This window comes from Pseudomonas sp. GW821-FHT07G10, assembly GCF_059418545.1.
The window spans coordinates 102,857-160,527 of the sequence record NZ_JBWKQB010000011.1 but is presented as its reverse complement, the minus strand read 5'-3'; the positions used below and the strand labels follow the sequence as shown (position 1 = coordinate 160,527).

General features: G+C 58.3%; 48 protein-coding genes and 1 tRNA gene (2 of these 49 running past the window's edge). 27 read left to right on the top strand and 22 right to left on the bottom strand.

The genetic code is table 11. The annotated features are described in order from the left end of the window. Window positions 1-783 carry the 5' portion of an adenosylmethionine decarboxylase gene (gene speD, locus AC07O1_RS14910; protein WP_494990533.1) on the bottom strand. The gene continues 12 nt to the left of window position 1, outside the view, so 783 of the gene's 795 nt are visible here — the first part of the coding sequence; the start codon lies at window positions 781-783; the stop codon falls past the left edge of the window. A gap of 238 nt (window positions 784-1,021) precedes the next feature. After that, the gene (locus tag AC07O1_RS14905) at window positions 1,022-1,444 is read right to left on the bottom strand and encodes an OsmC family protein (RefSeq protein WP_495011949.1); all 423 of its coding nucleotides are present in this window, start codon (window positions 1,442-1,444) and stop codon (window positions 1,022-1,024) included. Between the two features lie 238 nt (window positions 1,445-1,682). Between AC07O1_RS14905 and crp the strand changes: the two genes are divergently transcribed. Next, window positions 1,683-2,327, top strand: coding sequence for a cAMP-activated global transcriptional regulator CRP (gene crp / locus AC07O1_RS14900; RefSeq protein WP_494990535.1), 645 nt, complete (start codon window positions 1,683-1,685; stop codon window positions 2,325-2,327). Here the strand turns inward: crp and AC07O1_RS14895 are convergent. From AC07O1_RS14895 to AC07O1_RS14880, 4 genes are all read right to left on the bottom strand, one after another. Then, on the bottom strand, window positions 2,324-3,025 hold the full coding sequence (locus AC07O1_RS14895) for a lipoate--protein ligase family protein (RefSeq protein WP_495011950.1): 702 nt from the start codon (window positions 3,023-3,025) through the stop codon (window positions 2,324-2,326). The two genes, crp and AC07O1_RS14895, sit on opposite strands and share 4 nt — an antisense overlap. Window positions 3,026-3,102: 77 nt before the next feature. Next, window positions 3,103-3,939 carry an indole-3-glycerol phosphate synthase TrpC gene (gene trpC / locus AC07O1_RS14890; RefSeq protein WP_494990537.1) on the bottom strand — a complete coding sequence of 279 codons (837 nt, stop codon included), beginning with the start codon at window positions 3,937-3,939 and terminating at the stop codon, window positions 3,103-3,105. Beyond that, complete coding sequence (gene trpD / locus AC07O1_RS14885) at window positions 3,936-4,985, bottom strand: anthranilate phosphoribosyltransferase (protein WP_495089185.1); 1,050 nt, start codon at window positions 4,983-4,985, stop codon at window positions 3,936-3,938. Before trpD ends, trpC begins: the two co-directional genes overlap by 4 nt. Window positions 4,986-4,994: 9 nt before the next feature. Beyond that, window positions 4,995-5,588 (bottom strand): aminodeoxychorismate/anthranilate synthase component II, encoded by a 594-nt coding sequence (locus tag AC07O1_RS14880; protein ID WP_494990539.1) that lies wholly within the window; start codon window positions 5,586-5,588, stop codon window positions 4,995-4,997. Between the two features lie 410 nt (window positions 5,589-5,998). Between AC07O1_RS14880 and estP the strand changes: the two genes are divergently transcribed. Next, complete coding sequence (estP, locus tag AC07O1_RS14875; RefSeq protein WP_495089184.1) at window positions 5,999-7,909, top strand: esterase EstP; 1,911 nt, start codon at window positions 5,999-6,001, stop codon at window positions 7,907-7,909. 149 nt (window positions 7,910-8,058) lie between these two features. Here the strand turns inward: estP and trpE are convergent, their stop codons facing one another. From trpE to AC07O1_RS14825, 10 genes are all read right to left on the bottom strand, one after another. Then, a complete protein-coding gene (trpE, locus tag AC07O1_RS14870; RefSeq protein WP_495089183.1) occupies window positions 8,059-9,534 on the bottom strand; it encodes an anthranilate synthase component I in 1,476 nt (491 codons plus the stop codon). A gap of 70 nt (window positions 9,535-9,604) precedes the next feature. Beyond that, entirely contained in the window at window positions 9,605-10,423 is an 819-nt protein-coding gene (locus AC07O1_RS14865) for a phosphoglycolate phosphatase (protein WP_495011952.1), read from the bottom strand. Next, a complete protein-coding gene (rpe, locus tag AC07O1_RS14860; protein ID WP_494990543.1) occupies window positions 10,420-11,094 on the bottom strand; it encodes a ribulose-phosphate 3-epimerase in 675 nt (224 codons plus the stop codon). Before rpe ends, AC07O1_RS14865 begins: the two co-directional genes overlap by 4 nt. Before the next feature lie 81 nt (window positions 11,095-11,175). Next, entirely contained in the window at window positions 11,176-12,324 is a 1,149-nt protein-coding gene (locus AC07O1_RS14855) for an iron-containing alcohol dehydrogenase (protein WP_495022781.1), read from the bottom strand. Window positions 12,325-12,516: 192 nt separating this feature from the next. After that, complete coding sequence (locus AC07O1_RS14850; protein ID WP_494990545.1) at window positions 12,517-13,341, bottom strand: ABC transporter permease; 825 nt, start codon at window positions 13,339-13,341, stop codon at window positions 12,517-12,519. A gap of 13 nt (window positions 13,342-13,354) precedes the next feature. Beyond that, window positions 13,355-14,602 (bottom strand): ABC transporter permease, encoded by a 1,248-nt coding sequence (locus AC07O1_RS14845; protein ID WP_495089182.1) that lies wholly within the window; start codon window positions 14,600-14,602, stop codon window positions 13,355-13,357. Window positions 14,603-14,787: 185 nt separating this feature from the next. After that, the gene (locus AC07O1_RS14840) at window positions 14,788-15,828 is read right to left on the bottom strand and encodes an ABC transporter substrate-binding protein (protein WP_495089181.1); all 1,041 of its coding nucleotides are present in this window, start codon (window positions 15,826-15,828) and stop codon (window positions 14,788-14,790) included. A gap of 50 nt (window positions 15,829-15,878) precedes the next feature. Further along, entirely contained in the window at window positions 15,879-17,003 is a 1,125-nt protein-coding gene (locus AC07O1_RS14835) for an ABC transporter ATP-binding protein (protein WP_494990548.1), read from the bottom strand. Between the two features lie 404 nt (window positions 17,004-17,407). Continuing rightward, window positions 17,408-18,037 (bottom strand): response regulator, encoded by a 630-nt coding sequence (locus AC07O1_RS14830; RefSeq protein ID WP_494990549.1) that lies wholly within the window; start codon window positions 18,035-18,037, stop codon window positions 17,408-17,410. 9 nt (window positions 18,038-18,046) lie between these two features. Continuing rightward, complete coding sequence (locus tag AC07O1_RS14825) at window positions 18,047-20,425, bottom strand: PAS domain-containing sensor histidine kinase (RefSeq protein ID WP_495089180.1); 2,379 nt, start codon at window positions 20,423-20,425, stop codon at window positions 18,047-18,049. A gap of 74 nt (window positions 20,426-20,499) precedes the next feature. Between AC07O1_RS14825 and AC07O1_RS14820 the strand changes: the two genes are divergently transcribed. Continuing rightward, a complete protein-coding gene (locus AC07O1_RS14820) occupies window positions 20,500-21,495 on the top strand; it encodes an alpha/beta hydrolase family protein (RefSeq protein WP_495089179.1) in 996 nt (331 codons plus the stop codon). A gap of 156 nt (window positions 21,496-21,651) precedes the next feature. On the opposite strand, the gene AC07O1_RS14815 is transcribed toward AC07O1_RS14820, so the two are convergent. The 3 genes from AC07O1_RS14815 to AC07O1_RS14805 are packed head-to-tail and all read right to left on the bottom strand — an operon-like array spanning window position 21,652 to window position 24,117. Then, window positions 21,652-22,419 (bottom strand): TerB family tellurite resistance protein, encoded by a 768-nt coding sequence (locus tag AC07O1_RS14815; protein WP_495089178.1) that lies wholly within the window; start codon window positions 22,417-22,419, stop codon window positions 21,652-21,654. Window position 22,420: 1 nt separating this feature from the next. Continuing rightward, window positions 22,421-23,095, bottom strand: coding sequence for an N-acetylmuramate alpha-1-phosphate uridylyltransferase MurU (gene murU, locus AC07O1_RS14810; RefSeq protein ID WP_495011957.1), 675 nt, complete (start codon window positions 23,093-23,095; stop codon window positions 22,421-22,423). Then, entirely contained in the window at window positions 23,092-24,117 is a 1,026-nt protein-coding gene (locus AC07O1_RS14805; protein WP_494990554.1) for an aminoglycoside phosphotransferase family protein, read from the bottom strand. Before AC07O1_RS14805 ends, murU begins: the two co-directional genes overlap by 4 nt. 130 nt (window positions 24,118-24,247) lie before the next feature. On the opposite strand from AC07O1_RS14805, the gene AC07O1_RS14800 reads away from it, so the two are divergent. From AC07O1_RS14800 to AC07O1_RS14750, 11 genes are all read left to right on the top strand, one after another. Further along, window positions 24,248-27,061 carry an LPS-assembly protein LptD gene (locus AC07O1_RS14800; protein WP_495089177.1) on the top strand — a complete coding sequence of 938 codons (2,814 nt, stop codon included), beginning with the start codon at window positions 24,248-24,250 and terminating at the stop codon, window positions 27,059-27,061. Beyond that, a complete protein-coding gene (surA, locus tag AC07O1_RS14795; RefSeq protein WP_495089176.1) occupies window positions 27,042-28,358 on the top strand; it encodes a peptidylprolyl isomerase SurA in 1,317 nt (438 codons plus the stop codon). Before AC07O1_RS14800 ends, surA begins: the two co-directional genes overlap by 20 nt. Beyond that, window positions 28,355-29,344 carry a 4-hydroxythreonine-4-phosphate dehydrogenase PdxA gene (gene pdxA, locus AC07O1_RS14790; RefSeq protein ID WP_494990557.1) on the top strand — a complete coding sequence of 330 codons (990 nt, stop codon included), beginning with the start codon at window positions 28,355-28,357 and terminating at the stop codon, window positions 29,342-29,344. The genes surA and pdxA overlap by 4 nt, the downstream gene beginning before the upstream one ends. Beyond that, complete coding sequence (rsmA, locus tag AC07O1_RS14785) at window positions 29,341-30,159, top strand: 16S rRNA (adenine(1518)-N(6)/adenine(1519)-N(6))-dimethyltransferase RsmA (protein WP_495011960.1); 819 nt, start codon at window positions 29,341-29,343, stop codon at window positions 30,157-30,159. Before pdxA ends, rsmA begins: the two co-directional genes overlap by 4 nt. A gap of 123 nt (window positions 30,160-30,282) precedes the next feature. After that, window positions 30,283-30,663, top strand: coding sequence for a Co2+/Mg2+ efflux facilitator ApaG/CorD (gene apaG, locus AC07O1_RS14780; protein WP_494990559.1), 381 nt, complete (start codon window positions 30,283-30,285; stop codon window positions 30,661-30,663). Beyond that, window positions 30,663-31,544, top strand: a complete 882-nt coding sequence (locus AC07O1_RS14775) for a symmetrical bis(5'-nucleosyl)-tetraphosphatase (protein ID WP_495089175.1) — start codon at window positions 30,663-30,665, stop codon at window positions 31,542-31,544. Before apaG ends, AC07O1_RS14775 begins: the two co-directional genes overlap by 1 nt. A 33-nt stretch (window positions 31,545-31,577) precedes the next feature. Continuing rightward, complete coding sequence (gene glpE / locus AC07O1_RS14770; RefSeq protein ID WP_494990561.1) at window positions 31,578-31,907, top strand: thiosulfate sulfurtransferase GlpE; 330 nt, start codon at window positions 31,578-31,580, stop codon at window positions 31,905-31,907. A gap of 297 nt (window positions 31,908-32,204) precedes the next feature. After that, window positions 32,205-34,127 (top strand): PrkA family serine protein kinase, encoded by a 1,923-nt coding sequence (locus AC07O1_RS14765; RefSeq protein WP_494990562.1) that lies wholly within the window; start codon window positions 32,205-32,207, stop codon window positions 34,125-34,127. A 209-nt stretch (window positions 34,128-34,336) separates the two neighbouring features. Then, window positions 34,337-35,608 (top strand): YeaH/YhbH family protein, encoded by a 1,272-nt coding sequence (locus AC07O1_RS14760; RefSeq protein ID WP_494990563.1) that lies wholly within the window; start codon window positions 34,337-34,339, stop codon window positions 35,606-35,608. Next, entirely contained in the window at window positions 35,605-37,167 is a 1,563-nt protein-coding gene (locus AC07O1_RS14755; RefSeq protein WP_494990564.1) for a SpoVR family protein, read from the top strand. The genes AC07O1_RS14760 and AC07O1_RS14755 overlap by 4 nt, the downstream gene beginning before the upstream one ends. Window positions 37,168-37,231: 64 nt before the next feature. After that, on the top strand, window positions 37,232-38,455 hold the full coding sequence (locus AC07O1_RS14750) for a multifunctional CCA addition/repair protein (protein ID WP_494990565.1): 1,224 nt from the start codon (window positions 37,232-37,234) through the stop codon (window positions 38,453-38,455). A gap of 112 nt (window positions 38,456-38,567) precedes the next feature. Here AC07O1_RS14750 and folK read toward each other — a convergent pair whose 3' ends face one another. Then, the gene (folK, locus tag AC07O1_RS14745) at window positions 38,568-39,086 is read right to left on the bottom strand and encodes a 2-amino-4-hydroxy-6-hydroxymethyldihydropteridine diphosphokinase (protein ID WP_494990566.1); all 519 of its coding nucleotides are present in this window, start codon (window positions 39,084-39,086) and stop codon (window positions 38,568-38,570) included. After that, window positions 39,077-39,430: a dihydroneopterin aldolase gene (folB, locus tag AC07O1_RS14740; RefSeq protein ID WP_494990567.1), complete on the bottom strand. Its 354-nt coding sequence runs from the start codon at window positions 39,428-39,430 to the stop codon at window positions 39,077-39,079. Before folB ends, folK begins: the two co-directional genes overlap by 10 nt. Before the next feature lie 74 nt (window positions 39,431-39,504). Here folB and plsY point away from each other — a divergent pair, with 74 nt between their 5' ends. Then, window positions 39,505-40,074 (top strand): glycerol-3-phosphate 1-O-acyltransferase PlsY, encoded by a 570-nt coding sequence (gene plsY, locus AC07O1_RS14735; RefSeq protein WP_494990568.1) that lies wholly within the window; start codon window positions 39,505-39,507, stop codon window positions 40,072-40,074. 54 nt (window positions 40,075-40,128) lie between these two features. Here plsY and tsaD read toward each other — a convergent pair whose 3' ends face one another. Beyond that, window positions 40,129-41,154 carry a tRNA (adenosine(37)-N6)-threonylcarbamoyltransferase complex transferase subunit TsaD gene (tsaD, locus tag AC07O1_RS14730; RefSeq protein ID WP_494990569.1) on the bottom strand — a complete coding sequence of 342 codons (1,026 nt, stop codon included), beginning with the start codon at window positions 41,152-41,154 and terminating at the stop codon, window positions 40,129-40,131. A 199-nt stretch (window positions 41,155-41,353) separates the two neighbouring features. On the opposite strand from tsaD, the gene rpsU reads away from it, so the two are divergent. From rpsU to pqqB, 12 genes are all read left to right on the top strand, one after another. Then, entirely contained in the window at window positions 41,354-41,569 is a 216-nt protein-coding gene (rpsU, locus tag AC07O1_RS14725) for a 30S ribosomal protein S21 (RefSeq protein WP_002551877.1), read from the top strand. Between the two features lie 486 nt (window positions 41,570-42,055). Further along, window positions 42,056-44,017, top strand: coding sequence for a DNA primase (gene dnaG / locus AC07O1_RS14720; protein WP_494990570.1), 1,962 nt, complete (start codon window positions 42,056-42,058; stop codon window positions 44,015-44,017). A 67-nt stretch (window positions 44,018-44,084) separates the two neighbouring features. After that, on the top strand, window positions 44,085-45,935 hold the full coding sequence (gene rpoD / locus AC07O1_RS14715) for an RNA polymerase sigma factor RpoD (protein ID WP_494990571.1): 1,851 nt from the start codon (window positions 44,085-44,087) through the stop codon (window positions 45,933-45,935). A 122-nt stretch (window positions 45,936-46,057) separates the two neighbouring features. Beyond that, the gene (locus tag AC07O1_RS14710) at window positions 46,058-49,801 is read left to right on the top strand and encodes an EAL domain-containing protein (protein WP_495089174.1); all 3,744 of its coding nucleotides are present in this window, start codon (window positions 46,058-46,060) and stop codon (window positions 49,799-49,801) included. Between the two features lie 15 nt (window positions 49,802-49,816). After that, window positions 49,817-49,893: transfer RNA gene (locus AC07O1_RS14705), tRNA-Ile, on the top strand. Window positions 49,894-50,174: 281 nt separating this feature from the next. Then, window positions 50,175-51,086: a sugar ABC transporter substrate-binding protein gene (locus AC07O1_RS14700; RefSeq protein ID WP_495089173.1), complete on the top strand. Its 912-nt coding sequence runs from the start codon at window positions 50,175-50,177 to the stop codon at window positions 51,084-51,086. Window positions 51,087-51,164: 78 nt separating this feature from the next. Then, a complete protein-coding gene (locus tag AC07O1_RS14695) occupies window positions 51,165-51,626 on the top strand; it encodes an Lrp/AsnC family transcriptional regulator (RefSeq protein WP_008067391.1) in 462 nt (153 codons plus the stop codon). Between the two features lie 208 nt (window positions 51,627-51,834). Next, on the top strand, window positions 51,835-53,517 hold the full coding sequence (locus AC07O1_RS14690; RefSeq protein WP_495089172.1) for a flavin monoamine oxidase family protein: 1,683 nt from the start codon (window positions 51,835-51,837) through the stop codon (window positions 53,515-53,517). A 12-nt stretch (window positions 53,518-53,529) separates the two neighbouring features. Continuing rightward, entirely contained in the window at window positions 53,530-54,324 is a 795-nt protein-coding gene (locus tag AC07O1_RS14685; RefSeq protein ID WP_494990575.1) for a carbon-nitrogen hydrolase family protein, read from the top strand. A gap of 48 nt (window positions 54,325-54,372) precedes the next feature. Next, entirely contained in the window at window positions 54,373-56,847 is a 2,475-nt protein-coding gene (gene pqqF, locus AC07O1_RS14680) for a pyrroloquinoline quinone biosynthesis protein PqqF (RefSeq protein ID WP_495089171.1), read from the top strand. Window positions 56,848-57,001: 154 nt separating this feature from the next. After that, window positions 57,002-57,076, top strand: coding sequence for a pyrroloquinoline quinone precursor peptide PqqA (pqqA, locus tag AC07O1_RS14675; RefSeq protein WP_020295432.1), 75 nt, complete (start codon window positions 57,002-57,004; stop codon window positions 57,074-57,076). A gap of 71 nt (window positions 57,077-57,147) precedes the next feature. Next, on the top strand, window positions 57,148-57,671 hold the 5' portion of the coding sequence (gene pqqB / locus AC07O1_RS14670) for a pyrroloquinoline quinone biosynthesis protein PqqB (protein WP_495089170.1). 388 nt of this gene lie beyond the right edge of the window; only the first 524 of its 912 coding nucleotides appear in the window; the start codon lies at window positions 57,148-57,150; the stop codon falls past the right edge of the window.

The window sequence follows — 57,671 nt, the reverse complement described above, 5'->3', positions numbered from 1 at the left end:
GTTGCGAGCGTAGAAGATCTCCAGCATTTCGTGCTTCACCCGCTCAGTAACCTGAGCGCGTTGTTCGACCGACAAGTTGCTGGTGGCGTCGCCGAACAGGTAGTTATCCAGTTCGAAGTTCTTGAGCAGCATTTTGGTGTGGAACAGGTTCTCTTGGTACACATTCACGTCGGTCATCTGGTAACCGTCGCGGGTGTCCTCGGAGAGGTAATTCTGAATCGAGTTGATCTCGTGATCGATGAAGTGCTTCTTGCCTTCAACATCACGGGTGAAACCGCGCACGCGGTAATCCACGGTAACGATATCCGAGTCGAACTGGTGAATCAGATAGTTGAGCGCTTTAAGCGGTGAAATAACCCCGCACGTCGACACATCGATATCCACACGGAAAGTCGCGATACCGTCCACCGGATGAATCTCCGGATAGGTATGTACGGTGATGTGGCTTTTGTCGAGGTGAGCCAGGATGGTCTCGGGCAGTGGCCCCGGGGATTCTTCGATCTGGCTGTCGGTAGGTGTCACCGGCTGCTCGGAAATCAGAATGGTCACGCTGGCGCCTTGCGGATCGTAATCCTGACGGGCGATGTTCAGGATGTTGGCACCAATGATATCGACAACATCGGTAAGAATCTGCGTCAGGCGTTCGGCGTCGTACTCTTGGTTGATGTACTCGACGTAAGCCTGTTGGTCCTGCGGGGTTTCCGCATAGCAGATATCATAGATGTTGAAGCTCAAGGTCTTTGTCAGGTTATTGAACCCGTGGAGCTTGAGTTTGCTTTTCACCGTTAAAAACTCTCTTTGTATTGCGGCCCGGCCGCGTGATCAAGCATGCCCGTCAGATGCGAACGACGCACCTGCGTAGGACGGTTAACACCTCTTCGCGATGGCGATTTTGGTTGTCTGCTCGGGCAAGTGACCTGCCTTGAAAGCGATCACTGCCCTGAAAAAAGTGGCGCATTATGCAGACCTCGGCCAATGATCGCCAGAGTCTGCACCGCTTTTATGATAGTTGAATGTCGATTCAACCGAGTTCGACAATCTCATAGTCGTGAGTAATGGCGACGCCGGCGGCACCGAGCATGATCGACGCCGAGCAATACTTCTCGGCCGACAGCTCGATCGCGCGTTTGACCTGAGCTTCTTTCAGGGCCCGCCCCTTGACCACGAAATGCAGGTGAATTTTGGTGAAGACTTTAGGGTCTTCAGTGGCGCGCTCAGCCTCAAGGAAGGCTTCGCAGCTTTCCACTGCCTGGCGAGACTTCTTCAAGATGCTGACCACATCGAAATTGCTGCAACCGCCAAGGCCCAGCAGGAGCATTTCCATGGGCCGCACACCCAGGTTGCGACCGCCGCTTTCTGGCGGACCATCCATTACGACCACATGACCGCTGCCCGATTCACCGAGGAACATGGCTTCGCCAGCCCATTGGATGCGTGCCTTCATCGCCAAGACTCCACTGCTAAAAAAGGGTCGCCAGCTTAGCACAGGGCTCAGAAAGGACAGCGTTTTGCATCCAGCTCAGAGACTGCCGCTTCCGATAGGTAAATTCCCGAATCTCTACAGAATGCGTCTGTTAAGCTGGCGCCAAATCAATGGCGTTTGGCCAGCTATTTGCAGCATCTTGCGCTCGATAAAAAAGCTAAAACGAAACCACACCGTGCAGTCTTTTCGGGATTCAACCATGGTTGCTATTACCCCCACACCCAAGATCAAGAACCTCGACAAGTTGTTGATGCACTGCCAGCGCCGACGCTATCAGGCCAAAAGCAACATCATCTGTGCTGGCGATCGTTCGGACACGCTGTTTTTCATCATCAAAGGTTCAGTCACCATCCTGATCGAGGACGACGATGGCCGGGAAATGATCATCGCCTACCTCAACTCAGGTGACTTCTTCGGTGAGCTGGGTTTATTTGAACAAGCCGGTCATGAACAGCAACGCAGCGCCTGGGTACGGGCCAAGATCGAATGTGACGTGGCGGAGATCAGCTACAGCAAGTTCCGCGAACTGTCCCGGCAGGACCCGGATATTCTCAACGTCGTCAGCGGCCAGATTGCCCAGCGCCTGCGCGATACCACGCGCAAGGTCGGCGACCTGGCGTTCTTCGACGTCACCGGCCGGGTAGCCCGTTGCCTGCTGGAGTTGTGCAAGCAACCGGATGCCATGACCCATCCAGACGGTATGCAGATCAAAGTGACCCGTCAGGAAATCGGCCGGATCGTCGGCTGTTCACGAGAAATGGTCGGGCGCGTACTCAAGGACCTCGAAGAGAGCAACCTGGTAAATGTCAAAGGCAAGACCATGGTGGTATTCGGCACTCGTTAAGCCGGCAGCAACTTCGCCAGTAGCTGTCGATACAGGGTATCCAGCCGCTTGATTGCATCCGGGGCGGCGAATTGCTCATGTAAGGCGATGTGGCTCTGAGCACGAACACGCTGTTCAAGACCACAGGCTTCATTGAAACGGTTGACCGCCGCGACCATCGACTCGCGCTCGTTGTCCAGTAACAGCGCACCGTGCACCAACCCCACCGGACGCTGGCCGCCCTTGCTCTGACGCCAACGCTGAGCGGTGCCCACCATCTTGCGACCATCGAGATTGACGTTAAAACGCCCGTCGCAGAATGCGCCGTCGACTTCTCCCAGAGAAGGTGTGCCGCCGAGTTCAGCGAGCAGCTCACAGATCGGATCGCACAACCGGCGATAGGCGATTTCGATCCGGCCCTGATCACCTTCACTGCGTGGCGGCGCGTAGACCAGTGCAATATTGATGGTTGCCGAAGATTGCGGCACCGGCTCACCACCGGTCTCGCGCAACAACACCGGCCAGCCGCTGGCGGCCAGCTCAATACTTGCCGCCTCAAAGCCTGGCAGGCGGCTCAAACGTCTGGGCATAACCAGCGCTCGATCACTCGGCTGCCAGAACAACAGGCCAAACTCGAGTTCGCCAGCGCAAACAGAGGCCAGCAAATCCTGCTCGGCGCGCAAACCGGCTTCAACGGTCAAGGCAATGGGCTGAGTCATGGCAGTACGAATCCTTTGCAATGGCGCACGTATGTATAAAAAAAGCCGGCATCGCCGGCTTATTCACTCAATCAGGTTCAGTCGAGAGTGGAGCCGCTCACCGGCACACCACGCTCAGGGAAAAACAACCGTTGCAGCTCAGTCCCTGGATTCTCCGCGCGCATGAACGCCTCGCCAACCAGGAACGAATACACTTCGCTGATTTCCATCAGCTCGACATCGGCACGATTGAAGATGCCACTCTCGGTAATCACCAGGCGATCACGCGGGATACGCGGCAATAGATCCAGGGTGGTTTCCAGGTTGACGTCGAAAGTATGCAGATTGCGGTTGTTAACACCCACCAGCGGTGTGTCGAGGGTTTTCAAGGCCCGCTCCAGTTCGTCACCGTCGTGCACTTCAACCAGCACATCGAGGCCAACGCTTTTCGCCACGGAGGCCAGCTCGGCCATTTTCACGTCATCCAGAGCGGAAACGATCAACAGCACGCAATCAGCGCCCAGCGCCCGGGCCTCAACGATCTGATACGGATCGACCATGAAATCCTTGCGGATAACCGGCAACTTGCACGCTGCCCGCGCCTGTTGCAGATAAGCGTCGGCACCCTGGAAGAAATCGATATCAGTGAGCACTGACAGGCAAGTCGCGCCGCCTTTCTCGTAGCTCCTGGCGATATCTGCCGGCACGAAGTTCTCGCGGATCACGCCTTTGCTTGGCGAGGCCTTTTTGATCTCGGCAATCACTGCCGGGTGTTTGAGCTTGGCCTGGGCGATCAGCGCCTTGGCAAAACCGCGAGGCGCATCAGCTACCTTGGCCAGTGCTTCCAGCTCGGCAAGCGTCACGCGAGCGCTGCGCTCAGCGACTTCTTCAACCTTGCGCGCGAGAATCTTTTCCAGAACCGTCGGCACACTCATCCTTCATTCTCCATCTTGAATACCGCGGTGAACGCGCCCAACTCTTCGAGCTTCTCCCGAGCCAGCCCGGTGTGCAGTGCATCGTGAGCCAGGGCAACACCCTCTTTGAGGCTACTCGCATGATCGGCGGCATACAGCGCGGCGCCGGCATTGAGCACGATCATTTCTGCAGCTTTGTGGCCGTTCTCGGTTTTACGACGCCCAAGGGCATCGCGAATCAATTCAAGCGACGCCGCCGGGCTTTCGACCACCAGGCCGAACAGACTCTGACTTTTTATACCAAGGTCTTCAGGCTGGACCCAGTACTCGGTTATTTCGCCATCTTTCAGTTCAGCAACAAAGGTCGGTGCCGCGAGGCTGAATTCGTCCAGACCATCCTGGGAATGCACCACCAGCACATGCTTGCTGCCCATACGCTGCAACACTTCGGCCAATGGGCGGCACAACGCCTGAGTAAACACGCCAACCACCTGATGCTTCACGCCGGCCGGATTCGTAAGCGGGCCAAGCATGTTGAACAGCGTACGCAGGCCCAAATCGCGGCGCGGCCCGGCGGCGTACTTCATTGCGCCGTGATGGGACTGAGCGAACATGAAGCCGATGCCGACGTTATCGATGCAACGGGCTACTTGAACGGGTGTCAGGTTCAGGTAGATGCCGGCTGCCTCCAGCAAATCGGCACTGCCGCTTTTTCCGGAAACCGCACGGTTACCGTGCTTGGCCACAGTACAACCGGCCGCGGCGACCACGAACGAGGCCGCTGTCGACACATTGAAAATGTTCGCGCCGTCACCGCCGGTGCCGACCACATCGACCACGCCATCGAGGGTTCTCAGTTCGACCTTGTCCGCCAGCTCACGCATGACCGACACCGCCCCGACGATTTCGTCGATGCTCTCGCTTTTCATGCGCATGGCCATCATAAAGGCGCCGATCTGCGCGTCAGTGCATTGCCCGGTCATGATCTCGCGCATGACATCGCGCATCTCATCAGTACTCAGGTCCAGGTGGCCGACGATACGGCTCAGGGCAGTCTTGATATCCATGGAAAGTCCTTAGCGCGTGCCGCCGCTCTGTTTGAGGAAATTGGCGAACAGCTCGTGGCCCTGCTCGGTGAGGATCGACTCTGGGTGAAATTGCACACCCTCAATGTTCAGCGTTTTGTGGCGAAGGCCCATGATCTCGTCGATGGAGCCGTCTTCACATTGCGTCCAGGCAGTCAGTTCCAGGCAATCGGGCAGGGTTTCGCGCTTGACGATCAGCGAGTGATAACGCGTAACCGTCAGCGGATGATTCAAGCCTTCGAACACACCCTTGTCCTCGTGGAATACCGGGCTAGTCTTACCATGCATGACTTGACGGGCGCGCACTACATCGCCGCCAAAGGCCTGGCCGATGGACTGATGTCCTAGGCACACACCCAGAATGGGCAACTTGCCGGCGAAGTGTTTGATGACTTCCAGGGAAATACCGGCTTCAGTTGGAGTACACGGGCCTGGGGAGACAACGATGCGCTCGGGTTTGAGGGCTTCGATTTCGGCAATGGTGAGCTCATCGTTACGCACCACTTTGACGTCTGAGCCCAGCTCGCCGAGGTACTGCACAACGTTGTAGGTAAAAGAGTCGTAGTTATCGATCATCAGCAACATGTGGGTTACAACCTCTTGAATTCACTGACTTTTAATACGGCCTTCGTATGATTTACCCGCAGCGTCTCCCGCTCTGTCAGTCGCTGGACTTCAACCAGCACAAGCGGTGTTTTACACGGGCAAAGAAGGCAAATCGGTACAGGTCCGGCCGGGCCGGCAGAGAAAAGTTAGGCGCGCCAACGCCAACGGGCGTGGGCCTTAACAACTCGCATCAAGAGTTTGCTGACGATCAACACAGGGAAGGTCTCATTCATACGTCCCGGCACAGTAACTTAGCTGAGCAGAGGGTGCAATATGGCGCAGCCCAAGCCTGAACAAACAATCGATGCGGCCTTTGGCCATAGCTTAAGCGCAAAAGTTTTTGGTACTGTCGTTTCGTTCTCTACAACAATAAATAAATGGACTTGCTCATGATCAAACAGACGTTGTTCGTACCGCTCGCCGGCTGTCTTCTCGCACTGGCTTGCGCTCAAGCGATAGCGGCTCCCTCCCCCTATTCCAAATTCATCGTGTTCGGCGACAGCCTGAACGATGCCGGGCAGTTCACCGATCCGGGTGGCCCGGCCGGTGCGACGCTGCGCTTCACCAACCGCACCGGCCCGATCTTCCTGGATGGCAGCGGTGAAATTCGCGCCGCCAATTCGACGCAGCTGCTGGGGGGGAAACTGGGGTTTTCGCCTGACCAGACGGCTGCCTCGACCTCGGCGGTACGCGCCAACCAGGGCCTGCCTGACGGCAACAACTGGGCTGTCGGCGGCTACCGCACCGACCAGATCCTCGACTCGATCACCACCACATCAGACACAGGCGAACGCAGCCGCGCGGGTTACCTGCCGACGAATAACTTCCGCGCCGACCCGAATGCACTGTATTACCTCTCGGGCGGTGGCAACGACTTTCTCCAGGGTCGAGTGACCAGCCTTGACGGGGCTAACGCCGCCGCCGATCGCCTGGTCAGCAGCGTGCAAACCCTGCAACAGGCCGGTGCCCGCTACATCATGGTCTGGCTGCTGCCAGACATCGGACTGACCCCGGCTATCAACGGCACACCGCTGCAAGCATTCACCTCCCAGCTCAGCGCCCAGTTCAACACCGAACTGGTGAGCCGACTGCAGAGCGTCAACGCCGAGATCATCCCGCTCAACATTCCGCTGCTGCTTAAAGAGACGTTCGCCAACCCGGCGCAGTTCGGCTTGGCCACCGACCAGAACCTGACCGCCACCTGCTTCAGCGGCGACAGCTGCACCGAGAACGCCCGGTACGGCATCAACAGTGCCACCCCTGACCCGACCAAGCTGATCTACAACGACTCGGTCCACCCGACCGAAGCGGGGCAACGCCTGATTGCCGATTACGCCTACTCCTTGCTGGCCGCGCCATGGGAGCTGACGTTGCTGCCGGAAATGGCCCAGGGCACCCTACGCGCGCATCAGGATGAATTGCGCAACCAGTGGCTGGCTGACTGGGAAAACTGGCAAGGCGTTGGCCAATGGCGAGCAATTGTCGCTGGTGGCGGCCAACACCAGGACTTCGACACCCAAAGCAGCGGCGCAAGCGCCGACGGCAACGGCTACAACCTGAACATCGGCGGCAGCTACCGTCTCGATGAAGCCTGGCGCGTCGGTGTGGCTGCCGGTTTCTACCATCAGAAGCTTGATGCAGGTCAGGACGACTCGGAATACAAACTCAACACGTACATGGGCACAGCGTTCGCCCAGTACCAGCAGAACCGCTGGTGGGCTGACGCCGCAATGACCGCCGGACATCTGGACTACGACAGCCTCAAGCGCAAGTTCGACCTTGGCGTTAACGAACGCGGGGAAAAAGGCGATACCAGCGGCTATGTGCTGGGCATCAGCGGTCGCCTGGGTTACGACATCGCGCAACAGGCAAGCAGCCCATGGCACCTTTCGCCGTTCGTGAGCGCCGATTTCGCCAAGGTAAAAGTCGATGGTTACTCGGAAAATGGCGCCGACGCTACTGCGCTGACGTTCGATGACCAGTCCCGCAACTCCAGGCGCCTTGGCGTCGGTATCCAGGGCAAGTATCAGGTTACCCCGCAGACGCAAGTGTTTGGCGAGTTTGCCCACGAACGCGAGTACAACGACGACACCCAGCACCTGACCATCAACCTTAACAGCCTGCCGAACAACCGGTTCACCCTGGCCGGTTACACCCCGCAGACCAACCTGAACCGCCTCAACCTGGGCGTGAGTCACAAACTCACTCAGGACCTGGCACTGCGGGCCAGCTACAACATCCGCAAGGATGACGACTTCACCCAACAAGGCATCAACGTGGGTGTCAGCCTGGACTTCTAAAGGGCAAACGAAGGTTGTTGCCTAGACGGTCGACAAGATCAAAAGATCGTCCGAACGCGGCCCGAACCTCCGGCAGCTCCTACATGGGGAATTGAAGGCAATAAAAAACGCGGCGCCCTCGCAGGCACCGCGTTTTTTATGGATCAGCGTTAAGGCGTCTGTTCGGCGAGGGCAACAGCGCGGAACATTGCGCGGCGCTTGTTCAGCGTCTCTTCCCACTCCAGCGCAGGCACTGAGTCAGCGACGATACCGCCACCGGCCTGCACATGCAGTTCGCCGTTTTTGATCACCGCCGTGCGAATCGCAATCGCGGTGTCCATGTTGCCGTTCCAGGCGAAATAACCCACCGCGCCGCCGTAAACGCCGCGCTTGACCGGTTCCAGTTCATCGATGATTTCCATCGCACGGATCTTCGGCGCGCCGGACAAGGTGCCCGCCGGCAGAATCGCCCGCAGCGCGTCCATTGCCGTCAGGCCGGCTTTCAGTTGGCCGGTAACGTTGGAGACGATATGCATGACGTTGGAATAACGTTCGATGACCATTTTCTCGGTGAGCTTCACTGAACCGATTTCCGAGACCCGGCCAGTGTCGTTGCGTCCCAGATCGATCAGCATCAGGTGCTCGGCGATTTCCTTGTCATCGGACAGCAAGTCTTCTTCCAGCGCCAGGTCGGCCTCTTCATTGGCCCCGCGTGGGCGGGTGCCAGCGATTGGCCGGACGGTGATCAGATTGTCTTCGACCCGTACCAACACTTCCGGCGAGCTACCGACGACATGGAAGTCGCCGAAGTTGAAGAAGTACATATAAGGCGTCGGGTTGAAGCAACGCAGCGCCCGATACAGATCAATCGGCGCCGCCTTGAAGTCGATGGACATGCGTTGCGACGGCACGACCTGCATGCAGTCACCGGCGAGGATGTATTCCTTGATGGTGTCCACCGCCCGTTCGTAATCGTCCTGGGTGAAGCTGGAACGGAACACGGGATCTGCGGCCTGTTGCTTGCTGAAGTCCAGACCGCGACGCGGGGTGATCGGCTGGCGGAGTTTTTCCAGCAGCTCTTGCAGGCGCGCCTGCCCATTCTCGTAAGCGTTTTCCTGGGAAGGATCAGCCAGGACAATCGCATGCATCTTGCCAGCGAGGTTGTCGAACACCACCACGGCATCGGAAACCATCAGCAGAATGTCCGGCACACCCAGTGGATCCGGGTTCGGGCATTTACCCAAACGCTTCTCCACATAACGCACGCAGTCATAGCCGAAGTACCCCACCAGCCCGCCGTTGAAACGCGGCAATCCGGCGATGCTCGGCACGTTGTAGCGTGCCTTGAACTCTTCGACGAATGTCAGCGGATCTTCGGATTCATGGCTTTCGATCTCCACACCATCGTGGGTGACACTGATGTGATGATCATGGACACGCAACACGGTGCGGCATGGCAGGCCGATGATCGAATAACGCCCCCACTTCTCACCGCCCTGCACGGACTCCAATAGATAGGAGTTCGGCTGATCGGCCAGTTTCAGGTAGATCGACAGCGGTGTGTCGAAGTCGGCAAGGGTTTCACAGGCAAGCGGGATGCGGTTGTAGCCGGCAGCGGCCAAACGCAGGAATTCTTCGCGGATCATGAGTAGCCTCGTGGCTTGAGGGTCTAACGGTCAGTAATGCAAACACGCCGGATAGCCGGCCAGAATCAAGTCAGGCGCGCCAACGCCAGCGGGCCAGGGCCTTGATGACTTTCATCCAGAGCTTGCGAGTGACCACCACGATGGAATCTCTTGGAGGGGGTTGAGCAACGTCGGGCAACGTTATCTCAGCGGCAGGATCCAGGCAACCGGGAATTAAAAAGCGCAGATCATCGATCACCAGCGCCGGCGACTCTTCGGCAATCGGTCGACCGTGATTGTAGCCATAGCTAAGCGCGACACACTTCACACCTGCCGCTTTCGCCGCCAGTACATCGCTGCGCGAATCACCGATGAACAGCGATTGGGAGGCTGGCACGTTGGCCATTTTCATCACGAAAAACAGCGCCGCAGGATCGGGTTTTTTCTGCGCCAAGGTGTCGCCGCCGATGATCCAGCGGAAATACCGGCCGATCTTCATCTGATCCAGCAGCGGCGCGACAAAACGCTCAGGCTTGTTGGTGATCAGGGCCATTTCCACGCCCTGTTTGTGCAGCCATTTCAAGGTTTCGCGCGCGCCGGGGTAGACCACGGTCAGTTCATGACCGTCCGCATAGGCCTCCATGAAAATCTCCAAAGCCTGTTCGGCTTCGGCATCGTCGACGTCAGCATGATCAATGCTTTCGGCAAGCGCGCGACGAACCAGCACTTGCACGCCGTTACCGACCCACTCACGCACAGGCTCAATACCGACGGGCGAGCGTCCCAGTTTGAGCAGCATGTTATCCACAGCTACCGCGAGGTCAGGGACCGAATCGATCAACGTGCCATCCAGATCGAACATCACCAGCCGTGGCAAACGCCCGGGAAACAGCTGCTCAAAGCCATTCATGGGCGAGCCAGTGCCAGTTCGGAACGCATCTTTTCAATTACCTCCTGGTAATTCGGAGCATTGAAGATCGCCGAGCCAGCGACGAAGGTGTCAGCACCCGCCTCGGCGATTTCGCGGATGTTGTTGACGTTCACCCCACCGTCGATTTCCAGACGAATGTCACGCCCGGACGCATCGATCAGCGCCCGCACTTCACGCAGCTTGTCGAGGGTGGCGGGAATGAACTTCTGCCCGCCAAAGCCCGGGTTGACGCTCATCAGCAGGATCATGTCGACCTTGTCCATCACGTACTTGAGTACGTCCAGCGGGGTCGCCGGGTTGAACACCAGACCCGCCTTGCAGCCGCCTTCGCGGATCATTTGCAAGGAACGGTCGACATGCAGTGTGGCTTCCGGGTGGAAGGTGATGTAGGTCGCACCGGCTTCGATGAAGTCGCCGATGATGCGATCCACCGGGTTGACCATCAGATGCGCGTCGATTGGCGCGGTGATGCCGTATTTGCGCAGCGCGGAACAGACCATCGGGCCGATGGTCAGGTTCGGCACGTAGTGGTTGTCCATGACATCAAAGTGGACGATGTCGGCGCCAGAGGCGAGAACGTTATCCACTTCCTCACCCAGACGGGCGAAATCGGCGGAGAGAATCGACGGAGCAATAGCGAAGGGCTGCATGACGCACCTTTTCTGAGCAGAATCACGATGGCGCGCATTGTATACCTCATGCTTTCCAACGCGCACTGTGGCCTCAATGATCTAGTACGCGGTGCGATAGATTTTCTCGATATCGACAGCGCTCAGTTTACGCGGATTGTTGCGCATCAAACGCTCGATCCCCGCTGCCTCCACAGCCATGGCCGGTATCGCCTCCTCAGGCACCCCGAAACTACGTAACCCTTGGGGTATCTCCACGGTGGCACACAACTCGGCCATCGCCTCCACGGCCCTGTCGGCCGCTTGATTGGCACTCAGCCCGGCGGTTTTCACGCCCATGGCCTGGGCAATATCCTGCATGCGCTCGACGCAGGCCATCTTGTTCCAGGTCATGACATGCGCAAGCAACAAGGCATTGCTGACACCGTGGGCGATATTGAACCGCCCGCCCAGCGGATAGGCCAACGCATGCACCGCGCCGACTCCGGCATTACCGAACGCCATACCGGCCATCAGGCTGGCGGTGGCCATGTCTTCGCGGGCCTGCAGATTGGAAGGATTGGCGTAGGCCTTGGGCAGCGCTTTGGTGATGAGTTTTATCGCGCCGATGGCCAGTGAGTCGGTGATCGGCGAAGCGTTCAGCGACAGGTAGGACTCAATGGCGTGAACCAGCGCATCCATACCGCTGGCGGCGGTGACGCTGCGCGGACAGGTCAGGGTCATCTGCGGGCTGACCAGCGCCACATCCGGCAGCAGGTAATCACTGATGATGCCTTTCTTCAATTGCGCGACCTTGTCGGAAAGAATCGCCACATTGGTGACTTCCGACCCCGTACCGGCGGTGGTCGGGATCGCGATCAGCGGCGGGCCTTTGCGCGGCACTTGATCAATGCCGAACAGATCCTCGAGGGCACCGTGGTAGCCGGCGTACGCGGCGACACTTTTGGCAATATCGATGGCACTGCCGCCGCCCAGGCCGATCAGACCGTCGTGCCCGCCTTCGCGGTAAACGCGCATGCAGTCTTCGACAATAGCGATTTCCGGGTCAGGCAGAACCCGGTCGAAAATTTCGTAAGAGCGTTCACCCAGTTGCGCCAGCGCAAGCTCCACCGTGCCGGATCTCACCAGCGCAGCATCGGTGACAATCAATGGGTGGTCAATGTCCAGGCGGGTCAGCTCGGCGGCCAATTGCTCGATGGCGCCAGCGCCGGTGATTAGCTTGTGGGCGATTTTGAAGGAAGACAGACTCATCGGCTCGGCCTCTTATAGTTTTGGGGGCTGGGCACAAGAGTAGCTGGGGATTGGGGTTTGTCTGCTATTGATCCGGTGAATGTAACAAAGATCCAATGCAGGGACTTGCTCGCTATGACGGCGGAACATTCGACATTTATGCCGACTGACAGACCGCTGTCGCGAGCAAGCCCGCTTGAAAAACTTCTACCTTCAGACTGGCGCCGTACGCAGCTTCTCGCTGCGCCCACGCAACCATTCCAGCGTCAGCAGCAGGATCACCGAAAAAGCAATCAGCAGCGTCGCGGCGGCGGCGATGGTCGGGCTAAGGTTTTCGCGGATGCCGCTGAACATCTGCCGAGGCAACGTTGCTTGCTCGGGGCCGGCGAGGAACAGCGTTACCACTACCTCATCGAACGATGTCGCGAAGGCAAACAGTGCCCCGCTGATCACCCCAGGCGCGATCAACGGCAACGTCACCCGACGGAAAGCCGTCAGCGGTGATGCGCCCAGACTGGCGGCAGCACGCACCAGGTTTTGATTGAAACCTTGCAACGTAGCCGACACGGTAATGATCACGAACGGCACACCCAACACCGAATGCACGACGATCAGCGAGGTATAGCTGTTGCCAAATCCCAGCGGGGCGAAGCACAGATAGCTGGCAACACCAATGATCACCACCGGCACCACCATCGGCGAAATCACCAACGCCATCACCAACGGTTTGCCGGGGAAATCGCCGCGCGTCAGGCCGATGGCCGCCAGCGTGCCGAAAACCATCGCCAATACAGTCGCCGCCGGGGCGACGATGATGCTGTTCTTCAGGGAGCGCATCCACTCCGCCGAGGCGAAGAAATCCTGGTACCAATGCAGCGAGAAACCTTGCAGCGGGTAAACCAGGAAGCTGCCCGAGTTGAACGACAGCGGAATGATCACCAATACCGGCAAGATCAGGAACAACAGAACCAGCCCGCAGAGAATGCGCAAGCTGTAGAACCAGACCCGCTCAACGGGCGACTTGTAAGGGCTCAACATTTCGATTCTCTCCTTAGCTCAGGCGCAGGCGACTGGCGCCCACCAGCCAGCTGTAAATCAGGTAGAGCACGATGGTCGCCAATAGCAGCAAGCCACCGAGCGCAGTCGCCATCCCCCAGTTGATACTGGTGTTGGTGTAGAAGGCGACGAAGTAACTGACCATCTGATCGTTCGGGCTGCCGAGCAGCGCCGGGGTGATGTAGTAACCAATTGCCAGGATGAACACCAACAGGCAACCGGCGCCGACACCGGCATAGGTCTGCGGGAAGTACACCCGCCAGAAGCTGGCAAACGGATGGCAACCGAGGGAAATCGCCGCCCGCATATAGGTTGGCGAGATGCCTTTCATCACGCTGTAGATCGGCAGAATCATGAACGGCAGCAGGATGTGCACCATGGAGATGTAAACCCCGGTACGGTTGAACACCAGCGCCAGCGGTTTATCAATCACACCCATCGCCATCAGCGCGCTGTTGATCAGGCCACCCGACTGCAGCAAGACAATCCACGCCGCGACCCGCACCAGAATCGAGGTCCAGAACGGCAACAGCACCAGAATCATCAACAGGTTGCTTTGCCGGGACGGCAGATTGGCCAACAGATAAGCCAGCGGATAAGCCAGCACCAGGCAGATCGCGGTAATGATCAGGCCCATCCAGAAGGTGCGGGCGAAGATATCGAGGTAAATAGCCTGGTCTGGTGTGGCCGGGGCCACTTCGCCCAGGTCGTCGATGCGGTGATCGACAGCCGCCAGCAGGTAATAGGGTGTAATGCTGCTGGTGTTGCGGCGGATCGCCTGCCAGTACGCCGGATCGCCCCAACGCTCGTCGAGACTTTCCATCGCGTTTTTATAAGAGGCCGGTTCAGTCTTGAACGGCAGCGCTCGCGCGGTTTTGGTCAGCAGGCTGCGATAGCCGGCCAACTCCATGTTCAGTCGCTTGGACAGATCGCCCAAGGTTTGATTCTTGCGGGCTTCGGCCAGGTCTTCACTGACGGCCTTGTAAACCGGCTCAGCCGGCAAACCTCGACCATCCCAGGCAGTCACCGCCGCCACAGTGCGCGGCATACCACCGACCACTTCCGGGTTACCGACGCTCTTGTAGAGCAGCGCCACAATCGGCACCAGGAACACCAGCAACAGAAACAGCACCAAGGGCGCGATCAAGGCCTGGGCCTTCCAGCGGTTGACCCGCTCGGCATGTGCCAGACGCTGCTTCAAGGTGGGGCTGGTGACCTCGTTCAGGGGAACGGTGATGGCCATAGCAAACTCCGGAAATCTTTAAACGTTTCAGAGGGCGGCATCCCGTTTCGGAATGCCCCCCCTGCTCATCTGAAAATACACAACTGTTGCAGGAGCAAGGCTAACTCGCGATCGAGATGATGCGGTCTTTCAGCAAAACCGCGTGTACCTCATCGCGGGCAAGCCCGGCTCCCACAGGAGCGTGATTACTTCGCAGCCCACGAGTTGAAGCGCTGCTCCAGTTGCTCACCGTTATCAGCCCAGAAGCTGACGTCGATCTGCACCTGGTTGGCGATGTTTTCCGGAGTGGTCGGCATGTCTTTCAGAACATCTTTGGCCAACAGCGGTACGGCTTGGGTATTAGCCGGGCCGTAGGCAATGTTTTCCGAATAAGTCTTCTGCTGCTGCGGCATGACCGAGAACGCGATGAATTTCTTCGCAGCTTCGGCACGGGCTTTATCCAGACCTTTTGGGATCGCCCAGGCGTCGAAGTCGTAGATACCGCCGTTCCATACGACTTTCAGGTTGCTTTCTTTCTGCACGGCAGCGATCCGGCCGTTGTAGGCCGAGCTCATCACGACGTCACCAGAGGCCAGATATTGCGGCGGCTGAGCGCCCGCTTCCCACCACTGAATGCTTGGCTTGAGCTCATCGAGCTTCTTGAAGGCACGGTCCTGACCATCTTTGCCGGCCAGCACCTTGTAGACATCTTTGGGCGCGACGCCGTCGGCCATCAAAGCGAACTCCAGGGTGTACTTGGCGCCTTTACGCAGGCCACGCTTGCCCGGGAATTTCTTGGTGTCCCAGAAATCCGCCCAACTGGTCGGTGCGCTTTTCAGCTTGTCGGCGTTGTAGGCGAGCACGGTCGACCAGACGAAGAAGCCAACGCCGCAAGGCTGAATAGCACCTTTGACGTAGTCTTCGGATTTGCCGAACAGGGCCGGATCGAGCTGCTCGAACATGTCTTCGTCACAGCCGCGGGACAGCTCTGGCGACTCCACTTCCACCAGGTCCCAGGACACGCTCTTGGTGTCGACCATGGCTTTGACCTTGGCCATTTCACCGTTGTATTCGCCGGCGACGATCTTGCCGTGGCCCGCGGCTTCCCAAGGTGCGTAGAAGGCTTTGGCCTGAGCCGCCTTGTTCGCCCCGCCGAAGGACACCACCGTCAGCTCCGCGGCCGCCATTGCGTGTGCCGCACCCATCATGCCCAAAGCCAGGGCGGTGAATTTCAGGGATCTCAACATTTATTGTTCTCTCCACGTGCAGGGTTTGTGTTGGTGAAGCAAGGGGGCGATCAATTCGCCTCTAGAAGTGGGTCGAGCGCGCGAACGTGTTCGACCTGCCAGCCAAGCGGTACCACATCACCAACCGCCAGAGCCGGATCCAGCTCGGCGATCGGTTGTTTCACGAAGAAGTCGGTCTTGCCACAGACTTCCAGGCGAACGCGGACGTGGTCGCCCAGATAGATGAATTCCGCCACGCGCCCCGAGAAGCGGTTGACGCAGGATTCGCTGGAGCCATTGAGGCTCACGCGTTCCGGACGAATGGACAGGGTCACCGGCTCGCCGGTCTTGCCGACATTCACCGCCAGCGCTTCGACCTTTTCACCACGCCCCAGCTCAACCACGCAGCGATCGCCGTTGTGGCTGTGCAAACGGCCGTTGAGACGGTTGTTCTCGCCGATGAAGTTGGCGACGAAGGTATTTTTTGGCTTTTCATAGAGCTCGCGCGGTGGCGCAATCTGCTGGATTTCGCCTTGATGGAATACCGCCACGCGGTCGGACATGGTCAGGGCTTCGCCCTGGTCGTGGGTCACGTAGACCACGGTCACGCCCAGGCGTTGGTGCAGGTGTTTGATCTCCATCTGCATGTGTTCACGCAGTTGCTTATCCAGTGCCCCCAGTGGTTCGTCCATCAGCACCAGTTGCGGTTCGAACACCAACGCCCGGGCCAGCGCCACACGCTGCTGCTGACCACCGGAAAGCTGCGCCGGATAACGCTTGGCGAATGCATCGAGCTGAACCATGCTCAGCACGCGCTTGACCCGGTCACTCACGTCGCTTTTGTTCAGGCCACGCACGGTCAGCGGGAACGCCAGGTTCTCGGCCACTGTCATGTGCGGGAACAACGCGTAGTTCTGAAACACCATGCCGATGTCGCGCTTATGCGGCGGCACGTTGTTGATCGAACGCCCGGCCAGCTGGATTTCACCGGCGGTCGGGGTTTCGAAACCGGCCAGCATCATCAGACTGGTGGTCTTGCCGGAGCCGGAAGGCCCGAGCAGTGTGAGGAATTCGCCTTTGCGAATCTCCAGGTTGAGGTCTTTGACGATCAGGTTCTCGCCGTCGTAGCTCTTTTGCACTCCACGAAAGCTGACCAGAACATCATTTGCCCCAGCACTTGAATCGACCTCGCTCATACCCACACCTTTTGTTTTTGACTGCCGTGGACTAAGCCTAGTGGAGCCTCACAACCACGCAAATCGGGGGGTATGAGAGATTCGCCTAAGCCGGATGGAAGGTTCGGGGTAGGGATTGCCCTACACGAATGGCGTGAATGGGCATGTCACGAGGGGATGGGCGCTATGGCCTGCATTGGAAGCCATATAACGCGGGAATCGGACCTTACAGGCATGTCGTAAATGGGTATGGCTACACGCACTTCGTAGCAGCTGCCAAAGGCTGCGTTCGAGTGCGAAGCGCTCGCAAGTCAGGCAATCGAGATTTATCCGGGTAAATCGCGTTTGGAAGTTTTACGACCGCTTCGCGGCCGAACGCAGCCTTCGGCAGCTGCTACGGTTATGTGGCGTCCAAAGGAGACGCGTTACAGGAGCTTGTGTTTCATTGCGTATTTCACCAGCTCGGCCAGCGAAGTGATATTGAGTTTTTGCATCAGCCGCGCCTTGTGGGTGCTGATGGTTTTGCTGCTCAATGCCAATTGCTGGGCAATGTCGTTAACGTTCGCGCCTTGGGCCAGCCGTTCGAACACCGAAAACTCACGTTCAGACAGCAACGAGTGCAACGGCCGCGAGTCGGTCAGCCCCACTTCAAACACCATCCGGTCGGCCAGATCCGGGTCGATATAACGCCCACCTGCCGCGACCTTGCGGATCGCGGTCAGCAGCAGTGCCGGATCGCTGTCCTTGGTGGCATAGCCGGCAGCCCCGACTTTCAACGCACGAGCGGCCATTTGCGCCTCGTCATGCATCGACAGCACCAGAATCGCCGGAGGATTGTTCAGCGCGCGAATCCGCGGGATCGCCTCCAGGCCATTGACGCCGGGCATGGAGATATCCAGCAACACCACTTCACAAGGGACATGTCGCAAAACGTCCAATAGCTGCTCGCCATTGCACGCCTCACCCACCACCAACAGGTCCTTGGCCAGGCCAATCAACTGTTTGATGCCTTCGCGGACGATGGTGTGGTCTTCGGCTACCAGTACACGGATCACGCATCTCTCCTAATCCAACGGCACTCGCACGCTCAATGTCGTGCCTTCGCCCAGCTCACTTTCCAGCGACAGACTGCCGCCCATGATCAACACCCGCTCGCGCATGCCCACCAGACCAAACGAAGTCGGGCGGCCTGTCGCCGGGACAAATCCCTGACCATCGTCGCTGACAGTCAGGCATAAATCGCCACCTTCGCGGGTCAGTGTCAATTCAACAGTATGCGCCTGAGCATGGCGCATGACATTGGTCAGCGCCTCCTGAAGGATACGGAACAGGCCAATGGCCTTGGCGTCGCTAAGGACCGGCAAATTTTCCGGTACCTGGACCAGACACGGAATCTGCGTACGCGCCTCGAAACGTCGCGCCTGCCACTCGATGGCCGAGGCGATGCCTGCATCAAGAATCGGCGGGCGCAGCGCCGTGGCAACATCGCGCACCAACTGGAACAGCTGCGCGATCAGACGCTTCATGCTGTTGAGCCGTTCGTTCAAGCCCGGGTCAAGATGCGCGTAAGCCAGCTCGCACATAGAGGTTTCCAGTTTGAGCACGGTCAGCATTTGCCCCAGCTCATCGTGAACCTCCCGGGCAATGCGGGCCTTTTCCTCTTCCCGCACACTTTCCAGGTGAGCGGACAACTCGCGCAGTTGCTCGCGAGAACCGGCCAACTCCAGCTCGATACGCTTGCTTTCGCTGATGTCCCAGACAATCCCGTCCCAGACCGCCGCGCCATCCTCGAGACGACGGGTGATCGCCTTGATTTCCGCCCAACGCTGCTCGCCCTGACGCGTCACAATCCGCCCTTGCCAGGACCAGTCGCTATCCGTATCCAGCGCTTGATCCTGGGTCTGGTGATAGCTGGCTTTGTCGTCGGGATGGACCAGGCTGCGCAAGCCTTTGTCGCGATGGCTCAACGTCGCCGGCGAATAGCCCACCAGGTTTTCACTGCCTTCACTGATATAGGCGAAGTCGATCTGCCCGGTGACCGGCGCCCGCTCCAGGCGAAACACCAGTCCCGGTACGTTGGCGGCGATGCCTTGTAGTCGCGCCTCGCTTTCCTGCAAGGCGGCCAGGGCACGTCGACGCTCAGTGACGTCGTTGAGATAGACCACCAGATACTCACTATCGCGAAAGCGCAGAAAGCTCAGCGACACGTCAGCAGGCAGGATGCTGCCATCGGCACGAACACAGCTGGTTTCGAAGCTCTGCGGTCCGTCGTCGCTGGCCCGGGCGCGCTTCCAAAGCGTCAGCCAACGGTCCATATGCAGGTCAGGCTCGAAGTCGATCAAGGGTCGGTCGATGACGCCGCCCGGTGCATAACCGAGCATTTCTTCGGCCGCCCGATTGGCGTAGCGGACATGGCTGTCCCAGTTGACCCAGAGGATCCCCACGGTGCTTTGGTCGATGGAAAACTGCGTCAGGCGCAAGGCTTCTTCGCTGGCCTCGCGATGGGCGATGTCCTCTCTGGCTGCCAACAAACGCTGCTCAAGGCATCGTCGCTGGCGACGCAGCCAGGTGACGATGGCTATGCTGCTGAGCAACAACACCGCCAGCAATAGACAGAGGTTCTGCCAGAAACCCGGCGACTCGACCAGACGCGGGTATTTGGGTTGCAGCCAGCGACTGTGTAGCTGTTCCAGATCTCGCGCCGGAATCGCATGCAGCGCCCTTTCAACGATCCCCGCCAGCTCAGGCCAGTCACGTCGCGTGGCGACCCGCAGCAATTGCGGCAGGCCGATATCACCGACCACCGCCAGACCGGTGAACTCCGGCTCGGCCGACAAACGACTGAGCTGCGCTTCATCCACCACGGCATACCGGGCTTGCTGGCTCAAAAGCAACTGCAAGGCCTGACGATCCATCGGCACACCCTGCAAATTGAGATGGCCGTAAGTGCTGCGCAGGTAGTCGGCAACCGCACTGGGCATGCGTACAGCGACACGGGACTGGCTGTCGAGCTTCTCCAGGTCCACCGCACCGGCGCCTTTACGCTCACTGACTACCAGTTGTGGTACACGCATATAAGGATCGGAAAACTGCCAGAGTCGCAGCCCCGCCGGGGTTTGAGTCAGGCCGGGGGCAATGTCGACTTCACCGTCACGCACGGCGGCCTCCAACTGTTCCTGATCTGCAAAGTTGCGCCAACTCAGCTCGACCTTGAGGGCTTGGGCCAGCCACTGCATGAGCTCGACATTGGCCCCGGACAATCGCTGCAAGCGGCGATCAAATTGGGCGTATGGCGCTTGCATCACTAGCCCGACACGCAGCTCGGCGTGTTGCTCAAGCCATTGACGCTGATCGACGTTCAACTGCGCAGGCGCAGGGGCCGCCAACGCGATCAAGGGAAGGCAAAAACAGCCGATAACCAACAGGCAGCGAAAACGCATCATCTGAAGTCTCACACACTGACAAATACTGACCAACCCATTAGGCTGCCGGGATTACTTCTGGCCTGGAATATCCGATGCCCCCTGTCTACCGCTTGGCACTGCACGCATTGTGCCTGTCGCTGATCCTGCCTTGTGCCTTTTCAGTCGAAGCTGCCGATCCTCCCGGCGCCACGGCAAAAACCGCAGAAGAAAAACCGGTAGAGCGCCAGCTGCTGCTTGAGCGTAGTCAGGAAGAAGCGACGGCCCTTGAGCGACAAATCCCACAGCAGGAGCAGCAACAGTTGCAGGCCGGCAGCGACAGCTTCCTCACACTCTGGAAACCGGCCAATGCCAGTGAACCCAGCGGTGCGGTCATTATCATCCCCGGCGCCGGCGAAACCGCTGACTGGCCTCAAGCAATCGGTCCATTGCGGCAAAAATTGCCAAACGCCAACTGGGGCAGCCTGAGTATTACCTTGCCCGACCTGCAGAGCGACGCCAGCCAGCCGCGCATTGTCGAAGCCGCGCCCGCGCCTGCCCCTGTGGACACTAGCAGCAAAGACGCCAGCACCGCTGCACCCAAACCCATCGAACAAGCGGCTGACGGTGAGGCTGACATCACTGATCGTGCCGCTGCCGATAGTTCTGAGGAGAAAATCAAGGCTGACGCCGAGCGGATCTTCGCCCGAATCGATGCGGCAATTGCCTTTGCGCGGCAGCAAAACGCTCGCAGCATTGTCCTGCTGGGACATGGCACCGGGGCTTATTGGACCGCGCGTTACCTGAGCGAGAAACAACCGCCGCACGTAGAGAAGTTCGTAATGGTCGCCGCGCAAACGCCACTTAATGGAAAACCTGAGCTGGCACAACTGACGCCGACCTTGAAAGTCGCAACTGCCGACTTTTTCTATAATGACAAGGAGCTGGCACGCAGCGCCGCTTTGGCACGTCTGCAGGCGAGTAAACGCTTGAAGAGCGCACGCTTCACTCAGGTGTCTTTGAAGGCGTTGCCTGGAAACAGCACAGCCGAACAAGAGCAACTGTTTCGGCGCGTTCGCGGCTGGTTAAGCCCACGGAACACCGGCAACTGAACGGCCCAATTCGCGGGCAACCCGCCAGGATCGCAGCCAGCGGCAGCTCTTGCGCCGAGCGGATCTCGACCTGGCACCGAGCATGTACACCGAACCGTAGGCAATGCCGAAGGTTCGGGTCGTGCTCGGATGATCTTTTCAGGGTCACCTGAATGCCTAACGAAAATCCCGCCGCTCACGGATCAACGCATAAGCGTTGTGCAGCTCGCGAGTTTTCTCGGTTGCCTCGCGCACTTGAAACGGGGTCGCGCCAGTGCCAGCAATCTTGTCCGGGTGATGGCGGCTGAGCAGGCGCCGGTAAGCACGCTTGATCTGCAATGGCTCGCTGGTGGCCGTCACACCCAGCACCTGCAAAGCCTCTTGATAAGCCCTGCCACTGTTGGCCAGGCTTTTTTTATGCGGCTCGTAGTCACTGGCCAGCGCTTGCACCTGTTGAGGTGTCCAGCCCAGCCATTTACCCCATAGATTAATCAGCTCTCGTTCGGCGCTGCTGGCTCGACCATCAGCCCAGACCATACGCCAGCAGGCGCGCAAAACGCCCTCGGCTGCATGCGGTTGGGTACTCAAGCGGCGCAAATACCCATGCAAGCGATCATGCCCGGACTTACCCCGATTGAACGCAGCGATGGCTCGCTTTTGCGCAGGCCCACTCATATCGAGTGAACGCATTTCCTGACGAGCCTGCTGGATATGCCCCTCAAGCACCTGGCCATCGCTCTTGGCCAGTCGCCCTAACAATACGAACAACAGCTCATCATTGCGCAGCGCCGAACGCCCGCTCAAACGTTGGCGCAGATGGTCCCAACTCTGCACTTGCAAGCGCCGATCCAGCGCCTGCCCCAACAATGCACCTAACATGGCCCCCGGAATGCTGGCTATGGCAAAGCCCGCTCCGGCTCCGATCAGAGTCCCTGGCCACAACATATCAGCGGCTCGCTTCCAGCAATTGTTCTACTTGCGCCAGACGTTCAAGGGTTCCGACATCAATCCAGCATCCATGCATGTGTTCGCCCGTGACCTGCCCTTGAGCCATGGCTTCGCGCAACAGCGGCGCCAATTTGAAGGAACCGGCGACGCACGTAGAGAACAGCCTTGGATGCAAAACCGAAATACCACTGTAAGTCAGCGCGGCTGAACCCGTCCCGGCGTCGTGTATCTGACCGTCCACCAGACAAAAGTCCCCCCCTGTCGGGTGATGCGCCGGGTTGTCGACCATCACCAGATGAGCAAGTCCGGCAATCGGTTGGCGCAAAGCCGTGAAGTCGTAATCAGTCCAGATGTCACCATTGACCACCAGGAACGGTTCATCACCCAACAGCGGCAATGCCCGAAAAATACCGCCTCCGGTCTCCAGCGGTTCCCCCTCCGGCGAATACTGAATGCTCACACCAAACTGCGATCCATCGCCCAGATAGTCCTCAATTTGCTGACCCAGCCAGGCATGGTTGATGACGATCTCGGTAAAACCTGCCACCGCCAATGCCCGAATGTGGTACTCGATCAATGGCACACCCGCGGCACGAATCAATGGCTTGGGCGTCGCCAGGGTCAGCGGACGCATGCGCTCACCTTTACCGGCCGCGAGAATCATTGCTTTCATACGGGCGCTCCAACCGGCTGGCGCAGGCTCGCCAACAGCTCACCCAACTCCGCCAGCTCTGGCCTGCGGGCCAGCACTGCTTCTATATAGGCAAAGAAACGCGGTACGTCGCCCAGATAACGCGGCTTACCGTCACGGTGGCAGATGCGGGCAAAGATCCCGATCACCTTCAAATGACGCTGCACGCCCATCAGATCGCTGGCACGCAGGAAGTCTTCAAAATCAGACTGTACCGGGATACCCAATTTACCCGCCTGGTGCCAATAATCTTTCAGCCAGCCATGCACGCGAGCGTCAGGCCAACTGAGGAATGCATCCTTGAACAGGCAGGTCACGTCATAAGTGACCGGGCCGTAGACTGCATCCTGGAAGTCCAGCACGCCCGGGTTCTGCTCGCTCAACATCAGGTTGCGCGGCATGTAGTCGCGATGTACCAGCACCTTGGGTTGGGCCAGAGCGCTGTCGATCAATAGATCGCTGACCCGTTGCCAGAGCGCCAGTTGTTCCTGGTCAAGCTTGATACCCAGCTCACGGCCCACGTACCACTCGGGGAAGAGTTCCAGTTCGCGGCGCAGCAACGCCACGTCATAACTGGGAAGCACGGCATCCATTGGCAACTGCTGGAAGGCCAGCAATGCCTGCAGCGCGTCCTTGAACAAATCGTCGGCATTTTCGCCGTCGATCACATCCAGATAGGTCTTGTTGCCCAGGTCATTGAGCAAAAGAAATCCGCGCTCGAGGTCCTCGGCATAAATTATCGGGACGTTTATTCCGGATTTCGCCAGCAATAAAGCGATATCCACGAAGGGTTTACAGTTTTCCTGGGGCGGTGGAGCGTCCATCACGACGAAGCTACGACCCTCCCCTTCCCAGCGAAAATACCGCCGAAAACTGGCGTCGCTGCTGGCCGCAGTCAACGTAGCCGGGGGCACGGCGCCCCAGCCGCGTGCTGTAAACAGAGTTGCCAATTGCTCATCGAGCCAAACTTTCAGGTGTTGCAAGCGTACATCTTGGTCAGGCATTGCAAGGGTCTCCGACGGCGCTAGCCGTCAAGCGGGTCATGCTTTATTATCCAGCATCTTTTTCAGACCATCGAGAGGCGTGCGGCCCACACCGCGGGCAGATGGCACGCAGGAAGCCCGGACTAATAAGATGGCATTGAAATCCCCCGCGTTTCGTAAAAAATTTCCGTTGTTGGTTACCGGCAGTTTGCTGGCCCTGCAACCTTTAGCCACTCAGTACGTGGTCGCCGCGGAACAGTATGACTGCTCAGTGTCTGCTTCGGGTGCCTGGGACTGCGCACCAAAATCCAACGCTGCTCAATTGCCTCCGCGCCCTGCGCATGACGCGAATGCAGTCAGTTCCAACGGCGAGAGCCCGGCAGCCAACAGCGCCAGCAACGAAACCGCTACCAAGACCACGCTCGTCACCGAGGCCAAGGGCCGCGGCCTGCAGTCGCGCAGTGCCGACTACAGCCACCTTGACTGGGTGCCTCGTGAGAAGCTGACTGCTGCGCAATTGGCCGAGACCGGTCCTTATTGCTCTGGTTCCTATATCGAACCGATTCGTCCGGGCATGAATGACACGACGAATAAAAGTGACGCTCCAACGTTTATCGGCGCCAAAGCATCGCGCTATGAGCAAGAGCAACAGGTCGCGACCCTGGCCGGTGACGTGGTCATGCGCCAGGGCAGCATGCAGGCCGAGGCCGACGAAGCCAGCCTGTATCAAGCTGAAAGCCGTGGCGAGCTGAGCGGCAATGTCCGCATTCGCGACAACGGCGCGCTGCTCGTCGGCGATCACGCCGATGTGCAGCTCGATACCGGCGAAGCCAAAGTCGATAACGCTGAGTACGTGATGCACAAGTCGCGCGTGCGCGGCAGCGCGCTGTACGCCAAACGTGCCGAGAACGCCATCATCCGCCTCAAGGATGGTACGTACACCACGTGCGAACCGAACAGCAACGCCTGGCAGCTCAAGGGTAACAACATCACCTTGAACCCGGCGACCGGCTTCGGCACCGCGACCAACGTGACGCTGCGGGTCAAAGACATTCCGGTGTTCTACACCCCGTACATCTACTTCCCGATCGATAACCGTCGCCAGTCCGGCTTCCTGCCACCGACCATTGGCAGCGGTACCAAAACCGGCCTGTTGCTGGTCACCCCGTACTACTTCAACCTGGCACCCAACTACGATGCCACGTTGTATCCGCGCTACATGAGCAAGCGCGGGATGTTGATGGAAGGCGAGTTCCGCTACCTGACCAAGAGCAGTGAAGGTCAGTTTGGTGCTGCTTACTTGAATGACGACGACACTGAACGCAGCAAGCAGACCGGTTACGAAAAAACCCGCTACATGCTCAACTGGCAGCACAAGGGCGGACTTGATTCGCGCACACTGACAGAAGTCGACTACACCAAGATCAGCGATCCGTATTATTTCCAGGATCTGGAAACCGATCAGATTGGTGTCAGAACTGCCGACTACGTGAACCAGCAGGGTGTCGTCACCTACCGCGGCGACGATTACGTCGCGCGAATCAACGCACAGGCCTATCAGCTGGCAACCGTCTCCAACATCACACCGTACAACCGCTTGCCGCAGATCACCTTCAACGGTGCGCTGCCGTACCATCCAGGCGGGCTGAATTTCGCGTACAACACCGAAATCGTACGCTTTGACCGTAATTTGAAAAACGGCGACTTTATCGATGAAAACGGCAATGCCTCGCCACGGCTAGATACAAACGTTGTGGGTCTGGCGCGTGCAAACGGTGACCGCCTTGATCTTGAGCCGGCTGTCAGTCTGCCGCTCAACTGGACTTACGGCTTCCTGAAACCATCGCTCAAGTACAAGTTCACCCAGTACGATCTGAGTCTCGATGGAACAGGCAAGAGCCAGATCGTTGCGCAACAGCAAGCAGCGGCAGCGGCCGGTACCGATAACATCAATGGCGACTTCAACAACAATCAGAACCGCGGCGTACCTATCGCTAGCATCGACAGCGGTCTGTACTTCGATCGCAACACTCAATGGTTCGGCAAAAACTACCGCCAGACCCTTGAGCCGCGCCTGTTCTATCTCTATGTGCCAGAGAAAGACCAAACCGACATCCCTGTCTTCGACACTGGCGAGTACACGTTCAACTACGCTTCGCTGTTTCGCGACAACCGCTTCTCTGGCTCTGATCGTGTCGGCGACGAGAACAAGCTGTCGCTGGGCGTGACCAACCGCTGGATTGAAGACAATGGCTTTGAGCGCCAACGCATCAGCGTCGGCCAGGCCGTTTACTTCAAGGATCGCGAAGTCCAGTTGCCGGGCATCGATGCAACCACCCGCAACGATGCACACTCCAAGGTTTCGCCTTACGCACTTGAGTACGAATACCGCTTCAACCGTGACTGGCGCACCACCGCCGACTACAACTGGGACCCGGACAGCCGCAGCCCTCGCTCCGGCAGCGCGATGTTCCATTACCAGCCGGAAGACAACCCGAACAAGGTCATCAACGCCGGTTATCGCTATCGCAATGATCAGGTCCGTTATGACCAGACCACCGGTAAGTGGACAGTGGGTGGTGGCGACTACGGCACTCCAGGCACTCCGGGATTCGTGAAAGACTATTACAAGATCAAGCAGCACGATTTCTCGGTGATCTGGCCGGTCGTGCCGCAATGGAACGCCATCAGCCGCTGGCAGTACGACTACAACCGCAACCGCACTCTGGAAGCCTTCGGTGGTTTCGAGTACGACAACTGCTGCTGGAAACTGCGCCTGATCAACCGTTACTGGGTTTCCTATGACGAGTTCAGTCAAGAAGCCCCGCAAAACGAAAAAGGCGACCATGGCATCTTCCTCCAAATTGTTCTGAAGGGTCTCGGTGGCGTTACTGGCACCAAAGTAGAGAGCTTCCTTAACAAAGGCATTCAAGGTTATCGTGAACGTGAAGACCAAGCTTTCTGATTGTCTGCGCCCGCTGATGCTGGGCGCGCTGTTACTGGGTACCGCAGCGAACGCTGCGGTGCAGCCCATCGATAAAGTGGTGGCCATCGTCGATAACGACGTAGTCATGCAGAGCCAACTGGACCAACGGGTTCATGAAGTTCAACAAACCATCGCCAAGCGCGGTGGCGGCATGCCGCCAACCAGCGTGCTGAACCAGCAGGTGCTCGACCGCCTGATCGTCGAAAACCTGCAACTGCAGATCGGCGAACGTTCCGGCATCCGTATCACTGATGAAGAGCTGAACCAGGCGATCGGCACCATTGCCCAGCGCAACAATATGACCGTGGACCAGTTCCGCGCCGCCCTGACCCACGACGGCCTGTCTTATGAAGACGCTCGTGATCAGGTTCGCCGCGAGATGATCATCAGCCGTGTACGTCAGCGCCGTGTGGCTGAGCGTGTCCAGGTATCAGAGCAGGAAGTGAAGAACTTCCTGGCCTCGGACCTGGGCAAAATGCAGCTGTCCGAAGAGTTCCGTCTGGCCAATATCCTGATTCCTACTCCGGAAAGCGCAAACTCTGAAGCGATTCAGAATGCCGGACGCCAGGCTGCCGATGTCTATAGGCAACTCAAGCAAGGCGCCGATTTCGGTCAGTTGGCAATCGCCAGGTCCGCCAGTGAAACCGCGCTGGAAGGCGGCGAGATGGGCTGGCGTAAAGCCGCGCAACTGCCACCACCGTTTGATCGCATGCTGAGTTCGATGTCTGTCGGCGAAGTGACCGAGCCGATGCGTACTCCAGGCGGCTTCATCATTCTGAAGATCCTGGAAAAGCGTGGCGGCCAGACTCAGGTGCGCGACGAAGTGCACGTGCGCCACATCCTGATCAAACCAAGCGAAATTCGTAGCGAAGAAGAAACCAAGCGTCTTGCCCAGAAACTCTACGACCGGATTGAAGCCGGCGAAGACTTTGCTGAACTGGCGAAAAGATATTCGGAAGACCCGGGCTCCGCGCTTAACGGCGGCGACCTGAACTGGATCGATCCGAACGCCCTGGTGCCCGAGTTCCGCGCAGTGATGGCCAAAACCCAACAGGGCCAACTGTCCAAACCGTTCAAGAGCCCTTACGGCTGGCACGTCCTGGAAGTCCTTGGCCGCCGCGCCACCGACAGCACCACCCAGGCCCGCGAGCAGCAAGCGATGACTGTACTGCGTAACCGCAAATACGACGAAGAGCTGCAAACCTGGTTGCGTCAGATCCGTGACGAAGCCTACGTAGAGATCAAACTCCCTGGCGCTGACCGGGCATCGCAGTGAAACCCAAACGTTTCGCGCTGACACCGGGCGAGCCTGCCGGTATAGGTCCCGACCTGTGCCTGCTGCTCGCCGCGCACCCCCAGCCGCATCCCCTGATTGCCATTACCAGCCGCGACCTGCTCCTTGAGCGGGCCGTGCAGCTGGGTGTGGTTGTCGACCTGCTACCGGTTACCCCGGATAGTTGGCCGGATCAACCCGCCCCAGCTGACAGCCTGTATGTCTGGGACACCCCACTGCAGAGCAAGGTCATCGCCGGTCAGCTGGATAAATCCAATGCATCGTTTGTACTGGAAACCCTGACCCGCGCCGGCCAAGGCTGTCTGGACGGGCACTTTGCCGGAATGATCACCGCACCTGTGCATAAGGGCGTGATCAATGAGTCGGGAATCGCTTTCTCCGGCCACACCGAGTTTCTCGCAGACCTGACCCACACCCCTCAAGTGGTGATGATGCTCGCCACACACGGCTTGCGGGTCGCGCTGGTCACCACGCACCTGCCATTGCGGGAGATTGCCGATGCAATCACCCCTGAACGCCTGGAGCGGGTCACGCGGATTCTGCACACCGACCTGCAACAAAAATTCGGCATCGCCCAGCCACGCATCCTCGTCTGCGGACTCAACCCGCATGCCGGCGAAGGCGGACACCTGGGCCACGAAGAAATCGACATCATTGAACCAACCCTGGAGCGTCTGCGCGCTGAAGGCATGGACCTGCGTGGTCCCTTGCCCGCCGACACTCTGTTTACCCCCAAGTATCTGGAGCACTGCGACGCGGTGCTGGCGATGTACCACGACCAGGGCCTGCCCGTGCTGAAATACAAAGGCTTCGGCGCGGCAGTCAACGTGACCCTCGGTTTGCCGATCATCCGCACCTCAGTCGACCACGGCACCGCCCTGGACCTGGCTGGTAGCGGAAAAATCGACACCGGCAGCCTGCAAGTCGCCCTGGAAACCGCCTACCAGATGGCCGAGACCCGTTTATGACCGAGCATTACCAACACCGGGCGCGCAAGCGTTTCGGCCAGAACTTCCTGCACGATGCCGGCGTTATCGACCGTATCCTGCGCTCTATACACGCCAAAGCCGAAGACCGCCTGCTGGAAATCGGCCCGGGTCAGGGTGCGCTCACCGAAGGCCTGCTCAACAGCGGCGCCCAACTGGACGTGGTTGAACTGGACAAGGACCTGATCCCAATCCTCAACCAGCAATTCGCCGGCAAGAGCAATTTCAACCTTCACCAGGGCGATGCACTGAAGTTCGACTTCAGCAGCCTGAATGCCGCCCCCAACAGCCTGCGCGTCGTCGGCAACCTGCCGTACAACATCTCCACGCCGCTGATCTTCCACCTGCTGAACAATTCAAGCCTGATCCGCGACATGCACTTCATGCTGCAAAAGGAAGTGGTCGAGCGTCTGGCCGCAGGTCCCGGCGGTGGCGATTGGGGCCGTCTGTCGATTATGGTTCAGTACCACTGCCGGGTCGAACACCTGTTCAACGTCGGCCCCGGCGCGTTCAACCCGCCACCAAAAGTTGACTCGGCGATCGTCCGCCTGGTGCCGCACGCCGTGCTGCCGCACCCGGCCAAAGACCATCGTTTGCTGGAGCGCGTCGTTCGCGAAGCCTTCAACCAGCGCCGCAAGACCCTGCGCAACACCCTCAAAGCCTTGCTGAGCAATGCTGAAATCGAAGCCGCCGGCGTTGATGGCAGCCTGCGCCCAGAGCAGCTCGATCTGGCGGCCTTTGTCCGTCTGGCCGACAAGCTCAGCGAACAAGTCGCCGAGCAACCTGCCGACATCTGACAGGCCAGAAGCGTTATCGGGTAGGACACCGGCCCTCATGTCTGGTTTACTACCCGATACTTGGCCTAGACTGACCTCAATCAGTTACGCCCCGCGTCCCGCTTTGCTTTTAAGGCCTTTTGCATGTCCGATCCTCGTTATCAGGTCGACGTCAGCGTCGTCACTCGCTATCTGGCAGAACAGTCACAGCCCGAGCAAGACCGCTTTGCCTTCGCCTACACCATTACCGTAAAGAACAATGGCCTGCTACCGGCCAAGTTGCTCTCTCGGCACTGGGTCATTACCGATGGCGACGGGCATGTCGAAGAGGTTCGCGGTGCAGGTGTGGTTGGCCAGCAACCGCTGATCGACGTCGGCCAGAGCCACACCTACAGCAGCGGCACCGTGATGACTACCCGCGTGGGCAACATGCAGGGGACTTATCAGATGCTCGCCGAAGACGGTAAACACTTCGACGCCATCATCGCGCCTTTCCGCCTGGCGGTGCCCGGAGCCCTGCACTGATGGCGACGTACGCCGTCGGCGACCTGCAAGGCTGCCTCGAACCACTGCAATGCCTGCTCAAGCGGGTCGCCTTCGATCCCGCCAAAGATCGCCTCTGGCTGGTGGGTGACCTGGTCAACCGCGGCCCGCAGTCGCTGGAAACCCTGCGTTTTCTCTACAGCATCCGCGAATCGCTGGTTTGCGTTCTCGGCAATCATGACCTGCACTTGCTGGCCGTCTGGCAGGACATCGAGCGTCTGAAGAAAGCCGATACCTTGCGCGAGATTCTCGAAGCGCCGGATCGCAAAGAGCTACTTGAATGGTTGCGCCAGCAAAAGCTGATGCACTACGACGAACAGCGCGAAATAGTACTGGTCCACGCCGGCATACCGCCGCAATGGACGCTGAAAAAAGCCCTGAAGTGCGCAGCCGAAGTCGAAGAAGCGTTACATGACGACAACCTCTTCGCCCCTTATCTGGATGGCATGTACGGCAACGAACCGGTGAAATGGGACAGCGACCTCAAAGGCACTGCTCGCCTACGGGTGATCACCAACTATTTCACTCGCATGCGCTTCTGCACCAGCGAAGGCAAACTCGATCTCAAAGGCAAGGAAGGCATAGATACAGCCCCGCCAGGCTATGCACCCTGGTTCCAGCACAAGGAACGCAAGACCAAAGGCCTGAAGATCGTCTTCGGTCATTGGGCCGCCCTCGGAGGCCAATGCAATGAGCCAGGCCTCTTCGCCCTCGACACCGGCTGTGTCTGGGGCGGCGCCATGACGCTGCTGAATATCGACACCGGTGAACGCCTGGAGTGCAAGTGCGATGCTCAAGGCCACGTCAAACCGCCTGCCACCGACTCCACCCCCGAACAATTACTGACCACCGAAAAGCGCTGAACCGCGCTTTTAGCCAGGCCACAGGAGCCCGCCATGAGCGAATTCAAACGCATCCCCCCCGAACAAGCCCATGCCCTGCGTGAGCAAGGTGCAGTGGTGGTCGACATCCGCGACCCGCAGACCTATGCCCTGAACCACATTAGCGGCTCACTGCATTTGGACAACCACTCCATCTCCGACTTTATCCGCGCTGCGGACCTGGATGCACCACTGGTCGTAGTCTGCTACCACGGCAACTCCAGTCAAAGCGCGGCCGCGTATTTGATCAGCCAAGGCTTCTCCGACGTCTACAGCCTGGACGGCGGCTTTGAACTATGGCGCACAATTTACCCCTCGGAAATCGCGCAAGGCGTTTCTGAATAATTTTTTTCTAAAGCTCTAGCCCGCGCCCCCCGTGGGCTTGCGCCCTGGCTGACGAACGGTCGACCAGAACTAATTGCGCATTGCGCCTTGACCTCTCTGATTCCGAACTATCCTTAGGCACAGGCCATCCAAATTAGGGGAGAGCCGGTACACCGGCGTTCGGGTCATCGGTATTAGCTTTCAAGGTCAATAGCTTTGAAAGTGTTCTGGGGGGGTACAAGGCAACTGGATTTCAGTTGCACCAGCACTCGACTGACTGATCCGGCGTCGGCTCCACGTATCGAGCGAGGTGACGTCATGAGTATTTTTAGCCACTTCCAACAACGTTTCGAGTCCACACGCCAGGAAGAACTTACGCTGCAAGAGTATCTAGAGCTCTGCAAAAAGGATCGCAGCGCCTATGCCTCTTCAGCCGAACGCCTGCTACTGGCAATCGGCGAGCCGGAATTGCTGGATACTTCTGCCAACTCGCGGCTGTCTCGAATCTTTTCCAACAAGGTGATCCGCCGCTATCCGGCCTTTGAAGACTTTCATGGCATGGAAGAGTGCATCGATCAGATCGTCTCCTACTTCCGCCACGCCGCTCAGGGCCTGGAAGAGAAGAAGCAGATCCTCTATCTGCTTGGCCCCGTCGGAGGCGGTAAATCGTCCCTGGCCGAGAAGCTGAAACAGCTGATAGAGAAAGTGCCCTTCTACGCAATCAAGGGCTCGCCTGTTTTCGAGTCACCTCTTGGGCTGTTCAACTCCACAGAAGATGGCCAGATCCTCGAAGAAGACTTCGGTATCCCACGGCGCTACCTCAGTACCATCATGTCGCCTTGGGCGACCAAGCGCCTGGCCGAGTTTGGCGGTGACATCAGTCAGTTCAGGGTGGTCAAGCTCTACCCATCGATCCTCAATCAGATCGCCGTCGCCAAGACCGAGCCTGGGGATGAAAACAACCAGGACATTTCTGCGTTGGTGGGCAAGGTCGATATCCGCAAACTGGAAGAGTTCCCGCAGAACGACGCAGACGCCTACAGCTACTCCGGAGCTCTGTGCCGGTCCAACCAGGGCCTGATGGAGTTTGTCGAAATGTTCAAGGCACCGATCAAGGTGCTGCACCCATTGCTGACGGCAACTCAGGAAGGCAACTACAACAGTACCGAAGGCTTGGGCGCCATTCCGTTTACCGGCATCTTGCTGGCGCACTCCAACGAATCGGAATGGCACACCTTCCGCAACAACAAGAACAACGAAGCCTTCATCGACCGGATCTACATCGTCAAAGTGCCATACTGCTTGCGCGTCAGCGATGAAGTGAAGATCTACGACAAGTTGCTGTTCAACAGCTCTCTGGCCAAGGCCCATTGCGCGCCCGACACCCTGAAAATGCTTGCGCAATTCACCGTTCTTTCGCGACTCAAGGAGCCGGAGAACTCCAATATCTACTCGAAAATGCGCGTGTATGACGGCGAAAACCTCAAAGACACGGACCCGAAAGCCAAGTCGATTCAGGAGTACCGCGATAACGCAGGGGTCGATGAGGGTATGAATGGGCTCTCGACCCGATTTGCGTTCAAGATCCTGTCCAAGGTCTTCAACTTCGACCCCCACGAGATCGCCGCCAACCCCGTACACCTGCTCTATGTGCTCGAACAACAGATTGAACAGGAGCAATTCCAGGCGGAAACCCGCGAGCGCTACCTGCGCTTCCTCAAGGAGTATCTGGCACCACGTTATATCGAGTTCATCGGCAAGGAGATTCAGACAGCCTACCTCGAGTCCTACAGCGAGTATGGCCAGAACATCTTCGACCGGTACGTGCTCTACGCCGACTTCTGGATTCAGGATCAGGAGTACCGCGATCCGGAAACCGGAGAAATCCTCAACCGCGTAGCCCTGAACGAAGAACTGGAGAAAATCGAGAAACCGGCCGGCATCAGCAATCCCAAGGATTTCCGTAACGAAATCGTCAACTTCGTGTTGCGCGCCCGGGCCAACAACAACGGCAAGAATCCAACCTGGCTCAGCTACGAGAAGCTACGGGTGGTGATCGAGAAGAAAATGTTTTCGAACACCGAGGATCTGCTGCCGGTTATCAGTTTCAACGCCAAGGCCAGCAAAGAGGACCAGCAAAAACACAACGACTTCGTCACACGAATGGTCGAGCGCGGCTACACCGACAAACAGGTACGACTGCTCTCCGAGTGGTACCTGCGGGTCAGAAAATCACAGTAACCCGCTGCCGGTCGCACCGGTTGTCGTTAGCCAGAGGCCTGTGTCAACGATTTCTGTTACACAGGCTTCAGGGAGGTGTTTGAAAGTCGGTAGCGAGGCTCAGACAGAGAACGGGTGGCCCGCACGACGCAGAAATGCGCGTGGCGCCACCCCACTCGACACAGCCCGACCCGCTCTCGGCTTTTCAAGACAGCTTCTAAGGAGCAGTCATGAGCTATGTGATCGACCGACGTCTCAATGGCAAGAACAAGAGCACGGTTAACCGCCAACGGTTTCTGCGGCGTTACCGTGATCACATCAAGAAGGCAGTTGAAGAAGCCGTCAGCCGTCGCTCCATCACCGACATGGAGCATGGCGAACAGATCAGTATTCCCGGTCGCGATATCGACGAGCCGGTGCTTCACCATGGGCGCGGCGGCAAGCAAACGGTGGTTCACCCCGGAAACAAAGAGTTCAGCAGCGGTCAGCATATCCCTCGCCCACCTGGTGGAGGTGGCGGAAAAGGTCCTGGCAAGGCCGGTAATTCCGGCGAAGGCATGGACGAATTTGTGTTCCAGATCACCCAGGAAGAGTTTCTCGAATTCATGTTCGAGGACCTGGAACTGCCCAACCTGGTCAAACGCAACCTGGCCGGAACCGACACGTTTAAAACCGTCCGCGCCGGTATCAGCAATGAAGGCAACCCTTCGCGGATCAATATCATCCGCACGCTGCGCTCAGCCCACGCCAGACGTATTGCGCTGTCCGGCAGCAGTCGGGCAAAACTGCGTGAGGTAAAAGACGAGCTGGAGCGCCTAAGACGCGAAGAGCCAGATAATTTCGGCGATATTCAGGAAATGGAAGCGGAAATCGAGCGTCTTAGCGCCCGCATCAATCGTGTACCGTTTCTCGACACCTTCGACCTCAAGTACAACCTGTTGATCAAACAGCCCAACCCCAGCTCGAAAGCCGTCATGTTTTGTCTGATGGACGTCTCCGGCTCCATGACACAAGCGACCAAGGACATCGCCAAACGCTTCTTTATCCTGCTGTACCTGTTCCTCAAGCGAAATTACGAAAAGATCGACGTGGTGTTCATCCGCCACCACACCAGCGCCCGGGAAGTCGACGAGGAAGAGTTTTTCTATTCCCGCGAAACGGGCGGCACCATCGTTTCCAGCGCCTTGAAGCTGATGCAGGAAATCATGGCCGAACGCTATCCAAGTAATGAATGGAACATCTACGCAGCCCAGGCTTCCGACGGCGACAACTGGAACGATGATTCGCCGATTTGCCGCGACATCCTGATCAACCAGATCATGCCATTCGTGCAGTACTACACTTATGTTGAGATTACCCCGCGCGAACATCAGGCTCTATGGTTCGAATACGAACGGATCGCCGAAGCCTTTGTCGATACTTTCGCCCAGCAACAATTGGTCTCGGCCGGAGATATCTATCCGGTCTTTCGTGAACTCTTCCAGCGCAGGTTAGTGACATGACCGCCAGAGAGCAGAAACGTATCCCTATATCCACCGGCTCAGAATGGACGTTTGAGCTGATTCAGGCCTACGACCGCGAAATCAGTCGTATCGCGAATCGCTACGCGCTCGATACCTATCCCAATCAGATCGAAGTGATTACCGCCGAGCAAATGATGGATGCCTACGCCTCTGTCGGCATGCCACTGGGCTATCACCATTGGTCCTATGGCAAACACTTTCTCAGCACTGAAAAGTCCTACACTCGCGGCCAGATGGGGCTGGCCTACGAAATCGTGATCAACTCAGACCCGTGCATCGCCTACCTGATGGAAGAAAACACCATCTGCATGCAAGCACTGGTGGTTGCCCATGCCTGCTACGGACACAACAGTTTTTTCAAAGGCAATTACCTGTTCCGCACCTGGACCGATGCCAGCTCAATCATCGATTATCTGGTGTTCGCCAAGCAGTACATCATGCAATGCGAAGAACGCCACGGGATCGATGCGGTAGAAGACCTGCTGGACTCCTGCCACGCTCTGATGAACTACGGCGTCGACCGCTACAAACGCCCGTATCCGATCTCGGCGGAGGAAGAACGGCGCCGGCAGAAAGACCGGGAAGAACACCTGCAAAAGCAGATCAACGACCTCTGGCGCACCATTCCCAAAGGGGCGGACAAATTCAGCGACAAGGATAATGCGCGCTTCCCCGCCGAACCTCAGGAAAACATCCTCTATTTCATCGAAAAACACGCGCCATTACTGGAGCCATGGCAGCGGGAAATCGTGCGCATCGTGCGCAAGATAGCGCAGTACTTCTACCCACAACGCCAAACCCAGGTGATGAACGAAGGCTGGGCTACGTTCTGGCATTACACCTTGATGAACGACCTGTATGACGAGGGGCTGGTCACCGATGGGTTCATGATGGAGTTCCTGTCCTCCCATACCAGCGTGGTCTTTCAACCTGGATTCGACAGCCCCTATTACAACGGGATCAACCCCTACACCCTGGGTTTTTCCATGTACCGCGACATCCGGCGGATGTGCGAAGCGCCCACCGAAGAAGACTACCGCTGGTTCCCGGAAATCGCCGGTACCGACTGGCTCTCCAGCATCAAATTCGCCATGAGCAGCTTCAAGGACGAGAGCTTCATCCTGCAGTACTTGTCACCCAAGGTGATCCGCGATCTGAAGCTGTTCAGCATCCTGGATGACGATCAGAAGGAAGATCTGCTGGTTCCGGCGATACACGACGAAGACGGCTATCGGATCATCCGCGAAACCCTGGCGGCGCAATACAACCTGGGCAATCGCGAGCCCAACATACAGATCTACAGTATCGACCGGCGGGGAGACCGCTCGCTTACCTTGCGTCACCAGCAGCACGACCGTAAACCGCTGGGAGATTCCACCGACGAAGTACTCAAGCATCTGCACCGGCTCTGGGGCTTCGATATCCACCTGGAAACCCTGCAAGGCGACCAGGTGATGAAAACCCATCACGTACCGCCGAAAGGCGAGCATAGCGAGGGCGATTACGGCCGATTGGACCTGGCAGTCATCCACCTTTGATTCCCCCAAAACCTCCGTAAGTTCGACGCAAGGGTTATCCTGTCGAGCTAACGGAGGTTTTTTTATGCAGATTTATAAAGTCGGCGGCGCAGTGCGTGATCGCTTGTTGGGCAGGCCTGTCACCGACATCGACTGGGTTGTGGTGGGCGCCACCACGGAAGAAATGCTCGCGAAGGGATATCGCCCGGTAGGCGCCGACTTCCCGGTATTTCTGCATCCGCAGAGCGGTGAGGAATACGCGCTCGCCCGGACCGAACGCAAAAGTGGTCACGGCTATTGCGGCTTCACTTTTCACGCAAGCCCGGAAGTCACGCTTGAAGAAGACCTGATCCGCCGCGACCTGACAATCAACGCCATGGCCGAAGATGACCAAGGCGCCTTGACCGACCCCTATCATGGTCAGCAAGATCTTGATGCCCGCGTACTTCGTCACGTTTCACCCGCATTCGCCGAAGATCCGCTCCGGGTTCTGCGGGTAGCCCGCTTTGCCGCACGCTATGCCGAGCTTGGTTTCAGCGTCGCCCCTGAAACCCTCGAACTGATGCGCCAGCTCAGCGAATCAGGCGAGCTTGAAGCACTGACGGCGGAGCGCAGCTGGAAAGAAATTTCCCGCGCCCTGATGGAAAACCAGCCTCAGGTGTTCATTCAAGTGCTGCGCGATTGCGACGCACTTAAAGTATTGCTTCCCGAAGTTGATGCCCTGTTCGGCGTGCCGCAACCCGAAGCTCATCACCCGGAAATCGACAGCGGCGCACACACCCTGAGCGTCCTCAAACAAGCTGCTTTGTACGCTCAACCACTGACAGTACGCTGGGCGTGCCTGCTACACGACCTTGGAAAAGGGCTGACACCAGAAAGTCAGTGGCCGAAACACATTGCCCATGAACACAAGGGATTGCGCCTGATCAAGGCGGTGAACGAACGCTTCAAAGCGCCAAGGGATTGCCAGGAGCTGGCCTTGCTGGTCGGCGAGTACCACACTCACGGGCATCGCGCCCTTGAACTCAAGCCCTCGACATTACTGGAGCTGCTGCAGAGCTTTGATGTCTATCGTCGACCGCAGCGCTTTGAAGAGTTCATCGCAGCCTGCGAAATGGACGCACGGGGTCGCAACGGCTTCGAGCAGAGAAGTTACCCACAGGCGCAATATTTGAGAGGCGCAGCGAACGCAGCGCGGAACGTGGCGGTTCAGCCGTTATTGGAGCAAGGTTTCAAAGGACCGGAACTGGGCGAAGCTTTGAAACAAGAACGCCTTAAGGCGCTGAAGAATTACAAAGAGCAGCAATAAGCAAAATCAAAAGATCATCCGAACGCGACCCTAACCTTCGGTAGCCCCTACACGGATCAGCGTAGGAGCTGCTGAGGGCTGTGATCTTGTCGACCCTGCCTTGCACACCCCGTCACAACAGATTCGAAGGCGTTAGCTGCTCACCACGCCACTCAAATGCCACTGGCGCCAAAACCTGATCTATTCGCGCTTCGCTCCACAGTGAAGCAAAGCTCTTGCCGACACCCGGATGCAGTCTGTCGGGCGCAATCAACGACAACGGCCACAGTACAAACGCGTTTTTCAGGATTTCTGCGCGAGGCAGGATCAAACCGTCGAAATTGCCCACCAGATCGCCATAAAGCAGCACATCGATGTCCAGCGGCAAGCCCTTGCGATCCGGTGCATAACGACCGTTGTCCGCCTCGATGAATTTCAGTCGACGATCCAGCTCCACGAGTGGCAGATCCGTGTAGGCCGATACCACCAGATTGAAGAACGGACCGCTCTTGATGCCCACCGGTTGGCTTTCAAACACCGCCGAACAGCGCACATCCACCAGAAAACCGGCTAGAGCATCCAGCCCCGCCTGCAAATGAGGTTCGCGCGCGATATTGCTACCGAGACCTAGAAACACCTGAATTAGCGACATCCGCGCTCGATCTCCACACCCACACCCGCGGCGGCGGCAACTGCGCCTGGCTTGGTCAGCTTGAGGTGCAGCCAAGGGATTTGAAACTCACTCATCAGCACTTGCGCAAGACGCTCGGCAAAGGTTTCCACCAGCTGGAACTGCGCCTCTTCGGCAAACGCCTGAATGCGCGAGGACACACTCGCATAATCCAGCGCCAGAGTCAGATCATCGCCTGCGGCTGCCGGGCGGTTATCCCAGGCGAAGCTCAGATCAAGACGCAGGCACTGTCGGATACCCCGCTCCCAGTCGTAGGCACCGATCACCGTGTCGACTTCCAGGCCCTCGATAAATACTCTGTCCAAGCACTCTTCTCCGCAGCACGACAAGGGCGCAATGCGCCGTTAGAATCAGGGCGTCCTCGCCCGGAATAGTTAGCATGTTTTGGTTACTGGCAATCCTCGCCTACCTGCTTGGCTCTCTGTCCTTTGCCATTTTGCTCAGCCGCCTGACCGGTAACCCCGATCCGCGAATGAGTGGCTCGGGTAATGCCGGCGCAACCAACATGCTGCGCCTGGCCGGTAAAAAGCTGGCCGTCCTGACCCTGCTCGGTGACCTCTGCAAGGGCCTGCTGCCGGTACTGATCGCCAATCTGGCCGGCTTGCCGCTACAGCAACAGGCCTGGGTCGGATTATGCGCCGTCATCGGCCACTTGCTCCCGCTGTACTTCCGCTTTCGCGGCGGTAAAGGCGTCGCCACTGCCGCCGGGATGCTGCTGGGGCTGTACCCGCCTGCTGCACTCCTGGCCATCACTGCCTGGCTGCTGACCTTCTACCTCACCCGCACCAGCTCGCTGGCCGCCTTGATCGCTACACCGCTGAGCCTGCCGCTGCTCGCCTGGCGTGAGCCTGCCGCCTTGCTGCCCATGAGCGTGCTCACAGTGCTGATCGTCTGGCGTCATCGGGGCAATCTACGCGACCTGCTTGCCGGGCGCGAACGGCATTTTTAAATCCCGATGGTGAAGCGACCCAGGATCATCGGCCGCTCCCAACAGGACACAAGCTTACAAAGGCGACAATTGCTCCATCGGCCAGCGGGCCTGCACGCTGATTGCCAGACTTTCCCGCTGTCCGGCCTGTAAACGCTGACAACCGGCAAATGCGATCATCGCGCCGTTATCCGTGCAGAACTCCGGGCGTGCGTAGTAAACATCGCCCTTCATGTCGCCGAGCATTTTTTCCAGTGAAACCCGCAACGCCGTGTTGGCACTTACGCCACCCGCGATGACCAGGCGCTTGAGACCGGTCTGCTTCAAGGCTCGCTTGCACTTGATGGTCAAAGTCTCCACCACTGCCTGCTGGAAGGCCAGCGAGATGTCGCAACGGGTTTGCTCACCGTCGTCCCCAGCGCTGACAAACTGTTGCCAGGTGTTCAAGGCAAAGGTTTTCAAGCCGCTGAAACTGAAATCCAGACCCGGGCGATCGCACATCGGGCGCGGGAAGACGAAACGTCCGGCAACGCCTTGCGCCGCCAATCGAGCGATCTCCGGTCCACCCGGATAATTGAGCCCCATCATCTTCGCCGTTTTGTCGAAAGCCTCACCGGCGGCATCATCGAGCGTCTCGCCCAATAGTGCGTATTGGCCGATCCCGTCGACCCGAACCAGCTGGGTATGCCCTCCAGAAACCAACAAAGCGACGAACGGAAACTCCGGAGGCTGCTCCTCCAGCATCGGCGCCAGCAAATGACCTTCCATGTGATGCACGCCAAGGGCTGGAATACCCCAGGCAAACGCTAGCGCCTGAGCGCATGAGGCGCCGACCAGCAACGCCCCGACAAGCCCGGGCCCCGCGGTGTAGGCGATGGCATCGATCTCGGTCGGCACGCAATCGGCCTCTGCCAAAACCTGACGAATCAAGGGCAGCATGCGCTTGACGTGATCGCGTGAAGCCAGCTCTGGCACCACGCCACCATAGGCACGGTGCAGGTCGATTTGACTGAACAGCGCATCGGCCAGCAGGCCGCGCTCACTGTCGTAAAGTGCGACGCCGGTTTCATCGCAGGAGGTTTCTAATCCCAGTACTAGCATGGGTTTGCGCCTTGTAGAGGCTAAATTCGAAGGCGCGCATAATAGTCGTCACTTCCGGCCCCTGCCAGCGGTTTTCGATCAGAGGCTTTGCATTCCTAGCGATGAGGGGTTAACATCCGCAACCCTTAAAAACCGACGTCTTCAAGTGCACTTTTGCCGCGAGGATGTTGACCCCGGTAATGAATGAAGGTAGCTCTGGATGCCAGCCGTCAAAGTTAAAGAGAACGAACCCTTCGACGTAGCTCTGCGTCGTTTCAAGCGCTCCTGCGAAAAAGCCGGTGTTCTGGCTGAAGTTCGTAGCCGCGAATTTTACGAGAAGCCGACTTCTGAGCGTAAACGCAAGGCAGCAGCCGCTGTTAAGCGTCACGCCAAGAAAGTTCAGCGCGAGCAGCGCCGCGCCGTTCGTCTGTACTAATACGCAGACGTTCGTAGCAAGCTTCTGCCAAGCCCGGCCCTCAGCCGGGCTATTGGCATTTGCGGATATCGCTTGATGCTTCACCGTCAAAGCCGCCGATGCGACCGAGACAAATCTGCTTCATCACGTCAGGCCTGGCTTTTTGCCAGCGGTGCACGTCTTTTCTGACGAGCCTTACAAGGCTACCGACGAGCACACCTTACCTGATTCCTCGACAGACGATCAGCCCAAGGCACGTTCTCCTGTGCCCGCTTATGAGCTATCCGAGGCCCGCCATTGGCCGCTGCCGGACTCAGAGCAACACATTCAAGTAGTCGAATACTGATTGGAACTAACGTCAGTGGATTTTCGGCAGATACACTTCCCGACAGCGATCACGCAGACGACATCCGGTCGAGCCGCATACTGTTGCGCCTCGAAACAACGACCAGACATCGACCGCCCTTCGCTTGGGTTTAATTTCCGCGCAGTGATGACGAGCACGCCATGGCCGGGCTAATTCCCCAGAGCTTTATTGACGACCTTCTGAACCGCACCGACATCGTCGACGTGGTCAGCTCGCGCTTGCAAATGAAAAAGGCCGGCAAGAATTACACCGCCTGCTGCCCGTTCCACAAAGAAAAAACCCCCTCCTTCAGCGTCAGCCCCGACAAGCAGTTCTACTACTGCTTCGGCTGCGGCGCTGGTGGCAACGCCCTCGGCTTCATCATGGACCACGATAACCTGGACTTCCCCCAGGCCGTCGAAGAGCTGGCCAAAGCCGCTGGCATGGAAATACCCCGAGAAGAAAGTGGCCGACCACACAAACCCCGGCAACCGACCGACTCACCGCTCTACCCGCTGCTCACCGCTGCTGCCGATTTCTACCGCCAGGCGCTGAAAAGCCATCCCGCGCGCAAAGCCGCCGTCGATTACCTCAAGGGCCGCGGCCTGACCGGTGAAATTGCCCGGGACTTTGGCCTCGGATTCGCCCCGCCCGGCTGGGACAATCTGTTCAAGCATCTGAGCAGCGACACACTGCAACAGAAAGCCATGATCGATGCCGGCCTGCTGATCGAGAATGCTGAAACCGGCAAGCGCTACGACCGCTTCCGTGATCGCGTCATGTTTCCGATCCGCGACAGTCGCGGGCGGATCATCGCTTTCGGCGGCCGGGTACTGGGCGACGACAAACCCAAATACCTGAACTCACCGGAAACTCCGGTATTCCATAAAGGCCAGGAACTCTACGGCCTGTTCGAGGCGCGCAAGAACAATCGCAACCTCGATGAAATCATCGTCGTCGAAGGCTACATGGATGTCATCGCTCTCGCCCAACAAGGCTTGCGCAATGCTGTCGCCACGCTTGGCACCGCCACCAGCGAAGAACACCTGAAACGCCTGTTTCGCGTTGTCCCCAGCGTATTGTTCTGTTTTGACGGCGATCAGGCGGGACGCAATGCCGCCTGGCGCGCGCTTGAAGCCGCCTTGCCGAGCCTGCAGGACGGACGGCGTGCGCGCTTTCTGTTCCTGCCTGAAGGTGAAGACCCGGACACTCTGGTCCGCTCCGAAGGCACTGACGCCTTCCGGGCGCGCATCAACCAGCACGCACAGCCTTTGGCCGATTATTTTTTTCAGCAGTTGACCGAAGAGTCCGATCCGCGCTCCCTGGAAGGCAAGGCCCATATGGCCACCCTCGCAGCGCCGCTGATCGACAAGGTTCCCGGCGCCAACCTGCGCACGTTAATGCGTCAGCGACTCACTGAAATCACCGGACTCAACAGCGAGGCGGTCAGCCAATTGGTGCACAGCGCACCACAGGAAGCTCCGCCCGCCTACGACCCTGGCATTGACTATGACGCCATGCCTGATTACGCCGATTACCACCAACCTCAAGAGGCATATGCACCTCAACAGGAGTGGACGCCGAAAAAATCAGGGACTGGCGGCAAGAAATGGGAAAACAAACCCTGGGACAAAAAGGGCAAGCGTCAGGACGATCGCGACCAGCCTCGCGGCCCACGTACCCCGGCAGCCGTGGAGCCGCCAACGCTGGCAGCACTGCGCACGCTGCTTCATCACCCGCAACTGGCCGAAAAAGTTGAAGACGCCGGGCACTTCGCTGCCGAGGACCACACTAATACACAGCTGTTGGTAGCACTGCTCGAAGCCGTACAAAAGAATCCTAAGCTAAACTCATTTCAACTGATTGCGCGTTGGCATGGCACCGAACAGGGGCGCCTGCTCAAAGCGCTGGCAGAAAAGGAATGGCTGATTGAGGGCGATAACCTTGAACAACAGTTTTTCGACACCATTACTAGGCTATCTGCACGTCAACGCGAACGAAACCTGGAACAACTTATCAAAAAAGCGAACCAATCTGGGCTGAGTCCAGAAGAAGCAAACCAGATGCGCGACCTGCTCCGTCAAAAGGTTTCCGCATCAAACCCGACCTCAACTGGCGCGTGAGGTCATAGCTCAGGTATAATCCTCGGCTTGTTTTTTGCCCGCCAAGACCTTCAGTGGATAGGGTGTTATGTCCGGAAAAGCGCAACAGCAGTCTCGTATCAAAGAGTTGATCACCCTGGGTCGTGAGCAGAAGTATCTGACTTACGCAGAGGTCAACGACCACCTGCCGGAGGATATTTCAGATCCGGAACAGGTGGAAGACATCATCCGCATGATTAATGACATGGGGATTCCCGTACACGAGAGTGCTCCGGATGCGGACGCCCTTATGCTGGCCGACGCCGATACCGACGAGGCAGCCGCTGAAGAAGCGGCCGCAGCGTTGGCAGCGGTTGAGACCGACATTGGCCGCACCACTGACCCCGTGCGCATGTATATGCGTGAAATGGGTACAGTTGAGCTCCTCACACGGGAAGGCGAAATCGAAATCGCCAAACGTATCGAAGAGGGCATCCGTGAAGTGATGGGCGCAATCGCGCACTTCCCTGGCACGGTTGACCACATACTCTCCGAGTACACTCGCGTCACCACCGAAGGTGGCCGCCTGTCCGACGTTCTGAGCGGTTATATCGACCCGGACGACGGCATTGCGCCGCCTGCCGCCGAAGTTCCGCCGCCTGTCGATTCGAAAACCGTGAAAGCGGATGACGATTCCGACGACGACGACGCCGAAGCCAGCGCTGATGACGAAGAAGAAGCCGAAAGCGGTCCGGATCCGATCATCGCTGCACAGCGTTTCGGCGCAGTGTCCGATCAGATGGAAGTCACTCGCAAGGCGCTGAAGAAGCACGGTCGCGACAACAAGCTGGCAATCGCCGAAATGTTGCTCCTGGCTGAGCTGTTCATGCCGATCAAACTGGTTCCGAAGCAATTCGAAGGCCTGGTTGAGCGTGTGCGTAGTGCTCTCGATCGTCTGCGTCAGCAAGAGCGCGCGATCATGCAGCTCTGCGTTCGTGATGCACGCATGCCGCGTGCCGACTTCCTGCGCCAGTTCCCGGGCAATGAAGTTGACGAAAGCTGGACCGACGCACTGGCCAAAGGCAAAAGCAAATACGCTGAAGCCATTGGTCGCTTTCAAGCCGATATCGTTCGTTGCCAGCAGAAGCTGACTGCGCTCGAGGTAGAAACCGGTTTGAAGATTGCCGAGATCAAGGACATCAACCGTCGCATGTCGATCGGTGAGGCCAAGGCCCGCCGCGCGAAGAAAGAGATGGTTGAAGCAAACTTGCGTCTGGTGATCTCCATCGCCAAGAAGTACACCAACCGTGGCCTGCAATTCCTCGATCTGATCCAGGAAGGCAACATCGGCTTGATGAAAGCGGTGGACAAGTTCGAATACCGTCGCGGCTACAAGTTCTCGACTTATGCCACCTGGTGGATCCGTCAGGCGATCACTCGCTCGATCGCCGACCAGGCCCGCACCATCCGTATTCCGGTGCACATGATCGAGACGATCAACAAACTCAACCGTATTTCCCGGCAGATGCTGCAGGAAATGGGTCGCGAGCCGACTCCGGAAGAGCTGGGCGAACGCATGGAAATGCCTGAGGACAAAATCCGCAAGGTATTGAAGATCGCTAAAGAGCCGATCTCCATGGAAACCCCGATCGGTGATGACGAAGACTCCCACCTGGGTGACTTTATCGAAGACTCGACCATGCAGTCGCCAATCGATGTCGCCACTGTTGAGAGCCTTAAAGAAGCGACTCGCGAAGTACTGTCCGGCCTCACTGCCCGTGAAGCCAAGGTTCTGCGCATGCGCTTCGGCATCGACATGAATACCGACCACACCCTTGAGGAAGTCGGTAAACAGTTCGACGTTACCCGCGAGCGGATTCGTCAGATTGAAGCCAAGGCGTTGCGCAAGCTGCGCCACCCGACGAGAAGCGAGCATTTGCGCTCCTTCCTCGACGAGTGATCACAAAACCCCCAGCCCTGCTGGGGGTTTTGCTTTCAACAGATTAAATCCCCCGCACTTCACTCCCGCCAAAATGCCCGTCTACACTCGAAACAATCCCCCCGAGCCATAACGAGACCGTTATGCCCAGAATGCTGGCCGTGCTTTTGCTGTCACTGCTTGCCTGGACCTCAACGGCCGGCGCGTTGACGCTCACCGACGAAGAACGTAGCTGGCTTACAACCCACCCGGAACTGCGTCTGGGTGTCGATGCGTCCTGGCCACCTTTCGAGTATCGCGATGAAGAGGGCCGCTACCAGGGGCTGGCGGCGGACTACATCAAGCTGATCAAGGAACGCCTGGGCATCAAAGTCATCCCCATTGAGCCAGTCAGCTGGACCGAGGTGCTGGAACAGGCCAAACAAGGCAAGCTGGACCTCTTGCCAGGGATCATGTCGACGCCTGAGCGCCAGCGCTACCTGTCCTTCACCCGCCCCTATCTGGACTTTCCGATCGTGATTCTTGCTCACGAACGTGGGGCACAACCACAAAAAATCGAAGATCTGTACGGCCTGAAAATTGCCGTGGTGGAGAACTACGCCCCTCATGAACTATTGCGCGCACACCATCCAGACCTGAATCTGGTCGCTTTGCCAAATGTCAGTTCAGCGTTGGAGGCACTCGCTACCGATCAGGTGGATGCGGTCGTGGGCGATCTCGCCTCCAGTATCTGGAGTCTGCGGCAGCTCAAACTCGATGGGCTCTACGTCAGCGGCGAAACGCCTTATCGCTATCAATTGGCGATGGCCGTACCACAAGGCAATAAGATTCTGATCGGCATCCTCGATAAAGTAATGGCGGATATGAGCCCTGCAGAAATCAACGCCATTCAGGAACATTGGGTGGGGAACGTCCTCGACCACCGCACTTTCTGGTCCGACCTTTTGCTCTACGGCCTGCCCGGCGTCCTTCTGCTGTTCACCGTGTTGGCGGTAGTGATCCGCATCAATCACCGACTCAGCTCGGAGATCTCCCGCCGGGTTGCGCTGGAACAAGAGCTGCGCAGCAGCGAATACCATTACCGCGGGCTGGTAGAGAGCCTTTCAGCGATTGCCTGGGAAGCCCGTATCAGCGACTTCACTTATAGCTATGTATCACCCCATGCCGAAGACTTGCTCGGCTATCCCCTGTATCAATGGCTGATTCCAGGCTTTTGGCGCAACATCATTCATCCCGCCGACCTGACTCGAGCCCAGGCCTTTTGCGACCATGAGGTGTTGCTTGGCCGCGATCACAGCCTCGACTACCGCGTCATCACCGCCGACGGCCGCTGCCTGTGGGTTCGCGATATCGTCAGTCTGATTGAACATGGCCATGAACCGGTTCTGCGCGGCTTGATGATCGATATCAGTGAAACCAAGAGAACCGAAGAGGCCTTGCGTCTGTCCGAGCAGAAGTTCGCGTCGGTATTTCAGCAATGTCCGGACATTCTGGTGATCGCACGGCTGTCCGACGGCTGTTTGCTGGAGGTCAATGAAGCCTTTGAGGAGCAGATAGGCCTGAGTGCCGAGGAAGTCATCGGCCAAACCGCCACCGACCTGAATATCTGGGGGATAGAGGGCGTCGGCCCCGTTCTCTTGCAGCGTTTGCAGGGCGGTAGTCTTCGCAATCTGGAGATGCCATTCAGACGTAACAATGGGCAGGTGTTCACCGGTTTGATCTCTGCCGAACCGTTCGAACTCGACACTACCCCCGCACTGGTGGTGGTGGTGCGCGACATCAGTCAACTCAAAGAAACCCAGCAACAACTGCAAACCTCCGAAGAGAAATTCGCCAAAGCCTTCCATGCATCACCCGACGGCCTGCTGCTGAGCCGCCAGCGCGATGGCCGGTTGATTGAAGTCAATGAGGGTTTCAGTCGCATTACCGGCTTCAATAGTGCGACGTCCCTGGACCGTTCCACACTGGAACTGGGTATCTGGGTGAACCTGAACGAACGCAAACAGTTGCTGGAGATGCTGCAACGAGACGGCTTTGTACGCGATTTCAGCTGCCACATCCGCCGAAACGACGGGCAGATCCGTTTATGCGAGCTTTCCAGTCGCCCACTGCCTATTGCCGGCGAGGACTGCATGCTGACGATTGCCCGAGACATCACCGATCGCCACCTGATGCAGGAAAAACTGCAACAAGCCGCCACGGTGTTCGAGAGCACCGCCGAAGGGGTTTTGATCACCGATACGCAACAACACATCAGCGCGGTCAACCGGGCCTTCACGCAAATCACCGGCTACAGCGAAACCGAAGCCCTGGGCCATACCCCCAGGCTACTTGCCTCTGGCTTGCACGACAGCGCCTTCTACGCGGCCATGTGGCATCAACTGACCGCCGAAGGTCATTGGCAGGGGGAGATTTCCAACCGACGCAAAAATGGTGAGCTGTATCCAAGCTGGCTGACCATCAGCGCCGTGCGCAACCGGGACAGACTCATCACCCATTTCGTTGCGGTGTTCGCGGACATATCCAGTTTGAAGCACGCCCAGGCGCGTCTCGACTACCAGGCCCACCATGACCCGCTGACCGGTCTACCCAACCGCACCTTGTTCGAAAGTCGCTTGCTGACGGCGCTGAACGGCCAGCAAGAGCACGGCGGCCAGGGCGCCGTGCTGTTCCTCGACCTGGACCGTTTCAAGCATATCAATGACAGCCTTGGTCACCCGGTCGGCGACCTGCTGCTCAAAGGCATTGCCGTGCGCTTGAAAGAGCAATTGCGCGACATCGACACCGTGGCCCGACTAGGGGGCGATGAATTCATCATCCTGCTTCCCGGCCTGCAGCAAGCCAGTGACGCTGAACACATCGCCACCAAGCTGCTCAATTGCTTTGCTGCGCCCTTCCAGGCCGGCGAGCACGAGTTTTTCATCAGTGCCAGCATTGGTACCAGCCTCTACCCCAAGGACGGCTGTGACGTCGCCACACTGGTCAAGAATGCCGACGCAGCCATGTACCGATCCAAAGCCAAGGGCCGCAACCGGGTTGAAAGCTACACTCGTGACCTCACCGCCCAGGCCAGTGAACGCATAGCGCTGGAACATGAACTGCGCCGCGCCATCGAGCGCAATGAGCTATGTCTCTATTACCAGCCAAAAATCAGCCTGAAGGACCGGCGTGTAGTGGGTGCCGAAGCCTTGATTCGCTGGCGTCACCCAAACTTCGGCGACGTACCGCCCGAGCACTTCATCCCTTTGGCCGAAGAAAACGGCATGATCCTGCAAATTGGCGATTGGGTACTGGAGCAGGCCTGTCAGCAGATGTTCGCGTGGAATAGGGACTACGACGGCTTCGGCCCGCTATCGGTCAACCTGGCTGGCGCTCAACTGCGTCAACCGAACCTGCTCAGCCGGATCGAACAGCTGCTTAAAGATAACCGCCTTAAACCCGGTTTCCTGCAACTGGAAATCACCGAAAGCTTCATCATGAGCCAGGCCGAAGAAGCGCTTGAAGTCCTGCATCAACTCAAACGACTGGGCGTGCAACTGGCTATCGACGACTTTGGAACTGGCTACTCCTCCCTGAGCTACCTCAAGCGCCTGCCGCTGGACTTCCTGAAAATTGACCAATCCTTCGTCCGCGGCCTGCCTGACGACCCCCATGATGCGGCCATCGTCCGCGCCATCATCGCGTTGGGTCGCAGCATGCAATTCACCATCATCGCCGAGGGTGTCGAGTCCCTGGCGCAGCAGGAATTCCTCGCCGCCGAGGGCTGCGAACAGATCCAGGGCTACATCGTCAGCGTTCCCCTCCCTGCCGACGAATTCGCCACAAGCTTTCTTCATATAAACGTTTCGGATTTTTCGGATAGCACAGCCGAGAAACCATCGCTATAATCCGCGGCCTACCAAGGGCCTATAGCTCAGTTGGTTAGAGCAGGGGACTCATAATCCCTTGGTCGCAGGTTCGAGTCCTGCTGGGCCCACCAAACAAAAAAGCCGCGCACTGCGCGGCTTTTGCGTTTCTGCGATTCAGCGTTTACTCAGGCAACGCATAAGCAATCACATCATGCCGACCGGGACTTGCCGCAGTCCAATTGCTGCAAGAAATCTCATGGACGGTTCCGAGATCAGCCGCAGGCACGCTCTTCGCTAAAAACATAAAATTCCAGCCCGTATTGATCTGGAATATTTATTTCAATAGTGTGAGACCCGGAACTCCTGAGCGCAGCTTTTCTGCACCGCCCGACAATAAAAAGGATCAAACGACATGAAGCGTTTTCTCGGCTGTGTATGCGCACTGCTGCTGTCCGTTTCTGCCCAGGCCGAGTTACGCATCGGCGTCACCGTGGGTCAGTACGACAATTACATTTCCTATCTGGTGCAGGCCATGCAGGACCGCGCCAAACAGGTGCCTGGCGGTGCCAGGTTGCAAATTGAAGATTCCGGCAGCGATGTGGTGCGCCAACTGAGTCAGGTCGAGAGCTTTATCAGCCAGAAGGTCGACGCGATCATCGTCAACCCCGCCGATACCTCGGCGACCAGGAAGATCAGCGAGAAAGTCATCGCTGCCGGCATCCCGCTGGTATACATGAATAGCCGCCCTGAAGTGGAAACCTTGCCGGCCGGCGTAGTTTTCGTCGGCACCGACGAGCACGCCATCGGTCGCATGCAAATGCAATACCTCGCCGAGAAGATGGGCGGCAAAGGCAACCTCGCGGTGATTCTCGGGCGCCTCGCCCACAGCGATACCGGCAAGCGCACCAGCGGGGTCAAGGAGGTACTGGCCAAGTACCCGCAGATCAACATCGTCGAAGAACAATCCGGCGATTGGCAGCGCGAGAAAGGCATGGACCTGATGAACGAATGGCTGACCAAAGGCCAGACCATCAATGCCGTGGCCGCCAACAATGACGAGATGGGCATCGGCGCGGCCATGGCCCTGCGTCAGGCCGGGCGCGATGACATTCTGGTGGGTGGCATCGACGGTACGCCTGATGGTTTGCAGGCGCTGAAAAAAGGCCAACTCGCTGTCAGTGTGTTCCGCGACCCGGTGGCGATTGGCGCAGGCTCCCTTGACGCGGCCGTGAAGCTGATCAACCACGAAGCCCTGCAAGGTGATGTGTGGATCGCTACGCAACTGGTCACACCACAAAACTACGCACAATTGCAGCGCAAGTAAGCGATTCGCTCCTGTGAGCATCGGTGCGTGCGAGTCTGTAACATGCACGTCCACTGATGCATGCCGCCGGAGAAGACCTTGCCTGACACCCGCCCTCCCGTTCTCGACGAGATCGACCGCCAATTGATCGCGGCGCTGCAGATCAACGCCCGTGAAAGCGTCGCCATGCTCGCCCGGCAGCTGGGCATTGCCCGCACCACCGTAACCTCACGGCTGGCGCGGTTGGAAAAGGCTCGGGTGATTACCGGCTACGGCGTACGTCTCGGTCAGCGGGTGGTCGATGGCGGGTTGCAAGCGTACGTCGGGATCACCGTGCAACCGCGCTCCGGCAAGGAAGTGCTGCGACGGCTCAGCGCCATGGCTCAGGTCCAGCAACTGTGTGCGGTCAGCGGTGAGTTCGATTACGTGGCGTGGCTGCGCACCGATTCGCCGGAACAGCTCGACCAGTTGCTCGACCAGATCGGCAGCGTCGATGGCGTAGAGAAAACCACGACCTCGATCATCCTCAGCAGCAAGATTGATCGTGGGCAGCCGGTTTAAGGGTTTAACCGAGCCTTTGGGGACGGCGACTATCCCCTGCGCACATTGAGCCAAACATTCATTTAGCTCAACATTCTCGTCATATTGCTCAATAAGCATCCAGATTGACGACACATTGCGTCTTATTAACGTGCTCCAGGCTCCCTAAAATGGCTGTCATCTTTTCCTATACTCAGCGCTCAACGCCGAGTCGACAGCAAGGTCAGCCATGAACAAGAAAAATCGCCATCCTGCAGACGGTAAAAAACCGGTCACTATTTTCGGCCCGGACTTCCCCTTCGCTTTCGATGACTGGATCGAGCATCCGGCAGGCCTGGGTAGCATTCCGGTGCAAAACCACGGCGCCGAAGTGGCGATCGTCGGTGCCGGGATCGCCGGGCTGGTGGCGGCTTACGAGCTGATGAAGCTGGGCCTGAAACCCGTGGTGTATGAAGCCTCGAAAATGGGTGGCCGTTTGCGCTCTCAGGCCTTTGAAGGCGCTGAAGGAATCATCGCCGAACTGGGCGGCATGCGCTTCCCGGTGTCGTCCACCGCGTTTTACCACTATGTCGACAAACTCGGCCTGGAAACCAAACCCTTCCCCAACCCACTGACGCCCGCCTCGGGCAGCACAGTGATCGACCTCGAAGGCCAGACCCACTACGCACAAAAACTCGCCGACCTGCCGGCGCTGTTCCAGGAAGTCGCCGACGCCTGGGCTGATGCACTGGAGGAAGGTTCGCGCTTCGGCGAGATCCAGCAAGCGATCCGCGACCGCGATGTGCCACGTCTCAAAGAGTTGTGGAACACGTTGGTCCCACTGTGGGATGACCGCACGTTCTACGATTTCGTCGCCACCTCCAAAGCCTTCGCCAGGTTGTCGTTCCATCACCGCGAAGTGTTCGGCCAGGTGGGCTTCGGCACCGGTGGCTGGGATTCGGACTTCCCCAACTCGATGCTGGAAATCTTCCGCGTGGTCATGACCAACTGCGATGACCACCAGCACCTGGTGGTCGGTGGTGTCGAGCAAGTGCCGCTGGGCATCTGGCGCCATGCACCCGAGCGTTGTGCTCATTGGCCGGAAGGCACCAGCCTGAGCTCGCTGCACAGCGGCGCACCGCGTACCGGGGTGAAACGCATTGCCCGCGCCGCCGATGGCCGCTTCAGCGTCACCGATAACTGGGGCGACACCCGCGAATACGCTGCGGTGCTGACCACCTGCCAGAGCTGGTTGCTGACCACCCAGATCGAGTGCGAAGAGTCGCTGTTCTCACAGAAAATGTGGATGGCACTGGACCGCACGCGCTACATGCAGTCGTCGAAAACCTTCGTGATGGTCGACCGGCCATTCTGGAAGGACAAGGACCCGCAAACCGGTCGCGACCTGATGAGCATGACCCTCACCGATCGCCTGACCCGTGGCACCTACCTGTTCGACAACGGCGACGATAAGCCGGGGGTTATTTGCCTGTCGTACTCGTGGATGAGCGACGCACTGAAAATGCTTCCGCAACCGATCGAAAAACGCGTGAAGCTGGCGCTCGACGCATTGAAGAAGATCTACCCCAAAGTCGACATCGCGGCGCGCATCATCGGCGATCCGATCACTGTGTCCTGGGAAGCCGATCCGCATTTCCTCGGCGCCTTCAAGGGTGCACTGCCGGGTCACTATCGCTACAACCAGCGTATGTACGCGCACTTCATGCAGCAAGACATGCCCGCTGAGCAGCGCGGGATCTTTATCGCAGGCGACGATGTTTCATGGACGCCGGCGTGGGTTGAAGGCGCGGTACAGACGTCGCTGAATGCGGTGTGGGGCATCATGAAACACTTCGGCGGCGAAACTCATGCGCAAAACCCGGGCCCGGGCGACGTGTTCCATGAAATCGGCCCGATCGCACTGGCCGAGTAACGGGAGTCCGATATGCGCGTAGCTCTCTACCAATGCCCGCCGCTACCGCTGGATGTCGCGGGTAATCTGCAACGTCTGCAAAAACTGGCAATGAAAGCCAAGGACGCTGATTTGCTGGTGCTGCCGGAGATGTTCCTGACCGGCTACAACATCGGCGTCGAGGCGGTCGGCGCTCTGGCCGAGGCGCGAGACGGGGCCTCGGCGCAACACATTGCGGGCATCGCCAAGGCTTCGGGTATCGCCATTCTCTATGGCTACCCGGAGCGGGCCGATGACGGTCAGATCTACAACGCCGTGCAAGTGATCGATGCCAAGGGCCAAAGCCTGTGCAACTACCGCAAGACGCACTTGTTCGGCGAACTCGATCACTCGATGTTCAGCGCCGGCCCGGATGAATTTCCATTGGTGGAATTGAACGGCTGGAAACTCGGCTTTTTGATCTGCTATGACCTGGAGTTCCCGGAAAACGCCCGCCGCCTGGCCTTGGCTGGTGCCGAGCTGATTCTGGTGCCGACTGCGAATATGGTGCCGTATGACTTTATTGCCGACGTCACCGTCCGCGCTCGCGCCTTCGAAAACCAGTGTTATGTGGCCTACGCCAATTACTGCGGCGATGAAGGTGACATCCACTACTGCGGCCAAAGCAGCATTGCCGCGCCAGATGGCACTCGCATCGCCCAGGCCGGTCTCGATGAAATGCTGATCGCCGGAACGCTGGATCGTCAGTTGATGCTCGACTCCCGCGCTGCCAATCGCTATTTCCTTGACCGCCGCCCCGAGCTTTATGGCGACCTGAACAAGCGCTGATCGGACGTTATCCGCTAGCATGAGTGCTTCTCTGTTCTGGAAGTGCTCATGCCCGCGCTGAACCACCCCCATCATCACTCTGAAACCCTGGCCAACGGGCTGCAGGTTTCACTGCGTCACGCACCACATTTGAAGCGCTGCGCAGCCGCGTTGCGAGTTGCCGCTGGCAGCCACGACGTACCGCTCGCCTGGCCCGGGCTCGCGCACTTCCTCGAACATCTATTATTTCTTGGTACCGCGCGTTTTCCCGCAGACCAAGGATTGATGGCCTACGTGCAAAGTCACGGCGGACAAGTGAATGCGCGCACCAGCGAGCGCACCACGGATTTTTTCTTCGAATTGCCTGCACAGGCATTTGAAGGTGGAGTCGAGCGTTTGAGCGACATGCTTGCCCACCCACGCCTGCACCAGGCCGATCAACTGCACGAACGGGAAGTGCTGCACGCTGAATTTATCGCCTGGTCTCGGAATGTATCGGCGCAACAGCAGTTCAGCCTGTTCAATGGCCTCTCTACGGCCCATCCGCTGCGGGCCTTTCATGCCGGGAATCGCTATAGCCTGCCGGTACCGCACCCGGCTTTCCAGCAGGCCTTGAGCGAGTTCTATCAACGCTTCTATCAGACCGGTCAAATGACCCTGAGCCTGGCTGGGCCACAGCCTGTTAGCGAGTTGAAGGCCCTGGCGGAGGCGTTCAGCGCTACCCTCGCCACTGGCCAGAAGGTGATGCAGAGTGCGCCACCCGCATTGATGGCGACCGCCGACACCCGTTATCAACAAGCTGGCGAGCACAGTCTGAACCTGCTGTTTGCCTTTGAGCAGCTGCCCGACTCATCACCAGAGGCGCTGGACTTTCTGTGTACGTGGCTAAACGCCTCAAAACCCGGCGGTTTGCTCGCCGGGTTACAAGGTCGCCAACTGATCGATACCCTGAAAACCGCGCCGCTGTACCAGTTCGCCGGGCAAGCGTTGTTGAACATTGAATTCACACTCACTGCCAGCGGATCGAAACAACATCCGTTGATTCATGAGCTGTTTTTCGACTGGCTCAGCTTCTTCAACGAGAACGCTGACTGGCCTCAATTGCGCGAGGAATATGCCTTGCTGCAACAGCGCAGGCAGCAGGTCAGCGGCGCACTGGAGCTGGCCCGTCTGGACAAAGAGCCATGGGAGCCGGGCTTGAGTGAACAAGGTGTCGCCGCACTCAAAGCACTCTTGAAGCAGATGCAGCCAACCTCTGTAGATAAACCAGCAGGCGCCTGGCAGCTGCCACCGCCCAACCCCTTTCTACGCCAAGTCACTGCACCCGCCCGGGCCGGGCTGATTCGCGGGCAAACCAGCGCTCACCGCGGCCTGCGGACCTTTGCCCAGGATCGCTCGCGTGGGCGGCGTGATAATTCGAGCATGCTTTTCAGCCAGCAACTGCCAGACAATACCGGCGAAGCCGCTGTTTACCTGCGCTGGCGCCTGGACTCTACGATGCAGGCCAGCCTTCAGCCGAAGCTCGAAAGCAGCCTGTCGGACTTGCGAGAAGACGCCCGTCAGGCCGGTGTCGATCTTTCCTTCAGCGCGCAGGGCAATGAATGGCTGCTGAAACTGTCCGGCGTTCATGGGCCGATGCCGGCGATTCTCGAACAGGCGTTGCAGCGTCTGACAAAACCCGACGCCAACTTCTGGCAAGAACATGGCGAGCCAACCAGGACTCCCCCGCTGATCCCCATTCGGCAGTTGCTAAAAGCACTGCCCGAGCATTGCCTGGGATATTTCCAGCAACCAGCGCAGCAGGCAGTCACTGTGACCGAACTGCAACAACTCTGGTCGAGCGCTCACTGGGATGGGTTGGTACTAGGTTTGCCTGCCCACACACAGACCGCGATCAGTGGCGCACTGAACCGAATGCCGGGCATCCCCGACAACCAGGTATCACCTGCGCGATCGATTCGCTCACAGCGTCTATGGAGTGAGGTGCCAACCGAGTCCAGCGAACACGCGCTGTTGCTGTTCTGCCCGACACCCACCCAGAACATTGCCGACGAAGCCGCCTGGCGTTTACTCGCGCAGGTTTGCCAGTCACCTTTCTACCAGCGCCTGCGGGTGGAGTTGCAACTGGGTTATGCGGTCTTCAACGCGGTGCGGCAGATCAATGGGCAAACCGGGCTAGTGTTCGGCGTGCAGTCGCCAGGCACTTCATTGCGCGACATCCTCGAACACATCGAAATCTTCCTTCAGCGGATTCCTGAACTAATCTTGGCTATTGATGATTCGTCTTTCATTCACCAGCGTCAGACACTCGCGGCACAATTGGACAGCAGCGCCCTGCCCGTCGCCCAAGCCGCTGAACTGCTGTGGCAAGGCAGATTGGCCGGCCATCCGCTGGATTACCTGGAGCCATTGCAAAAGGCTGTTTTGACGCTGGACCGAGGCACAGTAGTGGACGCCGCTCACCGACTGAATCAGGCCGAAGGCGGCTGGAGATGTCTAGCCAACGGGCCGTCCCCGGATGACTCCTGGCAAGTGGCAAAATGATCATTACCGGGCTGCAATAAGCTTGCTTCAAGAGCGGAGGCTAATCACCAGCTGGAACTTGCCAAGATAGCCACCTGAGCATCTGAAATCTCCCACTGGAGGTGGACTCTATGTGTAGGTGTCAACCGTCCCACCCACCTGAAGGAGCAACACCATGTCCTGGTCCAAACCCGCATACACCGACCTGCGTATCGGCTTTGAAGTCACCATGTATTTCGCAAACCGTTAATTTGTAGCGCAGTGCAACGCCTCGGCCAGCCGGGGCGTTTTTATGTTCAGCTTCTGTGTGAAGGAGCGGCCATGTTTGTCCGGATTCTGGGTTCCGCTGCCGGCGGCGGTTTCCCGCAGTGGAACTGCAACTGCGTGAACTGTGCAGGCTTTCGCGACGGCAGCCTGAGGGCCGAAGCACGTACTCAATCATCCATCGCGATCTCCGATGATGGCGTGAACTGGGTGCTGTGCAACGCCTCGCCGGACATCCGCGCACAGTTGCAGAGTTTCGCCCCGATGCAACCGGGCCGCACCCTGCGCGATACCGGGATCAGCGCGATCATCCTGATGGACAGCCAGATCGATCACACCACCGGCCTGCTCAGCCTGCGCGAAGGCTGCCCGCATCAGGTCTGGTGCACCGACATGGTCCATGAAGACCTGAGCACCGGCTTCCCGCTGTTCACCATGCTCACTCACTGGAACGGCGGGCTGAGCTGGAATCGTATCGAGCTCGACGGCACATTCCCCATCCCGGCCTGTCCGAACCTGCGCTTCACCCCCCTGCCACTACGCAGTGCCGCGCCGCCCTATTCGCCGCATCGCTTCGACCC

Bases quoted from the DNA above. Each gene is read 5' to 3' on its own strand.
- AC07O1_RS14865 (WP_495011952.1), bottom strand. From the start codon at position 10,423: ATGAATGGCTTTGAGCAGCTGTTTCCCGGGCGTTTGCCACGGCTGGTG.
- AC07O1_RS14845 (WP_495089182.1), bottom strand. From the start codon at position 14,602: ATGGCCATCACCGTTCCCCTGAACGAGGTCACCAGCCCCACCTTGAAG.
- AC07O1_RS14835 (WP_494990548.1), bottom strand. From the start codon at position 17,003: ATGAGCGAGGTCGATTCAAGTGCTGGGGCAAATGATGTTCTGGTCAGC.
- rsmA (WP_495011960.1), top strand. From the start codon at position 29,341: ATGACCGAGCATTACCAACACCGGGCGCGCAAGCGTTTCGGCCAGAAC.
- tsaD (WP_494990569.1), bottom strand. From the start codon at position 41,154: ATGCTAGTACTGGGATTAGAAACCTCCTGCGATGAAACCGGCGTCGCA.
- AC07O1_RS14895 (WP_495011950.1), bottom strand. From the start codon at position 3,025: ATGACTCAGCCCATTGCCTTGACCGTTGAAGCCGGTTTGCGCGCCGAG.
- AC07O1_RS14700 (WP_495089173.1), top strand. From the start codon at position 50,175: ATGAAGCGTTTTCTCGGCTGTGTATGCGCACTGCTGCTGTCCGTTTCT.
- AC07O1_RS14840 (WP_495089181.1), bottom strand. From the start codon at position 15,828: ATGTTGAGATCCCTGAAATTCACCGCCCTGGCTTTGGGCATGATGGGT.
- estP (WP_495089184.1), top strand. From the start codon at position 5,999: ATGATCAAACAGACGTTGTTCGTACCGCTCGCCGGCTGTCTTCTCGCA.
- trpE (WP_495089183.1), bottom strand. From the start codon at position 9,534: ATGATCCGCGAAGAATTCCTGCGTTTGGCCGCTGCCGGCTACAACCGC.
- glpE (WP_494990561.1), top strand. From the start codon at position 31,578: ATGAGCGAATTCAAACGCATCCCCCCCGAACAAGCCCATGCCCTGCGT.
- AC07O1_RS14760 (WP_494990563.1), top strand. From the start codon at position 34,337: ATGAGCTATGTGATCGACCGACGTCTCAATGGCAAGAACAAGAGCACG.
- crp (WP_494990535.1), top strand. From the start codon at position 1,683: ATGGTTGCTATTACCCCCACACCCAAGATCAAGAACCTCGACAAGTTG.
- trpD (WP_495089185.1), bottom strand. From the start codon at position 4,985: ATGGATATCAAGACTGCCCTGAGCCGTATCGTCGGCCACCTGGACCTG.
- AC07O1_RS14880 (WP_494990539.1), bottom strand. From the start codon at position 5,588: ATGTTGCTGATGATCGATAACTACGACTCTTTTACCTACAACGTTGTG.
- rpoD (WP_494990571.1), top strand. From the start codon at position 44,085: ATGTCCGGAAAAGCGCAACAGCAGTCTCGTATCAAAGAGTTGATCACC.
- AC07O1_RS14690 (WP_495089172.1), top strand. From the start codon at position 51,835: ATGAACAAGAAAAATCGCCATCCTGCAGACGGTAAAAAACCGGTCACT.
- AC07O1_RS14685 (WP_494990575.1), top strand. From the start codon at position 53,530: ATGCGCGTAGCTCTCTACCAATGCCCGCCGCTACCGCTGGATGTCGCG.
- dnaG (WP_494990570.1), top strand. From the start codon at position 42,056: ATGGCCGGGCTAATTCCCCAGAGCTTTATTGACGACCTTCTGAACCGC.
- AC07O1_RS14755 (WP_494990564.1), top strand. From the start codon at position 35,605: ATGACCGCCAGAGAGCAGAAACGTATCCCTATATCCACCGGCTCAGAA.
- AC07O1_RS14765 (WP_494990562.1), top strand. From the start codon at position 32,205: ATGAGTATTTTTAGCCACTTCCAACAACGTTTCGAGTCCACACGCCAG.
- pqqF (WP_495089171.1), top strand. From the start codon at position 54,373: ATGCCCGCGCTGAACCACCCCCATCATCACTCTGAAACCCTGGCCAAC.
- AC07O1_RS14750 (WP_494990565.1), top strand. From the start codon at position 37,232: ATGCAGATTTATAAAGTCGGCGGCGCAGTGCGTGATCGCTTGTTGGGC.
- AC07O1_RS14815 (WP_495089178.1), bottom strand. From the start codon at position 22,419: ATGTTGTGGCCAGGGACTCTGATCGGAGCCGGAGCGGGCTTTGCCATA.
- trpC (WP_494990537.1), bottom strand. From the start codon at position 3,939: ATGAGTGTGCCGACGGTTCTGGAAAAGATTCTCGCGCGCAAGGTTGAA.
- AC07O1_RS14850 (WP_494990545.1), bottom strand. From the start codon at position 13,341: ATGTTGAGCCCTTACAAGTCGCCCGTTGAGCGGGTCTGGTTCTACAGC.
- AC07O1_RS14805 (WP_494990554.1), bottom strand. From the start codon at position 24,117: ATGCCTGACCAAGATGTACGCTTGCAACACCTGAAAGTTTGGCTCGAT.
- rpsU (WP_002551877.1), top strand. From the start codon at position 41,354: ATGCCAGCCGTCAAAGTTAAAGAGAACGAACCCTTCGACGTAGCTCTG.
- apaG (WP_494990559.1), top strand. From the start codon at position 30,283: ATGTCCGATCCTCGTTATCAGGTCGACGTCAGCGTCGTCACTCGCTAT.
- AC07O1_RS14905 (WP_495011949.1), bottom strand. From the start codon at position 1,444: ATGAAGGCACGCATCCAATGGGCTGGCGAAGCCATGTTCCTCGGTGAA.
- murU (WP_495011957.1), bottom strand. From the start codon at position 23,095: ATGAAAGCAATGATTCTCGCGGCCGGTAAAGGTGAGCGCATGCGTCCG.
- rpe (WP_494990543.1), bottom strand. From the start codon at position 11,094: ATGCAGCCCTTCGCTATTGCTCCGTCGATTCTCTCCGCCGATTTCGCC.
- folK (WP_494990566.1), bottom strand. From the start codon at position 39,086: ATGTCGCTAATTCAGGTGTTTCTAGGTCTCGGTAGCAATATCGCGCGC.
- AC07O1_RS14855 (WP_495022781.1), bottom strand. From the start codon at position 12,324: ATGAGTCTGTCTTCCTTCAAAATCGCCCACAAGCTAATCACCGGCGCT.
- AC07O1_RS14775 (WP_495089175.1), top strand. From the start codon at position 30,663: ATGGCGACGTACGCCGTCGGCGACCTGCAAGGCTGCCTCGAACCACTG.
- AC07O1_RS14710 (WP_495089174.1), top strand. From the start codon at position 46,058: ATGCCCAGAATGCTGGCCGTGCTTTTGCTGTCACTGCTTGCCTGGACC.
- AC07O1_RS14800 (WP_495089177.1), top strand. From the start codon at position 24,248: ATGGCATTGAAATCCCCCGCGTTTCGTAAAAAATTTCCGTTGTTGGTT.
- AC07O1_RS14825 (WP_495089180.1), bottom strand. From the start codon at position 20,425: ATGATGCGTTTTCGCTGCCTGTTGGTTATCGGCTGTTTTTGCCTTCCC.
- AC07O1_RS14820 (WP_495089179.1), top strand. From the start codon at position 20,500: ATGCCCCCTGTCTACCGCTTGGCACTGCACGCATTGTGCCTGTCGCTG.
- plsY (WP_494990568.1), top strand. From the start codon at position 39,505: ATGTTTTGGTTACTGGCAATCCTCGCCTACCTGCTTGGCTCTCTGTCC.